The organism is Acutalibacter sp. 1XD8-33, from assembly GCF_003612555.1.
In the GTDB taxonomy this organism is placed as follows: Bacteria; Bacillota; Clostridia; order Oscillospirales; family Acutalibacteraceae; genus Acutalibacter.
Genome location: NZ_RAZF01000004.1, coordinates 173,014 through 229,419, shown reverse-complemented (window position 1 = coordinate 229,419; position 56,406 = coordinate 173,014). Strand labels below are relative to the sequence as shown.

Below are 56,406 nucleotides of genomic sequence, written 5' to 3'. Positions count from 1 at the left end.
GGATTTGTGGTGAAACCATTGTACCAGAAGGGCTGACGGGTCTTCAACTTTCATTTTAGTTTACAGTACGCGCAAGTCTGAAAGGAGCAATTCTTATGCTAACCCCTGATCTGATGGCAAAGAATATGTTTGATGAGCTGGCTGAATCCACTTTCAGCGCAACTACCCTGCGCGGCAGGATGAACACGGACATCAAAGAGAGCGACCAGGGATACGAGTTGGATGTTGATCTGCCCGGTGTTTACAAGGAAAAATTCGCTGCTGAACTGAAGGACGGCTACCTCTGCATCAGCGCGACTGTGGAGCAGACGCACAACGACAATGTTCAGAATGAGCATATCTGCGCCGGGAACGCTTCATCGGCTCCTGCCGCCGCAGCTTTTATGTGGGGGATAAGATCAAACAGGAGGGACATCCACGGCAAGTTCGAGGACGGCATCCTGCGCCTGTTCATCCCCAAAGTGAGCCAGGTGGTTCAGGTGGAGCAAAAGAACCTGATTGCTATTGAGGGCTAAAAACATCCCTGGCCTTGTTGCGAATAGCGTGGCCAAGGACGTTTCCTGTGCAGAAATTTGACGATTGCCTCCATAAAATAACGATACCCAATAAATCCACGATAACCCTACCTCCAATGCCCCAGAAATGCAAAAAGGCCCACCGCTGGTCTGGAGATTTATCCAGCCAGCGGTGGGCCTTCTCTCAAAAATGTTGGAGAAACAGCCGTTTTCAGTGACTTTTGGTAAAAATCAAGGACAGTTATCCCGATACCCATTGTATCAGAATAACCGTCCTTAGATGTGAACCCACGACCAAAAAGATATTTTTGCCCAATCAAGGTATGCATTCGAACTCTCACAAAATATTACCACGTATGACAATTCTGGGGAGTTAAAATCCCACGGTACATCTTTTGCTGAAGGATTTATGCTTATACCCCAAGCACCTTTCCTTGTAGTATACATGAGTTTACTGAAGATGCCTTTATAGAAGAATATTCGCCTGATTGATTATCTGGACACAAAAGAACCTCCCGGCCCTTTTTGACATACCGCTTACACATAATTGATCCATCAACAATAAATATTCCGATTTCATTGTGTTCAAGACAATCAACTTTCTTTACTAACGCAACCGCGCCATCTTGGATAGTCGGTTCCATGCTATGACCAGCTATAGTCACCGCATAATCTGCCTCGATAACATCAGTGGAATAATCTATATGGGGAATAGTGTCATCATTGAAAAAACCATCTCCTGCACAAGCTGCAAACTCAAACAAGGGAATAATTTTGGATGGTAGAGATTCTTCACTATTCTTTTCAGAAGGGGTAATATCTTCACTATCACTATTTTCTTCTGGCAAAGCTTCAGATATGGCTTGGACTATCTCAAGTAACCACACGAATACATACTTGCCTGTTTTATCTGAATCATCAACACGGTTTTCAATTTCTATATTGGTAGATATACCTTTTTCGGAGTATACTCCTTTATAAAATTGTAACGCATTGAATTTGAGGTCTCCTGCGTTAATAGAAAAGACTGTTTTTTCATTTTCAAGAAGAATATAAGAGTTCTGCCGAAACTCAAATCGCAGTAATCTTTTCATAGCGTTTCCACCTCTTTTTAATTGAATCCAGTCCACCATCTATATTCTTAGCGACGATATCAAGAATGCTATAGGTATCATCTGCATATTCTAACGCGCCAGAATATGCGTTGAACCCATCTCCATCTTGGAAAATATAAATAATATTATCAACATCAAGGTTGACAATAAACTGAGGGTTATGCGTAACCATAATTATTTGCCGATTTTCTCCCATCGTTTTAAATCGAGCCAATAAGTAAGTTTTTATCGCTGTTTGAGAAACATTATCCTCTGGCTGATCGACAATATAGATTCCATCTCTGGTGTTTTCATAGGAAAGCAGGTCAAAATATATTTTGGAGTTGAGACCCGAAGATAACTCATCTGATTTGTCCATTCCTTGATAAATTATGGCTTTTTTGGGCAGAAAATCATTCTCTATACTGTCAAGCATTGCCTCTTTAAAAAATTGTAGAACTGGTTTGGACTCATCATACTTCAAAAGAATATCTCTAAGTTTCTTTTCGGTAATAGTCTCCCAATCAATAGATGACTTAGACCGAATCACTTTAGCGATATGTGACAAGAAGTATTCTGTATTCAATTTATCAACATTTAGACGAGATATAAACTGATAATCAAAAATCGTATTGGTGTTTGGTGCAATAGAGACTTCTTCGATGCATGGTGAATATCGCTGAAGTTTTTGTAGCTTTTTAAGTATAGAAATCACAGTTTCTTTGAGGGTGTTCGTATTGCTCTCAAAAGATTCAAGTTTCTTTTGCCTATCAGAAATACTTCTATTATGGCGTGAGGCCACATTCTGAATTGATTTGGCTATGGCTTCTATACGTTGGTTTTCTAGACTTATTTCATTGGCGCGTGTTTGGTATTTTGACCGCATTTTCAATATGTTGGCACGTTGCGTTTCAAAATATGTCCTATCATCTTCATCTACCTGCAAATCCGCCATCTGATTTAACAAAATAACCAGTTCGTCAATCTTTGAAATGATATCAATGAATTGCTTTGTTTCTACTTTTTGTGAGCGAAGATTGTGACTAAAGACCAAGCTTTCTGAGGGTTTATCCGAAACAGCAATTGTAAAGGAAGCAAGATTGTGGATTTCAGCATCTATAGAAAACTTGTTAGTCAAATAATCAATCATACGATTGAGCTCATTTTCGACAAGACGTTTATAAGGTTGCTCATCAATGTTTGGAGGGAAGTATCTTGAAAGAAATTCAGTGGCATCTAAGTGGTTTTCTTCAAACTTCGCTCGAATCTCACCTTGCATATCAAAATAAAAAATATTCTCAATAGATAGTTTCTTTGGAATAACCAAACTGTTTCGTTTTAAGTAACTCTTATACCCTCTTTTTATTGCAGGTGCAAGGGCGTCTCCGGTTTTTTCAAATCCTGTTATGGAATGTAGTAATAACGATTTACCTATTGAATTATCTCCGATAATAACATTAATTCCTTTAGAAAGAGGAATAGAAAGTTCTTTATTCCTGGTTTTGAAGGATAAACTTTCTAACGAAAATTTATCCGGGCTGAAAAAACTATTAACCATTTTTAGGCGAGAGGAATCTGTAATTGCCATTACTAAGCCCTTAAAAGTTGGAAGGCATTTTGCAAATGTATATGGAAACTCAACCAAAGAATCGGAAGTGTCTTCTTTGGGATATACACTCCAATCGTGGCAATCTGTTCCGGTTACAAAAGTGACTTTCTCATCAAGATTTGTTTGAACAAGGTAATTTTTGTTTAAGACTTCATTTTTACGATTTTTAAATTCAAATGCCTCAAAATAGTCTGAATAGATAAATTCATGAAATTTTGCATCCCCTAATGAATTTGCATCATGTTTTCTTGGCTTACGACTACCTAAAGAATTCTTTTGATGAGCAATTAGAATCGTATCTAAATCGATTTCGCGGAGTACCCGTAAAAAGCATTCCTCGGAATAAGTTCCATCCAAATTAGGGGGTATTGTATTTAAAACAGATTCCAACAGTTGGACTTTTTGTGGTTCCTCATCGGAGAAAATTGTCACAATGTGAACTGTGCTTGGCGAAGAATCATCTGTTTCAAAGGTAACTGAAAACTCTACTCCTGGGAGAACCTTGCAGATTGAGCCATTTTGAGTCTCAGCGGATTTAAGAGTAGAATACATTTCATATGAAAAACTGTCATGGTCAGTAATTGCACAAATATTGACACCTTGCGTTATTAGCTTTTCTATAAGCACGGGCACATTTTGAATCGTATTGTCCTTGACCTTTTTTCCATCCTTTTTAGCTGAAAAACAGGAATGAATGTGTAAGTCGATCTTTAAGCCCGTCTTTACGATTTTATCCATAAATTCCACCCTGATAATTTACTTAATGGTTTGGCTTGAAGCGAAATGCTGATTCTTATTTTAAGATGCCTGGAGTTTGAAAATGCAAATTTCTGTTAACCAAATATAGATATTACTCTGTATCGAAATGCCACGTTGTTCCACATCGCAAAATCACAAGCTATAAAAGGATGAGCCGTAGTGCCCCCCTTCTTTCCTCGCTTAGAGATAATCCCAGCAGCATTTGCCCTTTCGATCCATCTGGCAGGAGTCAAGGTATAAGAAGGGGAGCGAACATCTCCAAGTAATTGCTGGAATGCCTGCTCGTCAAAGTTGGGATTGTTTTCTCTTTCCCACTGGCCTAGAAACGCAATCGTATTCCTACTACGTAGCCAGCTTTGGATCACATAGCTTGGGTTCTCTGGGTTAAAGCGCTTTGCGATATCTGTCAGCGAGATATAGCCAACTTCAGGATATAAATATTTTTCTACAACCGCTTGAAGCTGTTGCTTCTCTTTCGGATCGTGAATGTTGGCCTCTCCACGGTTGATAAGTTCAAAGATACGGTCTCGTATAAACTCCAGGTATTCCGTTTTGATCAGTGATTTTTCACTTAGCCTCTTGGCATACTCATCCCTCGTTATCGCATAGGCCCATAATAGTTCAGATTGACTTGCTTGTTCCATTCTTCATCGTCCTCAATATTCCGATTGGGATTTCTACACCGACTTGATTTCATTTCCTCCACAGCAAAGTATGTGGCGTGGTCAATAATGCCAAACGTGTACTTATAGTTGTTTAACAGCTTATTCAGCACATCACGGCTCCACACCGTTCTCCCAGATGGAGAAGGAATACCTTGCTTGCGTAAATGCTCCTGGATTTTCTCCAAACTGTTTCCTGACAGGCAAAGGGCAAATATCTCCCGCACAATTTCGGCCTCCGGCTCAACTGTTTCTATTCTCTTGTTCTTGTCACGTCGAAAGCCATAGCATACTTTGCCGAAGATTTTTGATTCCAATGGGGACAACTTCACGAGGATCTTCCTTTCTTAAATTATAGTGGGTTGCTCGAACATTTTCAAGTAGAACCTACAAATTAGTGGTATAAATTTCTTTTTCTATCTCTACTAAACATGATTATTAGTGACTTATCAAGCGTTCCCTTTTTGATAAGAACACAAAAAGCGTGGATTATGATGTTATCCCACGCTTTTTGGTTCATCTATAGAATTTTGGAGCATAAAAAGGAGGCAAAAGCCTCTAAATTGCTTTTGTCTCCTTTTGGAGCGGGCGAAGGGAATCGAACCCTCGTATTCAGCTTGGGAAGCTGATGTTCTGCCATTGAACTACGCCCGCAATTTTCTTAATTATACTCCTTTAGGGGCGTGTTGTCAATGGAATTTTCATTTTTTGTTGGTGCGCCTTGTAGGTTTGTAATAATTGCATGATATTTTCTGTCTTTGTTCCAGACCATATTTCGGAAAATTTATCAGAAATACTATCCAGATATGCCCAACGCTTTTATTCGGTTTTCACGTCCTTCAGCTTGTCCAGGTATTTCCGTGTGGTGTCAGGGTCAGTGGCATGAATGCGCTTATGTACACCACCTGTTACCAGCATAAGGCTGGCATAATTATTCAACCCTTTATTGGACTCAGGAACTTGGAGGTGTACCTCCATATCTCCCAGCCTTAGCGGCTCTTTGGAAACCGCGTACTTCCCACGCTGGGAAACATCCAGAGAGATACGGGTATCGTTCTTTTCCTCGCATGGATTTTCCAAATGACGGCTCCACGGGAAGATATAGTAGCCAGGTGCACCAGCATCTCATGAACCTGTTCTCGTTTGAATGACCGCCGCCAGACAGACGCCTTCCAGCATATGAGTTCGATTTGATGCCCGGTCATAGCTCGCCCTCCTTTACTTACCATTGTCCTCCATGACGGTTCTTCCAGGCACGAAAGGCGACATAAATGCCAATGCCAATAGCGGCGAAGAGTATGAGTATCCACTAGATTTCCATGATGATGCACACGGTCCAGCAAATTACAATTGCTGCTATGAAAAGGGCAAATGCCCATTTGAAAATCTTGCCAATGAGGCTCGCCGCTGAATTCATACATGATCCAATGACGCGATTAAGCTCGTTATGATCAGGCTCACAGGTTGCTCCGGTTATGTTGGCAGTTGCGTCAAAGTAAAAGTGGTCAATATGTTTTCCGTCGGAGCTGCCGAGAATACCTCCGGTTTCCGGAGTATGAGAACCGATGCTCTCATGGATTTGAGAGAAAACTTCCTCAGTAATAAGGTAGGTTCTAGATTCTTTTTTAACTGTCATTTTTAATACCTCCTAAAATATAGTTACGGTGAAAGGCACGGCAGCCAGTCGTGGCTTCTACCGTCTTGTTGCCCAAGCTGTTAGAATAAGAGAGCAATAGGTCTGATGTCCACTAGTCCAAGCGAACATGACTTCGCTCTATTTCATATCCCCTCCGTCTCATTTGAATGACGAGAGACGAGAGCCTCCATAATGAGACTTCGCCTACACTTAGCCGCTCCAAGACCAACAGAAAGCCCCGATCGGAAGAGAGTGGCATTCCCGGCGGTCACCGAAGTGTCCGCTGGGAATGAGATTCATTTTCTCATGCGTTTTCACCTCCTTCTGATGGCTTGAAGAAAAGCAAGAAGTGCTTTATAATATAGGAAAAATATTGTATTCTTGCTTTTCTTGATGATTTCATTATAGAGGCAAAAGTCTGCCCCCGATATTGGGAGCTTGTTACGAAATTATTGCCAAAAATAGACCTGTCCACAGTGATTGCGAACAGGCCATAAGGAATGGAGGATTTCTATGGATAAGATTCCTTTTTGTTTTCCGGTATTCTATCATGGCTTAATCGCCAACCGTACAATTTATTCACAGCCAGATGTTCTTAATATATTGATTAGCGGACGGACTGAGAATGAAACATCCGATTGGCTAAAAGTAGATCGCATAACCGCGAATAAATATATTAACGGAACAGAACGTATTTCATCGGAACGCCGCAAAGAAATATTTGCGCTATCCGATGAGAAACTTCTTGCCCGCATCCGGAAGTTGAACGTACAGGATATAAAAACCACCATATCTGCTTTTCATGCCTTTTTACGAGAGAGAATTCAGATAAGTGAAGAAACCGTTGGTTCTTTAGAGGACAGCGTGTGGAAATACAAAGATCCGTACCGATATTATGTAGTTGCCTTACGAGAGTCGCTGTTCTTTACGAAAGCACCAAAAGAATACATTATAAAGGAACTTAAGATTGAATTGCAAAATCTGCATAAAAACAGCCACGCGCCCGATCTGTTTCAATTACAGAAAGAAACTCTTGCGCAAGAGGAGGAAGCCGGTAATGTTCTCCCGACAATAGTTGATACTGCCGTTCCTATGGTGGTGCAGGGTGTAATGACGATACTATTTGCTGACAAGAATTCTTCCCCGGCAATGATAGCGCAGATTCAATCCGGCAATTTTTCTTCCGCCATCAAGTCACTGGCAAGTGAAGGTAAGCTGACAGCCTATGACTTCTATAAATGGAATAATATCCTGAAGATTGCTCAAAAAGCGGATAGCGAACTTGGAAAAGGAGCCATTGCAGACCCTTCTGAATTTGATTTCGATTGGTTTTTGCGCTTCTTTGAGGCTGCCGGAAATATTCGCGCCGATGACATGCAGCAGCTATGGGCGCGCGTGCTCGCCGGAGAGATTAAGCAACCCAGAAGTTTCTCTCTTCGAGCAGTCGAAGTTCTGCGGAACATGACCACCCATGAAGCATTGGCTTTCAAAAATGCGGCGGCGCTTGTTTTGCAGGAATCCGACGGAACCATCTTTCTGTTTTGCGACACTGATCTCTCAGACGTCTCAGTTAATCAGAAATACGGTTTGAGTATGGGCGATATTCTTACCTTGGAAGAAATCGGCGTGATTAGTGCTCTTCGGGTAGATAATGAAATCGAGGTCAATAACGAAGGAGCCGACGGATTCTTCAATGGTTCTGACCTGATGATTCTATTTGAGTCAAATGATGAGCGGTCCAGCACTTTCCACTACCGAAGCTATCCTTTATCCGAGGTTGGCAAACAGCTTCTGCCTATCGTGCGGGAAGAATCCAACGATGATTATTTGATTGATCTAGGTAAGATATTGAAAGAAGATTTGCGGGAAAAGATTGACGTCTGCGCATATCGTGTAACTTCCAGAGAGGGGAATGATTTGGAACTGGACTTTGACACAAATTTGTTGGACGAATTAAGCTAAGCTATGGATATTTCAAAAGGCACTAAATGCCTCGTGGAGATAAGAAGTCTCTTATGAAATATGAAGTTACCCAAGTATCCATTAAGTATACAGCGCAAGATTATAGATTTCGAAAGGATAGTCGCTCCTATGCTTGCTGAAATCATTTCGCAGATCAATGCTGGCGGGTATTCTGATCCCCATCTGGAAGAAATGCTGGCGCAGCCTGCCCGGCGGCGTGCTCTGTTTCAGACAAAGTGCTGTTTCAATGTCAAGAGGACATTGTATTGGGTTCGCGGATAGATGTCAAATGCTTATTGCCTATCGTCAGAAATGCCCAAAAACTATGGCTGTTCACCCCGCCCTGTCTGCCAGTCCCCGGATATCCTTCGTATGGAATAGTCATTTTGGGTCTCTCAGCTTTTCCATAGAATTGACCCATTCATATGGTTATGCTATACTTGATTCAATGACAATCCGATAAATGGAAATTGCACATTTATTCTGCCTGCACAAAGGCTTTTATAGGAGGTTGAAATATGAAAATCGCTTTTGATGAAGTCACTCTGCGCGATTATCACCTTTCAGATGTGGAGGATGAAGTCCGATGGACGAATACGGATACCGCGTGGTTTTATGCTGATACCCCCTGGATGACACTGGAACCTGTGGACCCTGATGAATTGCGCACAGATATGACTCACATTATATCAAATCTATCTGAGGATGCGGTCCGCTGGCGGTTTGAGATCGAAGCTGCCGGGCGTCACATCGGCACGGTGTCCTCTTATTATTTGAATAAGGATTATGAATCCGTTCCCTGGGAATCGATTGATCAGAGTAAAAATGCCGAAGAGAATCGTGCTGTCCGGGCGCTTGGCATTGAAATCTGCGAGATGGCCTTTTGGGGTAAGGGAATCGGCACAAAGGCTTTGACCGCTTTTATGGACTATTATCGCGGGCTGGGTGAACGTCGGTTTGTTTTGGAAACCTGGAGCGGCAATGAACGGATGCTGGGATGTGCACGAAAACTGGGGTTTGCGGAAGTGAAACGCCAGACAGGTATTTATATTGTGGACGGGGAAGTATATGATGGGTTGGTGTTGGAAAAGAGCTTTTGACCCAAAGGTAAATTTTGCGAAACCATAGCTATCTGGGTGGGAACGTCCGTATTCTACCCCCGCAACGCTTTTATAGAGCTCTAGGCAAAGATCAGCGCTCACTGCCTCCAGCTGCAACCCTAACACCTTCAACTAGTGCATGGAGAGTGGTGTTCTCCTTTTGAGCCTGGAATGCTGGCGGGACGTGCATCCGGGACTATACACCATTCCTCCATAGAAAAGCAGGATGGCTTCGTCCCTCCTGCTTTTCTCGCTTAGATCACCTTAAATTCCTTCCACTTGCCGGACTTCAGCCACAGGGCAAAAATGACCACTCGGATCGCAGAGTCTAGGCACATGGCCCAGGCAATGCCGATCACGCCCAGATTCAGCCAGAGCCCCAGCAGCAGGGAAAATACCAGCCGTCCGCCCACGGTAGAGGCGATAGACACGATCATGGTGAATTTGATGTCCCTGGCGGCCCGCAGGCCGTTGGAGAGCGGTCCAGACATGGGGAAGGCCACAGTGTTGAACACGTTGTGGATGAGCACCAGGATAATGACTAGCTGCTTAGCCTCGTCAGATATCTGGTAGAAGTTCATCATGACCGGCGTGACAGCGAATACCAGGACATTCCACGCAAGGGAAACCGTCAAGGTGATTTTCAGCAGTTTTTTAAAGTATTGCTCTGCCTGGGCCGCGTCCCCCGCCCCCATGCACTGGCCTATCACCGTGATGAACACCAAGCCCATGGTCACTCCGGCCAGGGCGGCTAAAGACCAAATGCTTTGGGCGATGCCGTTGGCGGCGATCTGATAGGTGCCGAACAGGGCGACTACGCTGGAATGGGCCATCTTCACCAGCTGGAAGATGCCGTTCTCCACGCCCTCTCTGCCATATTCCTCCACAAGCTGGTCGAAACTGATATTCCCCATCACCTCCTCCCGACAAGCCTGCTGACCTATCCCATCGGTCAATGGCTGGATAGATGGATCGGTATAGCTCCTTTCAGTCTGATTTTTATAAGTATAATTACACTCCGATTTTCCGAAGTCTGGATTTCGGGGCGGGGGAGAAGGGCGGCTGTCAGTATCAGGTGCCTCCCTGGTCGTGAACCGCTTGACGTAAATTCTGGCGGGCTTACCCCTGCCCTGGTGGAAAGAGGAGCTGCCCAGCGAGGAGGAGTACCGGACCGCCAGGGCAAGCCTGGATAGAGCGGGTTGGGAGCTGGATTACATTTTCAGCCACTGCTACTCCACATCAGTGCGGGATGAACTGAGCGGCGGCTCATCCATCCTGAACGGCGAAAAAACGAAAAGCGGCATAGCCCAAGGCCAGACCGCTTTCCCCAAAATGGTTATATTGTCTTTTGCTTCTCTTCCGGGCAGCTCTTTCGCCCTGTCTACTTGATCTCCCGGCTCTTGATTTCTGCCCGGGCCTTCTCCAGAAAGTCCTCCGCGCTCATGGCGCCCAGGTCGCCCTCCTTGCGGTGGCGCACGGAGATGCTGGCGGTCTCGATTTCTTTGTCCCCCACCACCAGCATATAGGGGGTCTGCTGGACCTGGGCCTCCCGGATTTTGTACCCGATCTTTTCCGCCCGCAGGTCGCACTCTACCCGCAGCCCGGCGGATTCCAGCTTCTCTGTCAGGGCCTTGGCGTAGGCGTGGTGCCTCTCGGAGATGGGCAGCACCACAGCCTGCACGGGGCTGAGCCACAGGGGAAATTTGCCGGCCAGATGCTCGGTGATCACGCCGATGAACCGCTCGATGGAGCCCAGCACCACCCGGTGGATCATCACGGGCCGGTGCTTCTGACCGTCCTCGCCGGTGTACTCCAGCTCAAACCGCTCGGGCAGCTGGCTGTCCAGCTGGATGGTGCCGCACTGCCAGGTGCGCCCCAGAGAGTCGGCGATATGGAAGTCCAGCTTGGGGCCGTAGAAAGCGCCGTCACCCTCGTTGACCACATAGTCCTTGCCCATGGCGGTGATGGCGTTCTTCAGGATATCCTGGTTGCGCTCCCATTCTTCCACCTCGCCGATGTGGTCCTCGGGCATGGTGGAGAGCTCAATGTTGTAGTTGAGGCCGAAGGTGGAGTATACCTCGTCAAAGAGCCGTACTACCTCTTGGATCACGTCCTGCATCTGGTCCTGGGTCATGAAGATATGGGCGTCGTCCTGGGTGAAGCAGCGCACCCGGAAGAGGCCGTGCAGCGCGCCGGAGAGCTCGTGGCGGTGGACAAGGCCCAGCTCCCCCACCCGCAGGGGCAGCTCCCGGTAGGAGTGGGGCTCGCTCTGATAGACCAGCATGCCGCCGGGGCAGTTCATGGGCTTGACGGCAAAGGTGGTTTCATCGATTTCCGTGGTGTACATGTTGTCCTTATAGTGGTCCCAGTGGCCGCTACGCTCCCAGAGCTGGCGGTTGAGCATGATAGGCGTGCTGATCTCTACGTATCCGTACCGCTTGTGGACCTCTCGCCAGTAGTCCAGCAGGGTGTTCTTCAGCACCATGCCTTTGGGCAGGAAGAAGGGAAAGCCAGGCCCCTCGTCCCGAAGCATGAAGAGCCCCAGCTCTTTCCCCAGCTTCCGGTGGTCCCGCTTTTTGGCCTCCTCCAGCATTTGCAGGTGCTCCTCCAGCTGGGAGGCCTTGGGGAAGGCGATGCCGTAGATCCGGGTGAGCATCTTGTTCTTCGCGTCCCCCCGCCAGTAGGCCCCGGTGATGGAGGTAAGCTTCACCGCCTTCACTCCGCCGGTAGACATCAGGTGGGGACCAGCGCACAGGTCGCAGAAATCCCCCTGCTCGTAGAAGCTGATCTTCTCCCCGTTGCCGGAATGCTCGTCTATCAGCTCCTGCTTATAGTCCTGGCCGCCCATCTTTTCTTTCGCGGCGGCGGGCTCCAGCTCGAAGCGGGTGAGCTCTATATTCTCCTTGGTGATCTTCTTGATCTCGTCCTCAATCTTCGGCAGATCTTCCGGGGAGATGGGGGCGGGCAGGTCGAAGTCGTAGTAGAAGCCGCTGTCAATGGCGGGGCCGATGGCAAATTTCGTTCCTGGATAAAGCCTCCGTACCGCCTGGGCTAGGATGTGGGATGCGGTGTGCCAATAGGCCTTTTTGCCGTCCAGATCGTCAAAGGTGAGAATTTCCAAGGCGCAGTCCTCTGTGAGAGGTGTGCGGAGGTCCTTCACCTCCCCATTGATACGGGCAGCGCAGGCGGACTTGTAGAGCCCCATGCCGATGGACTTGGCCACCTCGGCGGGGGTGACGCCCGCCGGGAACTCTTTGGGCTGGCCTTTCAGATCGATGGTAATCATAGCTTTTCTCCTTTCCCTGGGGCAACGCAAACGTGACGTTTGGTCCAATTCCCGGGCCGCGCAGAGTGGCCGGAACATGGATAAAAATCAAAATGCCGCCCCAGTTTCCAAGCCGGGGCACATCTGCCCGGCGGCTCTCTCTGGGGCGGCGCAGCCTTTTGAGGTAAGATTTAAGGCGCGACGCGGTTCCACCCGGATTCAAAGAGCGGAGCTTCCGCCCTTCCTCGTATTGGCTGGTAACGGGGCCATCCGTCTGTCCTTTCGGCAGCCGCTCCAAGGCGGTGTCCCCGAGCTCCCCCCGCCGTCCGCGCTTGCAGCCAATGGCGCGGGCTCTCTGAAAGAAGGGACCGGAAGCCGGGGCTTCCTTTTCATGGCGTTTTGTTTTGTACGATTATACCCGGAACCGGGGAAAATGTCAAGAGGGAGATGCAGGGGGCGAGCCAAAAGCGTGTGTTGGGGGAGTAATAGGAGGCCCCCGGCACACCGTGCCAAGTGAGACGAAATGAGCAGGCTGGGTTTCGCGGTGTGTCATGAGTTTTGCTTCGCAAAACTCTGCCAAGCTGGGTGCGGGCGCTCTCAGCTTGACCAAACTTTTACCCTGGTTAGCTGAGTGCGCCAAAGCCAGACACATTGACCGGTCCAGCTGGTCTTAAGCTGGCGGGGGTGTGGGGCGCGGAGCCCCACGACCTTGCCGGAATGCGCGTCTTTGTGCGCATGGAGGCCTCCCAATACTTCAAGAAACACGCATACTCCTCCCCGCCCATGTCAAGAAACTTTAAAGAAATGTTCACAAATTTCTTGACAAGCACCCCTTGATAGAGATACAATAAATAATAGAGTGCATCTGGGTGCTTTTTATGTACTTTTTATATATTATATTATTTTCTGCCGGAATTAACATATGCAATATATAAAAGCGAACGGATTCTAAAAGCAGCCATGCATTTTCCCGGGAGTTCTTCCCGGGCCTGAAACTTACCTGTTATCATTTTATAATTCTGAAAAGGAGGTGCCCGATTGGGCCAGATACCTGTATGGCTGTGCGTCCTCATTGCTGTTCTGGCAGCCGTTCTTACCGGCGGCGCCGCGTTTTTCCTCGGGATAAACTACCGAAAATCCAAGGCGGAAGCCGCTATCGGTTCCGCTGAAGAGGAAGCCAAGCGCATTGTGGGCGACGCGGTAAAAACCGCCGAGGCCAAAAAGAAGGAGATCGTGTTAGAGGGTAAAGACGAAATACACCGTTTGCGAAACGAGAGCGAAAAAGAATTGTCCGACCGCCGCCGGGAGATCCAACACCAGGAAAGGCGGAATTTGCAAAAGGAAGAGAGCCTGGAAAAGAAGCTGGAGAGCATGGAGCGGAAGGAGGGCCAGATCGACCAGAGGAACAAGAAGGCTGAGGAGCGGCTGAAGGAAGCCGAGGCCGTCCGGAAAAGTCAGTTCGACATGCTGGAGAAAATCTCTTCCTTCTCCATGGAACAGGCAAAAGAATACCTGCTGAATAACCTGGAAAACGAGCTTATTCACGAAAAGGCCGTGAAGGTTCGGGAGCTGGAGCAGCAGACCAAAGACGAGAGCGACCAGCTCGCCCGGGAAGTGATTGCCGTGGCCATCCAGCGCTGTGCCGCCGACCATGTGTCCGAGGCGGCGATCAGCGTGGTGCCCCTGCCCAATGACGAGATGAAGGGGCGGATTATCGGCCGGGAAGGGCGGAATATCCGGGCCATTGAAACCCTGACCGGCGTGGACCTGATTATTGACGATACCCCCGAGGCCATTACCCTCTCCAGCTTTGAGCCGGTGCGCCGAGAGGTTGCCCGGGTGGCCCTGGAGAAGCTGATCTCCGACGGGCGCATCCATCCCACCCGTATTGAAGAAACCGTAGAGAAAGCCCGCCGAGAGGTGGAGGCTACCATCAAGGCAGAAGGCGAACGGGCCGTGCTGGAGGTGGGCGTCAACGGCGTGCACCACGAGCTGGTGAAGCTCCTGGGCCGTCTGCGCTACCGCACCAGCTACGGACAGAATGTGCTGAACCACTCTCTGGAGGTGGCTTATCTCTCCGGAATGATCGCCTCTGAGCTGGGGTTGAATCCTACTACCGCCAAGCGGGCAGGCCTGCTCCACGACATCGGCAAAGCTCTGGACCATGAGATGGAAGGTTCTCATGTACAGATCGGCGTGGAGGTCGCCAAGAAATATAAAGAGAGCGAGGCCGTGGTCCACGCCATTGCCGCCCATCATGGGGATGTGGAGGCCAAGACTATCATTGCCTGTATCGTCCAGGCGGCGGATGCCATCTCTGCCGCGCGTCCTGGAGCCCGCCGGGAAAATTTGGAAAACTACATCAAGCGGCTGGAAAAGCTGGAGGAGTTGGCCTCTTCCTTTGACGGTGTGGAGAACTGCTACGCCATCCAGGCCGGCCGGGAGGTGCGCATTATGGTCAAGCCCGAGGCGGTTAATGACGACCGCATGACCCTCTTGGCCCGGGACATCTGCAAAAAGATCGAAACCGATCTGGACTATCCCGGCCAGATCAAAGTGACCATGATTCGGGAGAGTCGGGCTGTGGACTACGCCAAATAGATTGGAATTTTAAGAGGGCGCGCTGCCTGATAGCGCGCCCTTGTTGAATATCAGAACCTGTGCTTACAACCTGCAATTACCGTCTGAGTGGCCTTTTTGGAGCTGCTCCACGTTAAATCCCCTTGAAATACCGAAAGCATATCTGCGAAAATTTGCCTTGAGCAGCCCGAAAAATTCTCACTCATCCGGTAATTTCGGTTATGAATACAGATTCTTAGGAAGGAGCATTTATGATCAATATTCTCTGTGTGGGCGACGTGGTGGGAAGCATCGGATGCGAGTTTCTCCGCAGGCATTTGCCCGCCCTGAAAAAGCTGAAGTCCATTGATCTGTGCATCGTCAACGGAGAAAACTCCGCCGATGGCAACGGCGTCACCCCCAATTCCGCCCAGTACCTGCTGGACAGCGGCGCGGACGTCATTACGACCGGCAACCATAGTTTCCGCCGAAAGGAGAGCTATCCCTTCTATGACAGCTGCGAACCGCTGCTGCGCCCCGCCAATTATCCGCCCGCCGCTCCGGGGAAAGGCCTGTACATTGCGGATCTGGGCCGGACCCAGGTGGCCGTCATCAACCTGATGGGCACGGTCTATCTGGAGAGCCTGCGGTCACCTTTTGAAATGCTGGATGAGCTGCTGAAAACTCCCGGCCTGCCCAAGCTCTGTGTGGTGGATTTTCACGCGGAGGCCACAGGAGAAAAGCGGGCGCTGGGCTTTTTTGCCGATGGGCGGGCCACGGCGCTGTTCGGCACCCACACCCATGTGCCTACCGCCGACGAGTCTGTTTTGCCCAAAGGAACCGGCTATATCACCGATGTGGGCATGACCGGGCCCATCCAATCTGTGCTGGGAGTAAAACCGGAGATCATCATTGGCCGCTATACTACCAAGATGCCCGCCCGGTTTGATTTGGCCAAAGGCGCCTGCAAGATGGATTGTGTGATTTTCTCCGCTGATGAGGCCACCGGTCTGTGTACCGGAGTAGAACGGCTGACGCTGACCTGACGGCTTCGTGGTTTGGCCACTTCCAAAACGATTGCAAATTTTTACAATCGTCAAAATGATGGAATAGGTAGTGAGCCGGATAACCCACTGCCTGATAAATCATTATTTATGAGGTAATTAGGTGATGAAAGATAGTATCTATATCAAAAATAAAAGCGGTATTAAAGCATAAACCAAAGGAACTGTCAAATTTGGACCAGTGGCTTTTTGTAGCAGTTAATACAGCTAAATCAATCATTGACAATACGAGTAAAAATAGTTTAGACGATGTGATGAAGTTATCCCAGTGCAACAGTATCAGTCAAATTCAGCATGAGTTTGATATTATACAAGGTAAATTCGGGCGAGAGGGTTTTTCTCAACGGTACAGTCCTGGTTACCTTTATCTTTGCTCTTTAGTGGCTAATTTCCCCAATCAAGAGCTTTCAGATAAGGATAAAGAATTGATAAGGCAATATAGTATTATTAAAACCTATTTGTTATACGAAATTTAGAAATATGGAACTCGACAAATTCAGCTTTTATCGAGCCCATAGATCGCAACCCTTTTTCCGTTTCAAGCGGCTGTTAGTGAAATCGTCAGTGGCCAGAGCCACCAATGCGAAAGAGAAAAGGAAGAAACGCTTCCCCCGCTTGTATTTTTGAAAGTTCTGTGTTAAAATAAGCAAGAATAGAAAAATTTGCTTCCCGCGCTGCCCGTCCTCGAGCCGCGCGCTCATGAAAAGGATGTGTTTCCCTGTGATTCAAGGCGCTCAGCTGAAAAACGCCATCATCTCCGGCTCCAACAATATCGCGAAATACAGAAAGCAAGTGAACGACCTGAATATTTTCCCCGTGCCTGACGGCGACACTGGCTCCAACATGTCCATGACTATTGGCGCGGCGGCTGCCGGGCTGAAAGACCTGCCGGACACCTGCACTGTCGGGGAGGTGGCTAAAAAGGCCGCTTCGGCCATGTTGCGGGGCGCCCGGGGCAACTCCGGCGTCATCCTCTCCCTGCTGTTCCGGGGAATTGCCAAGGGTTGCGAGGAGCTGGATTCCATTGGCCCCGAGGAGCTGGTCCGCGCACTGGACCTGGGGGTGGAGGAGGCGTATAAAGCCGTCACCCGGCCCACAGAGGGCACTATCCTCACCGTGGCCCGGGTAGCCGCCGAGCAGGGCCGGGATTCCCTCTCTCACGGGGCCGACGAGCCGGTACGGGTATGGGACGCGGTATGCCAGGGCGCTGCCAAAGCGCTGGAGGAAACCCCCGAACTGCTGCCTGTGCTCAAACGAGCGGGTGTAGTGGACGCGGGAGGGCAAGGCCTCTGCCTGATCTTCGAGGGAATGCTCAGCGTGTTCCGCAGCGGGATTATTCTGGAGTCCGGCATGTCCGAGGAGGAACGGGCCCAGGAAACCCAAGAGTTCTTCCGCAACGCCGCCGCGGAGTTCGACTCTGAGATCAATTTTACCTACTGCACGGAATTCGTCATCGGACGGGACCAGGAGATTTCTAAAGATCCTTTGGAGCTGCGGCTTTTCCTGGAAACTATCGGCGATTGCGTGCTGGTGGCGGACGATGAAGAGATCATCAAGGTTCATGTACACACAGAAGCTCCCGGCGAGGCTTTGCAGGCCGGGCTGCAATATGGCCAGCTGCTTACGGTGAAAATCGACAACATGAAGCAGCAGCATGAGAAGCTGGGCGAAGCCGCCGTTTCTGCTCCGGTAGAACCGGCCAGGCTAGAACGCCAGGAGCCCACAGAGGAGCTGGGCTTCATTTCCGTAGCGGCCGGGGAGGGGCTTAAATCCCTGTTTTTGGAGCTGGGCTGCGCGGTGGTGGTTAGCGGCGGACAGACCATGAATCCCAGCACGGAGGACATCCTCAGCGCGGTACTGGCCACGCCCGCCAAAAAAGTGTTCGTGCTGCCCAACAACAAGAACATCCTCATGGCCGCGGAGCAGACGATTCCCCTGGCTGAGGACCGGGAGGTGATCGTGTTGCCCACCAAGACCATCCCCCAGGGTCTGTCCGCCATGCTGGCCTTTGATCCGGACAGTTCCGCCGAGGAGAACCAGGAGGCCATGCTGGAGGCTGCCTCCCATGTGGACACCGGTCTGGTCACCTTTGCCGCCCGGGACTCCGAATTCGGTAGCGACGCCATCCGCCACGGAGACATTCTGGGCCTGAAGAACGGCAAGTTGCACTATATTGAAAAGGATCCCGTGGCAACCTGCGTGCGGGTGGCCCGATCTCTTGCCACTAAGCAGACGTCTTTCATCACGTTGATCTACGGCGAAGGGATTACCGCCGAGCAGGCTCAGGAAGCCAAACGGTTGCTTTCCGGCAAGGTCCATTCGGACGTGGAGATCAATCTGGTGGAGGGCGGCCAGCCAGTGTATTACTTCATTATTTCCGTGGAATGAGAAGGGCCGGAGCCTGCTTGAAAGTAGACTTCTGAGTCAAGGGAGAAGGCCAGAGGATGGCCTTCTCTTTTTCTCTGAATGAGAGTGTCTAAGATGTTTTTTGGAGTAGTGGAAGTCATACGGAGTGGCCTTCGTCGCCACAGGTCGGCGACTACGGCAATGTCGTGGGGCGCTGCCCCACACCCTGCAATGGGGCCGAAACTTGGCAAAGCCAAGTTTTCCGCCCCTTGACCGCGCAATGTGTTTCATTGGGGCGCACACAACTATCCAGGATAAAAGTTTCGTCAACCTTTTCAAAGGTTGCGGGGGACGGGGGGCAGAGCCCCCAGCCGCCGGAGGCCTTCCAACACTCAAAAAAAGAATTTCATGCTTCCCTGTTGACTTTTCTGCAAGGTGATACTATGCCACTCCTATCTGATCTGCCCATTCAAAGCCTCAAAGGTGTGGGGACCCAGCGGACCCGGCTGTTTGAGAAAATTGGCGCGCCCAGTGTGGGCGCGTTGCTCCGCCTCTACCCCCGAGACTACCAGGACTGGTCCCAGCCCCTACCCATCGCACAGGCTCCTTTGGATACAGTCTGCGTGGTGCGGGCCACTGTCGCGCGAAAGCCCTCTCAGGTACGGATCCCTGGAGGCCGGCTGATGTGCCGCTGCACTGTCACCGATGGGGAATCCGACCTGCACCTCACCTTCTTCAACAACAAGTACATCCCCAGCCTGCTGGAAGAGGGGCGTACTTATCTCTTCCGGGGGAAAATTTCCGCCCGAGGGGGGCGGGCCATGATCTCGCCGGAATTTTCCGGGGAGGAGAAGGCCTCCGCTATTGTCCCCGTCTACCCGGCCACCCAGGGCCTCACCTCCCGAATGATCTCCCATGCTGTGGGAAACGCCTTGTCCCTGCTGCCCGACCCACTGGACGACCCCCTGCCTCTGCCTCTGCGAGAGTGCTATTCCCTCTGCCACCTGGGCTACGCCCTGGAGAACATCCACTTTCCCCGGTCCATGGAGGACCTGGAGATCGCCCGGCGGCGGCTGATCTTCGAAGAATTTCTGGTCCTGCAGCTGGGACTGATGCAGATCAAAGACGGCCGGCAGGAGCCCAATCTCCACCCCATCCCCAACCGCTATCCCGAAGATTTCGCGGCGCTGCTGCCCTTCCGGCTCACCGGGGCCCAGCAGAGGGCCATTGCCCAGGGCGTGGCGGATATGGCCGGGAAGTCCCCGATGAACCGTCTCATTCAGGGAGACGTGGGAAGCGGAAAAACCGCTGTGGCCGCCGCCCTCTGCTGGCCGGTCATCCAGTCTGGCTGCCAGGCCGCGCTCATGGCCCCCACAGAAATTCTCGCCGCCCAGCACTATCAGTCTCTTTCCGCTTTATTGGAGCCCGCCGGGGTGCGCTGCGCCCTGTTTACAGGCAGCATACCCGCCGCTGAACGGAGAAAGCAGGCCGAAGCCCTGGCCCGGGGGGAGACCGGCCTGGCCATCGGCACCCACGCCCTCATTGGAGAGAAGATCGCCTTCCATAATTTGGGGCTTGTCATTACAGACGAGCAGCACCGGTTTGGGGTGAACCAGCGGGTGGCCCTGGCCCAGAAGGGCGCCTCCCCTCACCTGCTGGTCATGAGCGCCACGCCCATCCCCCGCACGTTGGCCCTTATGGCCTATGGGGACCTGGACGTCTCTGTGCTGGACGAGCTTCCCCCCGGCCGCCGCCAGGTTGAGACCTACCTCATCGGTCCAGACAAGCGGGAGCGGGCCTTTCGCTACGTGCAGAAGTACCTGGATGAGGGACGCCAGGGATACCTGATCTGCCCTTTGGTGGAGGAGGGAGAAACCGGCGGCGTGATGGACGTGGAAACCTATGCCACCCTGGTGCGCAAGGCTTTCCCCGGCACTGTGGTAGATGTGCTCCACGGAAAAATGAAACCCGCTCAGAAAGAGCGGGTGATGGAGAACTTTGCTGAGGGCCGGACCCAGTTGCTGGTGGCGACCACTGTGGTGGAGGTGGGCGTGGACGTCCCCAACGCCGCTATCATGCTCATTGAGAACGCTGAACGCTACGGCCTCTCTCAGCTCCACCAGCTGCGGGGGCGGATTGGCCGGGGGGCCTGGCAGTCCACCGGCATCTTGGTCGCTGGCAGTGATAGCCCCGGCTCTCTGGAGCGGCTGCGGCTGTTCAAAAGCACCAACGACGGCTTTGCCATTGCCGACGCGGATCTGAAGCTCCGGGGCCCCGGCGACTTTTTCGGCCAGCGCCAGCACGGCCTGCCCCAGCTGAAGCTGGCCGGGTCCGCCATGAATCTGGACCTGCTTCAAGAGGCCCAGAAGTGCGCCCGGCGGCTTATTCGCGCCGGAGAACTGGAAAAGGAGGAATACCGCCTGCTCCGGGAAGAGATCCGCCTGCTCTTCTCCCGCACCGGCTCAGACCGGGTGGCGCTATGATTAAGCAAACACACTTTAAAATTGGTAAATACCGATTTTAAAGCGGGGCGGCTATGCCGCCTGGTCTAAGCATTCGCCTCCCGCCTTTGCTGCACAGTTTCCTTACCAGGGCTCTGCCGACCTCGCTGCCGCGCCGCCATCATTGCCTTCCACATTCGGCGAGGACTGCGAATCAGCCTCCGTTTCAAGAGGGCTCCCCACCATGGACAAGCCCAGGATCGTCTGAACATTCCTTTTATAAGATGCTTCGATATCTTCAATCAAGGATAGCCCGGTCTCCCCATCGACCAGTTCCAACCGGTCATACTGCATGAGCTCACCCTGCTCGTTATAGTTCCACTCCTGATAGTTGAGGGTAAAGCACATCAGAGTGTAAGTTTTTCCAGTGCTGGGCAGGTAGTCGGGTTGCTCCCAATAGCTGAAAGTGGTATCGTCCTCCACTTCATCTCCGGTGACAATCGTGAATTCCTGCGCAATCGCCTCCTCGTGGTATGCCCGGATCACCAGCGGCCAGCCCGCGTTCACTTCCGGATCGCCCTCTCTGACCAGATAGAACATGGTGCACTGGTTGTTTCTGCCGAATTCGTCCTCATAGCCATCCAGCTCCACAAATTGATAACAGCTCAGATAGCCGCCTTCCATCAGGCTTTCATACTGGAAGCGCTCCCAGGGCGTAGCGGTCCCCACCTTCTCCCGGCCCTTGGCCAGATAGTTCTGGCTGGCATAGATCATGCCGGCGTTCAGGTCGATAGTAAACTCCGCCACCACCCGGCCGGACTCTCCCAGCCCTTCGACTGGGCCGGTTTCGTGAACCGTCAGGCGCAGGATGCCTGGAACGGCTTTCTGGGGATTGTCGCTTATGAACCGGTATTGGACGGCAATTCCTCCTGTAGGCTCTGCCCCTCTGTCCGTCTGCTCGTCCAATCCTCTGATCTGGTGATACTTTACTTCTCCATTCTCGCTCTCCAGGGTGGCGTACAGGCCCAGATAGCTCTCCGGATCCCGATCCAGATTGACCAGCAGGTCTCCATACCGGCCAATATAGGGCAAAGTCATCGTAATGTCTACCTGGCTGGGAGCGTATTCCACCGCCTGAAGGGTGGCGCCGTTGTCCATGGCGGGAGCGGAGATCATCCGCTGCCCGGCGGTATCCAGAGACACCTCGAATTCCCCTTCATAACCGGGGCTCCAATAGGCCGGGACATACTCTACATCATAGTCACCTACCACCGCCAGGTCTGGTATGGAAATATCCACCCGAATTTTCGCTTCCCCGTCCGTATCCAGTTTGCTTAAGGGAATCCTCCATTGGGCGGTAAAGCCGCTTGCCTCTGCCGGGGCGAACACGAGGGCGTCCGCGTCCTCCCCCACTCCCATCGCGGTTATATTGTTCGTTCCGGCGCTTACCCGCCAGACCGAGGTATTTTCCAGATGGTTCACTCCGTCGTCGTCGCTCCAATAGTACAAAGACCGCAGGGTATAGGACTCCAGATCTTTGTCCAGCATGTCCTTGACCTCGCTGTTCATAGAAAGTCTCAGCTCCATGCACAGGTTTTTCCCGTCGCACCAGGCGTCGGAAACCGTCAGATCCCCAAGGACGTCCAAGGTCTCTTTCTCCGGAGCCAGAGTAACCGGCTGGAATACCGGTTGAGGCGTAGGCTCCGGCGTGGGCAGGCCGGGCTGGGGCGTGGGCTGGGGCGCGACCTGCCTGCCGCCGTTCACCGCCTGGAATACCGGTCCCAGGCCTGGAAGAGCCTCGGTGAGCTGGGGATAGGTGGTGTTCACGCCCAAAAGGGCCGCGAAGGTAAGGGCCAATGTGGCGGCCGCTGTAGCCATGCTGCGGAAGGCCCGAAGCACCGGTCTATGGCGCGCGGGCAATTCGTCGGGCAGCTGGCGGTACGTTTTTTCCATCATCTGTTGGAAATGCTCCGGAACCTTTTCCACACTGTATTCCCGGGCCAGCTGTTCCCGAAAGGCTTTTTCCTGGCGGAACCCACAAAAACGAGGTTCTTTCCGAGCCCTGCTGTGCTTCCCTTTCGCCATTACAGTCCCACCTCCTGTTCTCTGCTTCCATAGGTTTCCCGAAACTTTTTTCGTCCGTGGGAAAGGCGCATTTTTGCCGCTCCCTCCGTGATGGAAAGGAGCTTAGCGATCTCTTTGACAGGCATATCGTTCAAATAGAAAAGGGTGAGGACCAGCCGGTCGTTCTCTCCCAGGGACTGCAGCGTCCTGCGCACGTCCAGGGGCAAGTCCATATCCTCGGTACGGCCTTCCTCGGGAAGAAGCTCCAGAGGGATCAGTCCTTTCTGCTGGCGCAGCAGGTCATAGCAGCAATTAATCACCACGCGGGTCAGCCAGGTCTTGAAGTATTTGGGCTGCTTGATAGTACATATCTTATAGAAAGCTCGGCACACGGCTTCTTGGACCGCGTCCTCCACATCGCTTTCATTATGGAGAATCGCTTTTGCTGTGCGGTACATGGCCAACTGGTTCTCCTCCATCAGCCGCACGAAAGCATCCTTGTCGCCGTTTTGCGCTTTGCGCACCCATTTTTCCACTTCCTCACCACCCTATCCGCACCCTTTCTTCTATAATAATAGACGGCCTGCTTTCCAGGAAAGTAAGCCGCCGTAGGAACTTTATTTTACTCGCCTTTGACGAAAAAATTATTATGCACCGGATGAAACAAAAGGTCTATGGAATGTGCTAAACTGAATGCGGCACGCCGCTTTCGCGAAACAGCAAGCTGGCATGGCTCGATTTAGCGGTCTTTCCCTTTCGAGTGTTTTTAGAGATCCCGTCCGCAACATTTTTTATATTTCTTGCCACTGCCGCAGGGGCAGGGATCGTTTCGGCCAATTTTGGGGCCTTTTACCACGGTTTTAGAGCTCTTCTGCTCCCGGTAAAGCTCTTGGCGGCGTTCCTGGGTCAACAGGGGCTCCCACTCCGGCAGGTTATAGAGCCACTCTGCCTTAGCCTCTACCATGTTCTTATAGAGCAATTCCTTGTCATACGCCAGGCTTACCTCGGAATCAGCCTCCAGCTCTTCCAGACTGTTGGGATTTTTCAGGCTGTCGTTAATGCCATCCAGAAACCCCATCATGATCACCGGCGTGACTCCGAATTTCTTGGCGTAGGACTGCACCGTGCTTTTTCTGGGCTTGCTGGCAAGGATCTGTTTATAAAATTCCGTTTCCTGCTTAAAATAGTCCTGCCAAAACCTGGCGCCCTTTTCGCGCTGTTGCTCCTCCGCATAATTTCTCCATTCTTCCAGCAATGCCAAACTAACCACTCCTCAAAAATGATGTGAATCCATCTATATCTTAGCATCTTTGGGAATGCCTGTCAATGCCTTGGGGGAAGGCGGCGGGAAAGCCCTTGCATTCCGCCGTGTTTTAGGGTATGCTTTTCCAGGAACACTCATTTTCCCCGCCGAGAGAAAGGAGCCGCCATGAAAACTCTGTCCATCTCGCCCCACACCGCCCAAGTGATCATCACCCTGGAGGCCGCAGGGTTTGAGGCCTGGTGCGTGGGGGGCTGCGTGCGGGACAGCCTTCTGGGCCGGGAGCCCGCCGACTGGGACGTGGCCACCAACGCCCGGCCGGAGGAGATTCTGGCCTGCTTCCCGAACAGGCCCGCCGTGGAGACTGGCCGCCGCCACGGCACCATCGGCATCGTCACGGAAGGGGGACTGGTGGAGGCCACCACCTTCCGGGTGGACGGGGACTACGCCGGATTCCGCCGCCCGGTGGAGGTGCAGTTTTCCCAGAGCCTCCGGGAGGACCTCTCCCGCCGGGACTTCACCGTGAACGCCATGGCCTACCATCCAGACAGAGGATTGCAGGATCCCTTTGGCGGGCAAGAGGACCTGAAGCGGAGGATGCTGCGGTGCGTTGGGGACCCGAAATCCCGGTTTCAGGAGGACGCTTTGAGAATCCTCCGCTGCCTGCGCTTCGCCGCCGTGCTGGGCTTCGGGATCCAGCCGGAAACCCGCCGGATGGCTCTGGACTGCCGGGGGCTGATTGCCGCCCTCTCCGGGGAGCGGGTCCGGGAAGAGTTGACGAAGCTCCTGTGCGGAGACTGGATGTACCCCGTGTTGGAGGAAAACGCCCTGGTACTCTTCGCCGCCCTGCCGGAGCTGGAGGCCCTTTCCGGCTGCGGCCAGGAGAATCCCTACCATCAATATGATTGCTGGGAACATACGCTTCACGCGACAGAGGCAGTCCCGGCGAAGCCCATTCTGCGGTGGGCGGCGCTCCTCCACGATTGTGGAAAGCCTCTCGTCAAAACATTTGATAGCCAGGGCACGGCCCATTTTTACGGCCACGCAGAGGTCGGGGCACGGCTTGCCGGGGAGCTTCTGGCCCGGCTACGGTTCCCCCGGCGGGAGCTGGAGGCGGTTGTCCGGCTGGTGGAGGGCCACGGGGAGATTCTGCCCATGGGGGAAAAGCGGGTGAAGCGACTGCTGGGCGCTCTGGGAGAGGAGGACTTTTGGGCACTTCTGGCCCTGGTTCGGGGGGACATTTCTGCCCAGACGGCCTGGGTGGCGGCAAAACGCCTGCCTCTGGTGGACCAGGCAGAGGTCTTGGCAGAGGACATCCTGGCCCGGGGAAGCTGCCTGGCGGTGAAGGACCTGGCGGTCGATGGACAGGACCTGATGAATCTGGGATACCGGCCTGGCCCGGCGCTGGGAAAATCCCTGAAGACCCTGTTGGAAGAGGTGCTCTCTGGCGAACTGGCAAACGAAAAGCCCGGGCTTCTGGCCCGGGCCGGAGAATTGCTGGGGGACGGGGCTCGCCCTATGTAGCCCCTAGCCCGAAGCTGATGGACAGCGCTTGGTTCACCTTACTCATGGAGTCGGAGTCCAGCTTGCCCATTTTTTCCCGCAGGCGGTGTTTATCCAGAGTGCGGACCTGTTCCAGCAGCACCACGGAGTCCTTGATGAGCCCGCTGCCCTGGGCGTCCACCTCGATGTGGGTGGGCAGGCTGGCTTTGTCCCGCTGGCTGGTGATGGCCGCGGCGATCACCGTGGGGCTGAACTTGTTCCCCACGTCGTTCTGTATGATGAGTACCGGCCTGACGCCGCCCTGCTCAGAGCCCACCACGGGGCTCAAATCCGCGTAATAGATGTCTCCTCTTCGCACGTTCACGGCTTTTCACTCTCCCGTTTTGATTTTCGCTGTTAGTTTGGCCGAAAACCGGGAAGTTTAATCATGAAAAGAAAAAACTTCCACTCCCATAGTACTCGAAAGGACAAGAATTGGTGACGGCCGGGCGCATTGACTTTTTCCCCCGCCCAAAGTATACTATAAGGATGAGAATATTATGGGGGGGCCTGTACGCGCGGCAGCGCGTCCAGATTCCAGCTGGCTCAGAGCGCCTTTTGGCTGATTCCCTGCGCCTGCCGCTGGTTTTCTCCGGGGCCCAAGGGCTTTGTCCCGTCTGCTCCGCAGCCGGGATAAGAAACCCCATACGTGGGTTTCTTACAGGAAACAGTCCACCGGACTGTTTCCCTATCTTCCTGCGTTGCTTTCTCAGGTGTTAAGACCTTGGGGTTTCACCCCAAACCCCACAAACTTTTTGAAGAAAGTTTGATCAAAAACTTTTACGGTTGTTAAGTTAGCTCGATAAAAATACGTTAATTGTCTGCGACGAACGAAGTGAGGAAGCAGGGTAAAAGTTTCGCCGGCCTTTTCAAAGGCCGCAGGGATTTGGGGGCGGCGCCCCCAAGGTCTTTTCTTCATTCTCAAAAGAAATCGGGGCGATTCATTTGCGTACCATTCATCTGGCGGGTCTGGCCTTTGGGGCGGGCCTGCCCAAAATCTGCGTTCCCCTCACCGCCGGGGACCTCCCCGGCCTTGAGAGGGAGTTGGCCGCTGCCGCCGCCCTTCCTGCGGACCTCTTCGAGTGGCGGCTGGACTGCTTCCAGGGCGACCCGGCCTCCGGGCTGGCCCTTCTCAGGGAGAAAGCCCGCCTGCCCCTTCTGGCCACCCTGCGCACAAAGGGCCAGGGGGGCGCGGCAGACCCCTCCCCTCAAAAATATGAGGCTCAATTGCTGGACCTGCTGGGTCAGGGGGGCTTCCAGCTCCTGGACATTGAGTTCTCCTGGGGCCGGGAGACGGTCTCCCGGTTGATCCGGGCCGCCCACGAGAAGGGCGTGGGGGTCATCGTCTCCCACCATGATTTTCAGAAAACCCCGGACGCGGCCCCCATGGTGGAGCTTCTCCGGGAGATGAAGTCCCTGGGCGCGGACCTGCCCAAGCTGGCGGTGACGCCTCGTTTCCCAGGAGACGTGCTGGCCTTGATGGAGGCAACTCTGGAGACCAGCGAAACCCTGGGGCCCGTCATCACCATGAGTATGGGGGCGCTGGGGCGTCTGAGCCGGGTCAGCGGGGGCCTCACCGGCTCCTGCATGACCTTCGGGGCCGGGGCCAGCGCCTCCGCGCCGGGACAGATCCCCGCCGCCCGGCTTTCGGAGTTGCTGGAGGAATTCACCCCACAGGAGGAAGGAGAGCGCCTATGAAAAACGATATCGATTCCCTGCTGAACTCCATGTTCCGGGACGGCAGGCTGAACGTGAAGAGCCCCGCCGCCAAGGAGGCGGAAGAGGCTGTAGAAGCAGTTCAGAACGCTCAGCAGGGGTTGGCGGAGTCCTTGCAGGAGAGCATCGAGCGCATGACTCGGGAGGCCCAGGCCGACATGGCGGACCTGCAGCGCCACTTGCAAGGGGATGGGATCACCCAGGAGACCGCCAGCAACGGCGGCAATGCCCAGGACCTGGACGCCGCTTTCCAGCAGGCCCGCCAAGAAGTGCTGGTGCAGGTGTTGGGCCAGGAGGAGTTCGTGAACGGGCTGATCCTGGCCTTTAAGCGGCCTTTTGTGGCGGGGGCCTCTGTGGAAGCCCCCCTGTGTCGGGCGGCCCTTCTGGGGAAACCGGGCACCGGGCGGCGCAGCGCGGTGAAGGCGGTCACCGAGTCCTTGGGCAGGCAGGGGGTGCTGAAAAGCCCCAAGACCACGGAGATCGACCTTTCGGCCTACGCCGCCCCGGGCTCGGAGAAGCTCTTCGCCCAGGACCTGTACACCGCCCTGAAAAGCGGGGCCTCGTCCATCCTCTTCCAGGGCTATGCCAAGTGCCACCCCTCGGTGCTGCCCATGGCGGCGGCGCTGTTTACCACGGGCAGCGTGCCCCTGCCGGGCCGCTACGCGGAGCAGAAGGGACTGCTGGTGGAGGTGGGCACGGCCCTGGCCCCCGGCGCGGTGTCCCGGCTGTCCGCCGGTGGGAAATACCTGTTCCTCCTGGCCGGGGAGGATTCCTCCCGGCTGGCGGGGGCCTTCGGGGGCAATTTCGTGGCCGGGCTGGACGACGTGCTCCGCACCGGGGACTTCTCGCCGGAGAGCCTGGAACAGATCGCCCGGTACCGCCTGGAGGACCTGTGCCGCCGGGGGGAGAAGCAGCTGGGCTTCCAGCTGGACTTTGAGGAGGAGGCGGTCCGGGTCTTGGCCGGGGCCTATACCAAGGAGGAGGGGGCGGCGGCCATCGTGGGCAAGGCCCAGGCCCTCTACAAGGCCATGAGCGAGGAAAAGCTACGCAAATCCCTGCGCCCGCAGCTGAAAGCCCAGGTGCGGGCGGAAGGCGGGGCGCTGACCGTCTCCTACCAGGGGGAGAACATCTCCGGCGTCATCGCCCTGCGTGCCCCGGAGGAGGAGGCCCAGGCGAGGGAGCTCCAGGCCATCAAGGAGGAGCTGGCGGGGATCGTGGGCCTTGGCAGCGTGAAGGAGCACATCCTGTCCCTGGAGGACAATTTCAAGATCCAGCAGCTCCGCCGCCAGCGGGGACTGAAGGCCGAGCTGCCCTCCATGCACATGATCTTCACGGGGAACCCCGGTACCGGCAAGACCACCGTGGCCCGGATCGTATCCCGGTATCTGAAGGCCATCGGGGCCCTCACCGGGGGCCAGCTGGTGGAGGTGAGCCGGGCGGATCTGGTGGGCCAGTACGTGGGCCACACCGCGCCCCTGACCCAAAAGGCCATCCAGTCCGCCATGGGGGGCGTGCTGTTCATCGACGAGGCCTACTCCCTGTACCGGGGCCGGGACGACAGCTTTGGCCTGGAGGCCATCGACGCCCTGGTGAAGGGCATGGAGGACCACCGGGACAAGCTGGTGGTGATTCTGGCGGGGTACTCCCGGGAGATGGAGGAGTTTCTCTCGGCCAACTCCGGCCTGCGGTCCCGGTTCCCCAATATCATCGAGTTCCCGGACTACACCCCAGAGGAGCTTCTGGAGATTACCAAAAGCATTGTGGCGGGCATGGGCTACCGGCTGGACCCCGCCTGCGAGGCCCCTCTGCTGGAGGAGTACCGCCGGGCCCAGCTTCTGGGAGACCCCCGGGTGAACGGCAACGGCCGCATGGCCCGGAACAAGGCGGAGGCCGCTGTGATCGCCTGCTCCCGGCGGAACATGAAGGCCCCGGACGCGGAACGGGACCTGGAGCTTCTGCTGCCGGAGGACTTTCAGGGCGCGCCTGCCTGAGACCTTGGGGTTTCACCCCAAACCCCACAAACTTTTTGAAAAGAAGTTTAAGACGTTACCTTCGGTAAGTCTCAAAAACTTTTACGGTTGTTCGGTTAGCTCGTCAAAACATTGAAAACGTTCATGACGAACGAAGTGAGGAGTGACATTCGCGGTCCAAGACTTGGCTTCGCCAAGTCTCAGGCGTCTAGGCCCCTGGCAGGGTGTGGGGTGAGCGTCTGCCAGTGGCAGACAAGCTGCGAACCGACCGAGCCGGCAGGCGAGACCAGCGTCCCACGGTCTTGACCTTGATCTTAGAAAGGAGCTGCCATGAGATACAGAAAGACTTTGATGGGCGTCCTGCTCTGTGCCTGCGCCCTGCTGAGCGCCTGCGGGACCGCCGTCCCAGATGAGGGCGCGCCAGCCTCCGGGGCGGCCCCGGCGGGCTCTGCCCGCCCCCAAAAAACACAAACTACCATCACCGACACCAACGGCGACACCGTCCAGCTGCCGGATGCCCCCCGGGTGGCCTGTCTCTACGGCTCGTACTGCGAGGCCTGGCTGCTGGCCGGGGGCCAGCTCTGCGGGGTCACGGAGGACGCCGTGGAGGAGCGGGCCCTGGACGTGGGCGAGGCCAAAGTCGTGGGCACCGTGAAGGAGCCCAACGCCGAGGAGATCATCGCTCTGGAGCCGGATCTGGTGATCCTTTCCCTGGACATCGCCGCTCAGCAGGATATGTTGGACGTGCTGAAAAACGCCGGTCTCCCCTGCCTGAGCTACCGGGTGGACACCTTCGGGGACTACGCCGCCATGATGGAGCAGTTCTGCGGGGCCACCGGACGGCCCGACCTCTACGAGGAGCACGTGACACGGGTGGAACAGCAGATCGCCGGCGCTCGGGAGACCTATGCCTTCGGGGAGGACGGGCCCTCCGTGCTGCTGATCCGGGCCTTCGCCACCGGTATCAAGGCCAAGACCGACGACGAGCTGGCCGGGGCCATCCTTAAGGACCTGGGCTGTCAAAACATCGCGGATGAGCACCCCTCCATGCTGGAGGATCTGAGCCTGGAGGAGGCCATCGCTGCGGACCCGGACTTCATCTTCGTCACCACCATGGGGGACGAGGCCAAGGCTCTCGGGTACCTGGACTCCCTCATCGACGGGAACCCCGCCTGGTCCGGCCTCACCGCCGTGAAGGAGGGCCGATACGTGGTGCTGCCCAAGGACCTGTTCCACTACAAGCCCAACAACCGCTGGGGGGATAGCTATGAGTATCTGGGGAAAATCCTCCAGGGGGAGGACTGACGGGGTCTGGCTGACCGCTCTGGGGGGCTTTGCCCTGGTGTGCGCCCTCTCCGGGCTGGCGGCCGGGTCCTCCCGGCTGGACCTCTGGGAGGCTCTCCGGGAGCTTCTGGCCGGGGAGGCCCTGTCCCCTGGGGCCCGGATCCTCCTCTATGTGCGCTGGCCCAGGGTGTGCGCCTCTTTGCTCTCCGGGGCTGCCCTGGCCGTCAGCGGCATGGTGATCCAGGCGGTGCTGGGCAATCCCCTGGCCTCCCCCAATGTGATCGGGGCCAACGCGGGAGCCGGGTTCTTCACCTTTCTCGCCATGGCCCTCTTCCCCGGCGTGCCGGGAGCTGCTCCCGCCGGGGCCTTTGCCGGGGCCCTCCTGGCCACGCTGGTGGTCTGCGCCGTGGCGGCGGGGGCGGGCTCGGGCAAGCTGGGGATCATCCTGGCCGGGGTGGCCGTGAGCAGCATCTTCACTGCCGGGATCAACACGGTCAAGACCTTCTTCCCCGAGACTCTGTATAACGGCAGCGCCTTTCTGATCGGGGGCTTTTCCGGAGTCTCCATCCGAGACTTCACCCCTGCCTGGGGGGTGATCCTGCTGGCTCTGGGAGCCGCGTTTCTCCTGGGAGGACAAGCGGACCTGCTCTGCCTGGGGGAGGATGCCGCCCGCACTCTGGGCATGAACGTGCCCCTGGCCCGCTTCTCCCTGATCGTGCTGGCCTGCGTCCTGGCGGGATGCGCAGTGAGCTTTTCGGGGCTGCTGAGCTTTGTGGGCCTGCTGGCCCCCCATATGGTGCGCAGGCTTCTGGGGGAGGCCAGAACCAGCCATCGGCTTCTGCTGCCTGCGGCGGCGCTGCTGGGGGCGGGCTTCGTCACTCTCTGTGATCTTTTGAGCCGGGTGCTCTTCGCGCCTTATGAGATCCCGGTGGGGATTCTGCTGAGCTTTGTGGGGGGCCCCTTCTTCTTGCTGCTAATTCTGCGACAAAGGGGGCGGGACGGTGACTGATCCTGCGATCGTGTTTCACAGGATTTCCGGGGGTTATCCCAGCCGGGAGGTGCTCCGCCAGGTGAGCTTTGCCGTGCCTCGGGGAAAGATCACAGCCTTGATTGGCCCCAATGGCTGTGGAAAAACGACCCTTCTGAAAACCGCCTGCGGTTTACTCCGCCCTGCAAGCGGAGAGGTGCTGGTGTGCGGTAAGGGAGTGAGAAGCTACAGCCGGCGGGAGTTGGCCAGGATTCTGGCGGTGCTGCCTCAGACTCGGGAAACGCCCAGCCTCACGGTAGAACGGCTGGCGGCATACGGCCGGTATCCCCACATGGGATGGGGAAAAAGCCTGAGCCGGGAGGACCGGCGGCTGGTGGACGCGGCTCTGGAAGAAGCTGGAGCTTCCTCCCTGCGCCACAGGGAGCTGAAAGCCCTTTCCGGAGGAGAGCGGCAGCGGGCATATATCGCCATGGCTCTGGCCCAGGACAGCGAAGCGCTTCTTCTGGACGAGCCCACAACGTATCTGGATATCGGCCAAAAGGTCCAGGTAATGGAGCTGATCCGGGCCCTGAATGCTCGGGGAAAGACTGTGCTGGCGGTGCTCCACGACCTGGATCTGGCCTTTGGGTATTGCGACCGTGTGGCGGTGCTGGAAAAAGGGGAGCTACGGGCCTTCGGTGCGCCGGAAGAGGCGGCGGAGGCTGCGGCAAAGGCGTTCGGCGTAAAATTTCAGAGGCTATGGTTGGACGACCGGGAGCGGTATCTGTTTTATTGAAAAGTGTGCTTTTAAGACTGTGGGGTTGTCTCGGCTGCCGCTTCGGTCGGTCCGCGGCGTTGTCTGCAATACTTGGCTTTGCCAAGTATCCGGCAGAACGCTCACCCCCAAACCCCTGCCACCTTTGAGAAAGGTAAGACTTCGCAGAGCGAAGTCTACGAAACATTTTACCCTGCTTCCTCACTTCGTTCGTCGTGAACGTTTTGTGGAACAAGATTGACCGGTCCAGCTGGTCAAAACTTGGCAAAGCCAAGTTTACAGCTGGCGAGGAGTTTGAGGGGTGAGCGTCCGCCGGGGGCGGACAGGCCGTGAACCGACCGAGCCGGCAGGCGAGACTCGCGCAGCCCTCAAGGTCTTGTCCTTGACCTTAACACCTGAGAAGCGCAATTTTTGCGGGTGGTGAATAATAGGTTAACACTCGCTGCGCTCGGTTAACTATCCGAGTTTTGCTCAGGAAAACGGAAAGATAAACCGAGCTGCGCGAGTGTTTATCTTTTTGACACTACCGCGAAACCCAGCCTGCTCCTCCCACCACCTGGCTTGGTGCGGTGTGCCCCGCTCGCATTTTGCGGCCTGCCGCAAAATGGCCGTGGGCAAACGGGTAAATCCCGTTTGCCCGGCGGTTCGTCCGAAGGACGAACCCGAGCGGGGGTGGATGCGGAGAGAGCCAGCTCTGTGCGCATGAAATCAGCCGAAATGCCCGCCCAAACTTGTGCTCCTTGCCGTGCCGTCGTGCTCGAAGCCCCCGTCAAAAAATACACAGCATAAGGCCGGCAAGAATTTTACCTTGGCCAGCGGAATGCGAAACCGCCAGCCAGGGTAAAATTCTGCTCTTTCAGGGGTCCTTCCGCGCCTCCACGGACACTACGTGGAGCACGCTGTCCTCTACTGTAAACCGTACCTGTATCCCCCCAAAGCCCATTCCGTAGACCCGCTTGGGATCGCTGTGGTAATGGGGGCGGGGGTCTGCGGCCAAGACTTGCCGGAGCGCCTCCAGAAGCTCTGGGGGAATGGCCTTCTCCAGAGCTGGGGGAAAGTCCACCTTCAGAGCGGTCCATGGATTCCTGTCGGTGAAGCCGCCGGAGGCCTCCGGATGGCAGTCTGCCTGGGGCAGGTAGGGCTTCACATCCAGGATGGGGGTGCCGTCTACCAGGTCTGCCCCACAGACCAGCAGCCGGGGACCATCTGGTCCTTCCAGTTCCACCTTTTCCAAGGCCACACAGGACAGTCCGATGGGGTTGGGCCGGAAAGGGGAACGGCTGGCGAACACCCCCACCCGCCGGTTGCCGCCCAGCCGGGGCGGGCGTACTGTGGGGGACCACTTTCCCTCCGGCACCTGGGAGAACAGCCAGATCAGCCATAGATGGGAGAACTCCTCTAGCCCCCGGAACGCCTCCCGCACCCGGCACTCCGGCTCAAAGACCACCCAGGCCCGCAGGCTGTCGATGAGTCCGCTCTGCCGGGGCACGCCGAATTTTTCGGGGAACGGGCTGTGAATATGCGCAATGGGCTTCCATTCCATGATCAACCCTCCCCGCTGGGAGCCGGGCCGGGAAACGGTTCTTCCCAATAGGTCATCTGCCATTTTCCCTCCTGTTGAAAGGCCATATAGAGGGTGCCCTCGGGAAGCCGGTCGGTGGGGAGACAGGCAGTGCAGGCAGCCCGAGCACCATCTTCCTGATACAGAGGCAGAGCCTCCCAGGCGGTGACCGAACCTCCGGCAGCGGGCATATGGATCAGATAGACCGGGGAGTCCAAGTCGCAGGGAATGTCCGCGCTGGCAGTGATTCTATTATAGGCCCCGGCTCTCTCTATGGCCAGGGGGGACTCCGCCGGCCAGCGCTCTCCCTGGAACAGCCGCGTATTCCCCCAGGGAGGCTGGAACAGGTCCACCTCCGGCGCGGGGAAAAGGAAAGCGCCTTCTGCCAAGAGAGGCAGATTCCGCTCCACAATCTCTACCACCACATATTCCGTCCCTATGCTTTCCATGCGCTCCAAATTGTAGGGCATGGCCCGGGAGAAGAGGGCGGTGGAAAAGCTCTCTGCCATCAGGCTATGCAGGGCGTTGCCGAAGGAGTCCCGGAACATAAGCAGGGGACCGTTCTCTGAGGCGCTGGCGGTTTCAATGGTCAGATCGTCTACATCCCGAATGGGTCTGGCGTACTGGAAATCCAAGGGCGGATCAAAGGCAAACTCCAGATCCAGCCGGAGAGAGGCAGGATAGAGCATCTCATATAAGTCGCCTAGATGGCTGGGCTGATAGCCTCCCGCCTTGCCAAAGGCGTCCTCAGAGGGAAGCCCCAAGGCCTCCAGCAGGACATCGTGGGCCAGGGCGGCTCCCCGGTTGGTCCAGTGGGAGTCCAGGGCAAAATATAGGGGCTCGCCATTTAGAGAGCGCGATTGCTCTGACCTCCCGCTCATGGTCCGCAAGGGTTCAAACAGGCTGGCATATTGGACGTCCTGTTCCTGGAGCACCTCTGCCAGCGGGGCGGAATACTCCGAGGGGGCGGGGCTGAGCCCATCCGGGAGATATTCTGGGTAAATGGAGGCTTTGTTCGGCGCAACTGTAAACACAAACGCCGCTCCCTGGCTTTGGACGTAGTCCTGAGCCAGCTTCAGGGAACGGGCGATACACCAGGTCTGCCGGGGAGAGAGGGAGTCCGCGCCGGTGTAGTCGTCCAGGGTTTCGGCATAATAGAGCCAGCCCTCTTTCCCCAGGGCCACCAGAGGCTGGGTAGAGCTCCGGAACAGGCCGGCCTTCCAGGCGGAGTCGGCTGTAATCAACTCCCGGCGGAAACCATAGCTGTGGGAGAACCAGTCCGCAGCGTCGGAGAGCAGGTTCAGATTGAGGCTGCCGTCCGGATTGACAAAGCTGGGGGCGCGGACAGCGGTTTCATTGGCGGCGGCAGGGCTGGGGCCGTTGAGGAGAAGCCCCAATCCTGGAATCAGGCAGGCCCCGAAAAAAAGGATCACAAACAGCAGGTGGAATGTTTTTTTCATAGGCTACCTCAAAAGCGGAAATAGATGAAGGGGTTAAACTGAGTAGAGGACAGGTTCAGCACGCACAGCAGGAAAATCCCTATCGCGGCCCCATAGGAGGCAATCCGCAGGACGGAGGCCCCAGCGCTCTCTCCCGAGGCGAAAGCCTTGATCCGGGGCAGCAGGGGCAGGGCGCAGAAGCACGCGGCCACAAGGATGAGAATATTCAGAGGGCTGAGCAGAGCCCGCAATAGCGCGGCACTTTCCAGGGTTACAGGAAGAGTCCCGGCCATGGCGCTGTAAACTGTTCCCGCCACTGGGAGGGAATCCGCCCGGAAGAGCACAAAGCCCAGCAGCACGGCCAGCAAGGTAACAGGCCTCCACAAAATCCGGCGAAGTTTCCCTGGCGGAGGCAGGAGGTCCTCCAGAATAATGAAAAATCCATGCCAGAGACCCCAGAGCACAAAGCTCCAAGAAGCCCCATGCCACAGGCCGGTGCAGAAGAATACCAGGCACTTGTTCAGCTCTGTGCGGAAGCGGCCTTTCCGGTTGCCGCCCAGGGGGATGTAGAGGTAATCCCGAAACCAGGAGGACAGGGAGATATGCCACCGCCGCCAGAACTCCTTGATGGACCCGCTGGCATAGGGATAACGGAAGTTTTCTTCAAATTGGAAGCCAAACATCCGCCCCAGTCCGATGGCCATATCCGAATAACCGGAAAAGTCAAAGTAGATTTGCAGCATATAGCAGAATGCGCCCAGCCAGGCGGAGCGGGCGTCCAGCTGGGCGGGAGATGCCAGAAAAACCAGATCGGCCATCTGCCCCAGTGTGTTCGACAGCAGGAGCTTCTTCCCCAGACCCAGAATAAACCGGCGGATGCCGTCCGCAGTGAGGGCGGGGTACATCTCCCGATGGTCAATCTGCTGGGAAACCTGGTGGTATTTCACAATGGGCCCGGCGATGAGCTGAGGGAAAAACGCGATATATAGGGTGAGCTTCAAAAAGCTGCGGCTCACAAGCGACCGGTCCCGGTAGCAGTCGATGAGATAGGACAGGCCCTGGAAAGTGAAAAAGGAGATCCCAATGGGCAAAGCAATGCCCGGCTGAGGCAAGGAAAGCCCCAGCCGGTTCAACGTATCCACGGCAAAGTCAGCATATTTAAAAACGCAGAGGATCCCAAGATTCAACAGAACGGCTGCGGCCAGTACCGCCTTTTTGTTCAGCCGGGAGCAAAGGAGCACGCCGGAGAGATAGTTTATCCCCACAGAGCCCAGGAGCAGCAGTACATAGACAGGCTCCCCAAAAGCATAAAACACCAGACTCAGGACCGCCAGTAGGGCGTTTTGGGCGGTGCGGTGGGGAATCAGCCGGGAGAGCAAGAAAGTAACGGGAAGAAAGGCGAAAAGAAACGCCGGTGAACTAAATACCATGGATTATCCCACATCCTCCACGCGCTCATAGCCGTTCTCCCGGTAGGTGTAGACAGTAAAGCCGTTGTAGTAGAGCACACCGTCCTCTCCGGGGCCGATGCAGCTGGGGCCGTATTCCGAGCTGTTGGGATAGCCGAGAGCGGCATAGAGGGAGTTTACATCCCCGCCAATATAGTCGGCAGGATTGGCGGCGGGAGGTTCCGGGGTGGGCTCAGGCGTAGGTTCCGGCGCGGGGGTGGGATCATCGTCGCCGGAGGGCTCCACACGGATGTCGTCCGGATCAGGCGTGGGGTAGGAAGGAGCGGCAGGCTCTTCCGTAGGCTCGGGCGTGGGCTCTGGCTTTTCTGTCGGTTCCGCTGTGGGAGACGCGGAAGCTCTTGGCTTGGCGGTACTCCGGGCCTTAGGACTGGCAGAGGCCTTGGGACTGGCAGAGGGGCTTGCAGCAGCACTGGGAGAGGCTGAGGGCCCAGCGCTAGGAGCCAGAGAGGATTGCTCCTCTTCGCCGCTACAGGAAACCAGAAGCAGGGCGAATGTAATCAATGCCAAGAGAACACGAAAGAAATTTTTCATGAGGATATCCTTCCTTTACTTTTTCTGAACTCCCTTTACGGAATAATGCCGTTTGGTAAACTGGCTGTACTGACTCATATACAGATTTTCCTTGGGGAAACGGTTTTGTTGCTGGGGGTCGCAGAAAAGCGTTTCCCCGTCCAGTTTGATTTCTACCCAGCCATGAAGCACATAGCCATAGCCGATGTCCACCTTGCCGGAAATCCCAGTGGCCTGATAGCCCATTTTCCGAGCCAACATGGTGCCTAGACCAGCGTAGCGGTAGCAGTTTCCCTTGCTGTTTTTCAGCATATCCAAAGCCATGGCAGCTTCCCAGCCAGTCTGTCCGTCCTCCGAGCCTTTCCCCAGGTAGCTGCCTGCCCGGTAGGGGAGGGAGGCCACTTTGTTGTGCAGGCGCCGGTAATTGTTATAGTTGCTGTCGCCAGAAACCGTGTTGGCCTTCACGAAAGCGGTAAGCTGGCTGTCCAGGCTGGCATTACCGGTGGTGTAGCGACCGTTATTGTCGAATTTCAGCACGCCGTCTGTAGCGTTGCGTACCCAATGGCCCGCACTGTCCACCTTGTAGAGCTCCCCGCCAATGGAGTGATACCCAGGGGCGCGAGAAGCAGCGGGGACGGTATATGAAAGCCAAGATTCCGCATCCGCATCCTCCGTCATCGGGCTGTGGGGCAGAGCGGCCTCCATGATCTCATAGTAGGCCCAGTGGGTGTATGGCAGATCCAAAAACAGCAGGACCTTGCCATCGGCGTCGATTTTGGCCTTATCCGGGGAGCGTCCCAGAGCCCGGTTGATAATCTTGATGGCCTGGGCCCGGGTGACAGGATCGTCCGGTTTGAATACGCCTCCGGCAAAGCCCTCAATCCATCCCTTATCCGCAGCCTGGGCAATCTGCCGGTAGGCCCAGGGATAGGATTCTGGGTCCACATCGGTAAAGATGGTATCCGCGCTGTCATCAAGAGGGAAAAACCGGGAGAGAATAACTACAAATTCTGCCCGGGAGATATTCTTGCCAGGGCGGAAAGTACCGTCCGCGTAGCCATTCAGGGCTCCGATCTGAGACAGAGCCAGAACCTTCTCCGCAAACCAATCGCTCTCTTTTACATCGGAATAGGCGATCTGGGTTTCCGGGTCAGGGATGGGCTCAGACTCTAGCAGAGAATAGATCATGCTGGCAGCTTCGGCCCGGGTAAGCCGGCCTTCCGGATTGGCCATATCCTTGTTGCCGGTAATATAGGCCGGGTGCTCTGTGGTTTCCAGTCCGGGGGTAATGGGGCTGGGAGCAGGGCTGGGATCCGGTCCCGGCACGGGAGTGGGAGCGGGATCTGGTTCGGGAGTCGCGTCCGGGCCCGGAGTAGGAGAAGGATTCGCGGTGATTCCGGAATCGTCTCCCGGGCTGTCTGAGTCCGCCAGAGAATCGAGCACATCTTCCTCCATAAGGGAAGGGGTCTCTCCCTCGGGGGCAGCGTTCTCAGAGAGATCCGAAGCCACAGGAAGCCCGGAATCCCCCTCCTGAGCAGAGGCATCCAAAGGCAGGGACAGGAAAATTCCCGCGGCCAAAACAGCAGCTAGAAATTTCTTCATACCATCATCACTTTCCTCATTTTTGTGCAACAGGTATCACGAGCATTTTGCATATTTCTGTCATATTATACAGCATTCTACAGGAATAATCAAGTATCCCCGGTTTCAAATTGCACCCGTAATTTTTCCAAAGCGCGTTTTTCAATACGGGACACATAGGAACGGGAGATCCCCAGTTTTCCCGCTACTTCCCGCTGGGCCAGCGGCTTGCGCCCTCCCAGGCCGTAGCGCATGCAGATTACGCTGCGCTCCCTGGGCTCCAGAACAGGAAGATAGTCATAGAGCTTTTCGCTTTTCATACGGATATCAATATCGTCAATCACCGTGTCGTCCACAGCCATGGTATCCATCAGGGTCAGGGCATTGCCATCCTTGTCAGAGTCAATGGGCTCGTTGATGGATACATCCTGAGCGGACTTTTTCCCAGAACGGAAGAACATCAGGATTTCATTTGCTATCCTCACATAAGAGAGTCAAATCTGGGATAGTGGTATAGTCAACATCGCCCTCTGCCCCGAACAGCACCACATGGGCGGCTTCCCCGTCCCAAATCACCTTCTGTACCACGGTGCGGATGGCGGCGCGTTTTTCCTCTATAGACAGCAGGTCTATGGTGGTGCGGAAGCTGGCAAGCATTTGAACGAGTATGTCAAATTCTTCGGCACTCAGCTCATTTTGAGCCGTCAGGCCCTCCAGCTCGGTTATCCGGGCTTGGAGGGTTTCCTGCTGCCCGCTCAGTTCATCTATGCGCTTTGCTACCTGATTTTTGGCTGTAGCACTGTCCAGCCCCGCAAGGGAATCAATCAGCGCGGTGAGCTTGCTTTCAACGTCGGCACACTCCTTGCGTAGACCGGCTAACTGTTCATCATAGCCGGTGCGATCGCCGGAGTAGAAGCTCTTGCTTTTTTCAAGCTGGCTGAGAAATGCCGCTTTGTCCTCAGTAAGCCCCTTGATTTCCTCAATAACAGCGGCGTCAAGCCGGTTGCCGCTGAGGTTTTTCTGGGCGCATTGGCTCCCCTGGCTGTGCTCCTTGCGCTTGCAGATGTAGGTGTAAAGGGGCTGACCGTCCGCACCCAGCCGCTTGGAGGTCTTGGGGTACATCCGGCTGCCGCAGGAGCAGAACAGCAGGCCGGTAAGGAGGGCCTGGTTGCTCCTGGGCTTGCGGTAGGACTTGGAGCGGTTCTGCTCCAGGCTCGCCTGCACCTTCACCCACTCGCGGCCCGGTATCAGCCCCTCATGCTGGCCCACGGTGACAATCCACTCCTTGACCGGCAGGTAGACAGTGGCCCGGCCCTTCTCCTGGTCAGTGCGGTTGTAGGCGAGAATACCGTGGAGGCCGTCAAAGTCGGCGGGAGGAGAGAACAGCTCAGCCTCGTTCTCTGTGAAATATTGGTATGCCTCCTGGTCGGCCAGCAGGTAGACCGGGTTTTGCAGGATATTCTTGACAGCGAACCGGGTGAAGTCCCGGCCCGTCTTGGTCTTGACATTCTGGCGGCGAAGCTCAGCCTCGGTTTTGGAGAGGGAGTCGCTCTCGGCGTAGAGAGCGAAAATTTCCTTGACCAGTCCGGCCTCCTCCGGGATAAGCCGGAGCTTGCAGGCTTTGCGTGCCTTGCCGTCCACCGTGACAGTCTGGACGCTCTCGGAGGCGTAGCCGGTGGGGGTGTTGCCCCCCAGCCAGCGGCCTGTCTTTGCCAGCTCGTGCATGTTGTCCCGGATGCGCTCGGCGATGGTCTCCCGCTCCAGCTGAGAGAACACCGAGGCGATGTACATCATGGCCCGGCCCATGGGGCTGCCGGTGTCGAACTGCTCCCGAATGGAGATGAAGGCCACATTCAAGCGGCTCAGCTCCTCAATGAGCGCCGAGAAGTCGCTGATGTTGCGGCTGATACGGTCAAGGCGGTAGACCACGATGGCGCTGATCTCGTGGTTGCGGGCGGCTTTCAGCATCTGCTGGAAGGCCGGGCGGTTTAGGTTGCCGCCGGAGAAGCCCTCGTCCTCGAAGATTAGGGCGGTGCGGGCGGTTTCCTCGCCGGAGTGCAGTGCGATGTATTCGCGGCAGAGGTCGATCTGGTTGCCGATGCTTTCGCCTTTGCCTGTGAATTTGGATTTGCGGGAGTAGATGGCGGTTGGCATGGTGGGGGCTCCTTCATGATAGGTGTTTTGGTATAGTATAGCATAGAGTAGCGGAGGAGTACAGAATAAATTGGAAAAAATTTTACCACCTTATAACAGAAAGAAATATAGAACATCAACTATCCACACTGTATTTCGAAGGAAGATACCCGGATTACGGAGGTGCTAAATCTCTTCGCTAGAAGTCTTGAGCGCTCAGATTTACCTTTTAGTATGCTCAATATTTTTTTAGCGTGCGCTTGCATTTCTATTGCCATCGTTTTTGCCAAAAGAAGAGAACCATCCTTGAAACCAAAGATGGTTCTCTTCTTGTCTCTTAACAACAAGTGACAGAAGGCACTTGTGAAATGAATCCAGGCATAAAATAGTAGACGACCTTTTTGGGGTTACACTCCAATGGCTCGATAGGGCCATTATATGATAACTCGTGAAAACCAGAACGATAATACCCACTATAGCTGTCATACAACTTGAAACCAAATCGCTGTAGGAAAGAATCAAACTCAGTTACTCGCGGCTCTGAAACCGTAATGACGGGATGTCTGTCACCTAGTGTTATGATTGCTTTCTTCATAAACGCCGTACCAATACCGCGTCCACGGAAGTCGTCAGGAATGTATAATGTGCAAATCTTTTTTTCATAGAAAGTCTTCTTCAATATCATTGCACCAGCCAAACGATTGCAGTCGCCTTGAGGCGACGCAAAGAAAACCATCCGATTGTCTCCAATGGAAGGAACAACTGTCTGATTATACCAGTGTCCAAAACCAGGATAATCGTCCCGCAGAAAAGCCAAGGAAGTACCAACCATCCGAACTGAATCCGAGTCAACTTTTCTAAGTTGCTGGATAGTTATATTGTCCATAAGTAGAGCCTCCCTTCCATATTACATTATACACAGTTGAGCCAATATTGTCAAGAAGGTAATATATTATATGCTTTTAGGTAGGCGGTGTCAAGAGAAATTTGCAAATCAGTTGCCAAATAATGTCTTTCAACGCCAAAATACTACTTCCTAAGAGTGATCCCACTGCACCAAGTCCGAGAGTAATAAGAACATACCGCCATATAACCTGCTGCTCAACTCTGAATTTAGCGAAAAGTTCACTGGAATCGATATATTTCGAGTTACTCTCTGTCTTGGGTTTGTCAGCATAATGGTAGGCCACCAAATCTTCTGTATCAAGCCCATCAACATAGTCTTTCCAAACATCTTGTTCGATTTTCCTGACTTTGAAATTTGTGTTGGATACATCGACGTATGCCTTCGTCATTAAGAAGAAATGAAGTTGTTGAACCGGAACGGGATGATTCAGTTTTTCGTGGAAACGCTCGACGAGAGTATTATGAAGTCCGCGAATGTTATGGTAACGAAAATCAATCATATATGTAGTATTAAATAGCCCTTGGATGACTCCGGTCGGCGGCTTATATCGATGAATCAGAAAATCAAGGGGTTGGTTTTTTATGCGAAATCGGAAATAGTAGTCCGATTCCTGCTCAGATTCATCCATATTACTTAGTATACGACCTGTTTTTATCTCGAGTATGGTTCCTTCACCAAAGGCTTCGAGACTTATGTCATTTACGATATCCAATTGATAGATTTTAAAATGATCATCCTTCGATGTACAGCGCACATCAATTTCTTTCTTGTTAGCAGAAATCGTAACGTGATGGCTATCATTGAATAGAGCATCAGCCAGCAAAGCGTTTTCAAGAAATTTTCTCCCAAGATCCTCGATACATTGCATTTTTTTCGCTTCAGTTATAGAAAAAGGCAGGAAGAAAAATAATGCCTGTGCTTTTGAAAGTCTCTTCACCCGGAATCCAATATCCAAATACGGGTAATCAGTGCCTTGTAAGTGTTCCTTCTCTTTTTTCCAACCACATTCACACCATAAATTGAAATGCACATGCGCAGCCAATTCACCAGACTCATCTGACACAGATACACCAGATTCATTCTCGCGTTCTTTATACCAAAACGCAAAACTCTCCATTATTCTCACCTCATAGCCTATCACAGTTCGGCACACAGATTTCATGGTCAGTATTGATGTATATAAATGATTGCGGCGCATGATCTATGCCATAATCCAGAAGTTCCCTGGGACAATTGAATTTTATTACTTCTCCAATCTCATATGCGTATGCTATCTTAGAATTGGAAAAGTATCTCATGTATTCATCATAACTGATTCCTGCACCTGATTTAGTCATGTTCCATAAAGCATCTGGAGAAGCGCTTAATTGGCTGATGATCTTCGTATATGCAATTACTTTACTGACAGGAGCAGTACAATAGATAATCATTATGGAGGGTTTCTTACGAGCCATTTTTCTGCGGTATTCATATGTTTTCTCGCCAGATAATATCTTCTCAATGTATTTAGGCTTGATCGATATAAGAATAGCTGTCACGCATGTACCTCCGTCGAATAGTGATATAAGTTTTCAATCAAAAATGATGCCGTTTTTCGTAAGTATAGAAACGCAATGCGCTGAATCGTTTGCGTCATAAGACATATAATGGACATCAAGCGGACACTCTATGAGATTCGCAATATGTCTAGCAACAGTTTGTTCTTCTTTTTGCAGGCATACAACCTGTTCATAGTCGTAGAATTTCTTATCCCTTGACAGTAAATTGCTAATTATCTGGTTTGTATCAGCGTCCAAAAGCAGTATTTGTTTTATATGTAGCTTTTCAAACACCCCATATGGCAACACCTCAACATGATTCTGTTCATTAAAAATGCAAAAATGTCCCGCAAGCAAAATTATTGGATGCTTTTTCAGTTTTAGTTCGACCTCAGAAACAAGTACTTCTTGATTGTATACCGCATCCTTTACGGCCTTGCTTTGTTTGTAATCTTCGCCATTTATCTTGCTTATTAAATCTCCAGCAGAGAAAGATGGAATGTTTAAGGAATTGCCTAACGACCTACACAAGGTACTCTTTCCTACGCCATAAACTCCTGCGATAAAAATAGTTTCCATTTTCTGTCCTCTCTTTTTTATTGTAATGACATTATAGTTTCATTTTATCAAATTATATCGCTTTGTCTATAGTGAGAATAGGTGTTCGACACAAACTGCACTATTTATAAGTAATTATACCATATTCGCAGAGATATTTCAATTACGCAATGGGGATTTGAGGGAAAATGAACTTATAGACACAAAATATTCTGTAAGGATGGTCACGGACATTTTGTCCGCGACCATTTTGTTGCAACGTCGCCGAAACAGTTTCGCCCACGTTGTTTTCTGGTGGTGGCGTAATCCGCAACCACCACCCCGCAAAATCAAAACGACAAATTGCTGTTCTGGTCAACGACTTTTTATCGCTGAGCAAATTACTGTCTTGACGTGACGGAAATTATTTCCGTCACGTTCTAAAACCGACAAAATGACGGTTTTAGCTCAGAGTCTTTATCTTGCTCAGCTTTTAGTGTTTCGTAGATACTATCAGAAACGCTTTTCTTCTCTCCTATTATTTCAGTTTCCCAATCTCGAATAACATTCCCCAGGCTGTTTGTAGCGAGAAAGTGTTCAATGAAAACGGCGTTCAGCAATTTGTTTTTCTCTCTTCTTTCCATTTTTTTGCCCTCGGCAATCTTCTGTACTTCCAGGCTGAAGCGGTATCTCAGCATACTTTTCATAACCTCACGGAACTCCTCACTGGCAAAGAGCGCGCCCAATGTTCCGGGATAGTCTTTTGAAAATTCTCCAAATTCTCGCAAAAACGCAACACTTTCCTCGCTCATATTGAGAAACTTACACACCCCAGCCAAATCCATATCAAGGCTCTTGGCCCCGCCCTGCCGCCCCACCAGCCAGTCACAGGACACATCGAAATACTCTGCTATTTGCAGCAGCTTGTCAGCGTTCGGCTGTCCTATACCCATGGTGTATTGGCTAACTGCCTGTCGTGATATACCCAGCTCCCTTGCAACCGCTGTGATGGTAGTAGGTTTTTCTTCAATTAGCTGTCTGAGCCGGGTTGGGAATATGTCATTATATTTGTCTGACAAGAAATCTACCTCCTTTTGTAGTGTGCGATTTTCTTGCGATTTTGTAAATGTAGAAAGAAACATTGGCTTTATCTTTTTCTTGCTATATACTGAGTATAGCAAGAAATACAGCCACTGTCAAGCGGCTATCACAAAGGAGGAATTTCTACAGCAGAAACAAAAGCCATTCAAGAGCTGGCGCGTGAGGCCCAGCGAGAGTACCAGCGCCAATGGCGCAAGAAAAATCCCGATAAAGTGAGGGAGATGAACCGCCGCTATTGGGAGAAAAAGGCCTGGGAGAAGGCAAAGGAGGGGGTGAAGCGATGACAAATTTCTCTAACTGTCTGGTTAAATTCGTGCCTGAAGCTAACTCCCGATACACAACGACCGACATCGGCAACAGCAATCTGTTCGCCGATTATTACCGCGACGTCGCCCGCTACGTCCCCGAGCGGAAGATGTGGTGCATCTTCACCGGCAAGCCCTGGGAGCCGGACCCCTGCAACCTCCAAGTCATGGAGCTATGTAAAAAACTTGCGGATGAGCTGGTGATTTATGCCCTCTCCCTACCCGAGGGCCGCGAACGCAACGAGTACCGCAAGGCCGTGGAGCGGTGGCAGATTCGCCACTACCGGGAGATAATTCTGAAAGACGCGATGGGCATTTACCCGGAAAAACTCAGCGACTTTGATAGCAAGCCAGACTTGTTCAACTGCACAAATGGCACGCTGGATTTACAAACGATGGTGTTCCATGAACACAACCCTGCCGATATGCTGGCAACAATTTCCGGCGTGAAGTACGACCCGGAGGCCCGCTCAGAACTGTGGGAGCGCACCATCAAGGACGTTATGCTGGGCGATTTTGACCTTGCCGCTTACCTCCAAAAGGCCCTGGGCTACGGCAAGGCGGCACGGCCCGAAACCATAGCCCTGCGGCAGAACTACAACAGCTCCGGGCCCTCGGAGGACATAGCAAAGCTGGCCGGAGCCAGGGCTGTGAACATCTCAGAGCCGGACAAGTAGATGGTTTTGAGCGCGGCTTTGGTGAAGACACTGACCGGCAACGACACCATGATCACCCGGTTTCTCAACGAAAACAGCTTCGAGTTCAAGCCCAAGTTCAAACTTTTCATCAACACAAATCACCTGCCAAAAGCAAATGACGTGACGGTTTTCAGCTCGGGAAGGGTGAAAGTCTTGCCGTTTAACCGGCATTTTTCGCCGGAAGAACAGGATAAAACCCTCAAAAAACGCTTGGAAAATGAGCTGCCCGGCGTGTTGAATTGGTGTCTGGATGGTCTTTGGCTCATGCAGGAAACAGGGTTTGAGCCGCCGGAATCGGTGCAAAATGCTACCGCAAAGTATCAGCATGACAGCGACAAGCTGACAAGATTCGTTGAGGAAATGCTCACGCCCGACCCAGACGGTGAAGTCAGAACCGAAGATGTTTACCGTGAATACCGGGACTGGTGTACGCAAAACGGTCAGTACGCGGATGCTTACCCCACATTCAAACAGGGTATGGAAGGGTATGCTCAAATCAGAAAAAAGCAGCCAACAGGTGCCGGAAAAGCCGTCAATCCGACAGCCATGTTCTGTGGCATACAGCTTAAAATGGGCGGCCTTTACTTTCAGCAAACATGACGGTGTTCCGAGTGTTCCAGGCAAAAACATACCCTCCCACGCGAAAGCAAATATTTTTACCCCTATATTTCGCTGGAACACCTGGAACACGCAAGAGCCTTGGCGGTAGAAATGGCCCCGTAGGGGCCAGAGTTTTGAAAACGAGAGTTTTCGAGGTTTCGGAACGAGCCAGCATCGCATTTGTCCAGACACCCGTGCGGACACGTGTGCGGACAATGCAGCTTGGACAGGGAGAACCCTGTAACCCCGATTTTTAGAGTTATAACATAATAGAAAGGATGATTTTTATAGGCAATCAAAAGAAGTTTGACATGAGGATGACCGAGCAGGACTACAAGCGGCTTACCCGCAAAGCTCGCAAATGTGGGCTGACAAGGTCAGGCTATATTCGACTCTTGATTCACGACTACAACCCCCGTGAGGCTCCGCCCGCTGATTACTTTGGTATGACCCGGGAGCTAAAAGAGATTGGCGGCAACATGAACCAGATTGCGTTCATGGCGAACGCTACCGGGCTGGTTGACGAGGAGCGGTACTATGAAGAGGTAATGCATCTGCGGGATGCCTTACAGCGGATTGAGCGGGCTGTTATCGGGCAAGTGGATAAGGTTGACTTTGAGGAAGAAAGTTAGGATTTGCCACCGTTAGCAAGCATATTGTACAAGCCACCAGACATATGAGTAGCTGAAACGGAGGTGCCGCCTTTGCCCAAAAGCCAGCCCATCAAGCTCGTCATGCACTACCCCAAGACCGAGGAAGGAATGCGCCAGTTGTCCCTGCGTGTAGCCCAGGCCCATGCGGAGGCAGTGATACATAAAATCAGCAGTGCGAGAAGCTCTGTCAAAGAAAAAATCGCGATGATGCAAGCTGTAGCTAATACTGCAAAAACAGAACGGCAAATTTCAAAAGAACAAAGTGAAATAGGTCGTTGACCTATACCAAAAAGGAAAAAACCAACAAACTATGTTGTTAAAAAATATATAAATAAAAACAGTCCCGGAGGTTTTGATTCTCTCCGGGACTTTCATATTGTGCAAATCAAACGGACAAAATGCCCATGAGCTCTGTGAGCCATTTAGGAGGAGCTGGGTTGATAGCCAGCAGTTCCCCGTTCTCATACCGCGCCACCTCCACAAAGCCGTTGCCATTGTCAAAGAACCGGGCCTCGTCACAGTAGGGCAGCACCTTCACAAGAGCATCGAACCGCCCTGCATACCGCCGCTCCACGTCCCGCTGGGGGATATTGTGCCCGCCCTTCCTGACACGGTTCTCAATGCGCGAAAGGCTTTCCTCAAGGCTGTCCAGGCCGATATAGTAGAGCCGGATGGTATAGCCCAGCTCCTTAGCCCGCCGGATAGTGCGCTCCGTCCGCGCTCCGGCAAGGGTAGTCTCTTGAGTAAAGTTCAGACCCTTCTCAAGGCACTCGTTTATCTTCTCGACCGCCGCCCTGCCGCCTGCCCCATAGCCGCCCAACTTGGCCGACAGCTTGTCCGGGTCGATGATGATGCCCAGGTCGTCACGCTCCGCTTTCAGCGCGCCGGTAAGGCTGGACTTGCCACAGCCATTCACGCCGCCGATAATGGTGTATAGTTTCACGATGTGTACCCCCGTTTGTGCTTCATTATCTAAAATTATAGCACATCACGCTCGGAATAGAAAGGGGAAAGATACTCTTTTAGCTTCTCCCAGCTCTTTTTACTGACCTTTTTCCGTCCCATCTCCCAATCGCGCATTTTCCCCCAGTACCTACCAGCTTGGCAAATGCTTTCCGGCTCAGCCCTAATCTCTCCCGAGCGCGCCGTATCCGGTCACCTGGCCCGTCATAAAGGAACCGGCTGTACTCGTCCAGCAAGTCTTCAACCGGCACCCCATACAACTCTGCCAGCTTGTCCATCGCCTGAGCGGGATACTCCTGGCAAGACCCCCGCTCCATTTCCTCATATTGACTCAGGGGAATCCCGAGCTGCTGGGCCACCTCTTTCTGCATCAGCCCCAGCCGGTACCGGCACCAGCGCAACCGCTCCGGGACTGTGTGCAGATCCTCGTACTTGCAGGAATACCGTTGAGCCTCTGAAGCCTTCCGCACCTTTCCCAGCCGGAAAGAGAGCACATACAGCGGCGCAAGCCTCCCATCCCTGCCCATCAAATACAGCCCATTCCCCAGGGACACTCTTGCCTGCCAAGCGGAAGTCATGTGATAATACCATTTTCAATACATTTGGAAGCGTAACTGGAAAGACGGATTCCCTTGCTCGCATCGAAAGTATCAACGGCTTTGATCAGCCCAATGGTGCCGATGGAAATCAGATCTTCCTGGTCGTTGCCGCTGACATAATATTTCTTCACGATATGAGCTACCAGGCGGAGATTGTGTTCAATGAGATCCTGGCGGGCGGCGGCGCTGCCCTGGGACATTTCCATCAGGCATCTCTTTTCTTGGGCAGAGGAGAGGGCTTTAGGAAAACTGTTTCCTCCGGTAACGTGAAGCATCAGGTAGATCATATGGGAAAAGACATCCAGCAGGTGCAAGAAGAACATAGCATTCCCTCCTTCATACTTGGAACCTGTATCCACAGCCTTGCTCTTGGAAATTCCGGCTATAGATAGCAGAATACCGGGGATTGCTTTAAAAAGAGAGAACAGGATCGGTTATCCTGGCAACAGGCGGGTTTCGCATGGAAAGCCTCTGTCTCTGGATGCGGCCGCATCCCTTCCCGCGTTTTGAAAGCAAACCCGAATCCGGCAATATTGTTTCAATTGTATGAAGGCGTTTATGATTTACTGCCTGTACTCCAAAAGGAAATTAGAAGATCAGGTCAAAATTCACTGGAGAATAGAACAGGCGGCGGATTTCCTCAGGGTTCTGGGACTGGCCCAGCACCCACATGAGCTTGGTGACAGTGGCCTCCAAAGTCATGTCGTAAGGCTCCAGAAGATGATACCGCTCTTTCACCCGGTGGCCCACCTGGTATACGGAGATATCGCTGCCCTCCTGGGGAACCTGGGTCGCCAGCACGATGGTCTTTCCGGCCTGGGCCAGAGTGTCCAGCTGCTCCAGATAGAGGTCCGGAATTCCCCCTACGCCGTAGCTTTCAATCACAAGGCCGTCACACAGCCGGCCTATGGCGGCAAAGGCTTCAGCGGGCAGGCCGGGAACGAGCTTGAGCAGGGCCACATCGGTGTCCAGCCGGTGGAAGAAAGAAGGAGAACCTGTCTGGGGGCAGGGAATAAACCGTGCCACTCTATGGTCCCGAACTTCGGCCAGGTCAGGGAAATTGATGCTGGAAAACGCGTTATAGCTTTTGGTCCGGGTTTTACGGGCCCGGGTTCCGGCAATCACATGCCCGCCAAAGAGAATGCATACGCCGCTGTCCCCAGAACAGGCATAGCGCAGGCTGTCCAGCAGATTCTGCCGGGCATCGGTATCCTCTTGGTCAATGGGCTTCTGGGCGCCGGTGAGCACAATGGGCTTGCGGGTGTGCTGAATCAGATACGACAGGGCTGCGGCGGTATAGGCCAGCGTGTCCGTGCCGTGGCAGATGACAAAGCCGTCGAAGTCAAGGTAATGCTTCTCTATGACCTGAGCCAGCAAAAGCCAGTGCCGGGGGGAAATATTCGTGCTGTCCAGATTGAAAGGCTGGACAGCCTCGGTATGGCACAGAGACTGGGCGTCTGGGACACGGGCCAGAAGCTCCTCCGGGGACAAAGCCGGAGCCAGCCCTCCTTCTGTTTTAGCGCAGGCAATGGTGCCGCCGGTGGCGATGAGCAGGATGCGTTTCATGAAAACTCCTCCCAAAAGAATGGATGAACTGCGATTTTGTTTGATAAAGTCAGGCGGTATAGTTATAGTTAATTAACTTCAAAAGATTCTTTTGAACCAGGCGGCAGAGCCGTCCAGCTTAAAAACAGGTATATACCGATTTTTAAGTGCGTTTGCTATATTCCCGGAGACCCCTGGACATAGAGAAGGCCGGCGCGGCATTCCACCGTGCTGGCCTTTATCATCTGGCGGCTTTACGTGTGTCCGCGCGTCTTTGATGATTTTCTGTGTGAGGATCTTTTGAAAAGGAAGTCCTGCCTTATTTAATGTTTTCCTTGATCCACTGGCAGTCCTCTGCAATGCACTTGTCATGTTCGTCGTAGAAGCCTTCCCGCTCTACCACCCAGAAGGCTTCAAAGCTCTGCTCGTCCAGGGCGTTCTTGATTTCCTGCCAATCAATGTTGGATTCCGGCGCGCCCAGCTTGCACTGGACCTCAAACCGCTTTTTCCCCTCGGGACTCTGGTTTCTGGCGTTCAAGCTGTCCAGCATCTTCTGGCGCTCTTCCAGGGACATTTCTCCCACATGGGCAAAGGGACTCTCATGGTTGCCCTCGGCATGGGCGGAAACGGGCTTAGGTCCAGGGCCCTGCACCCGGCAGTTCTCCTTTACATGAATGGCCACGATCCGGTCCTTATAGCGGCGGATGAACGAGGGCGGGTAGGTGCCGGCGTTCATGGTCCAGCCGCAGTCCAGCTGGAAATAACACTTGCTGGAATGGTTGGCCAGATGCTCCAACAAGGGCAGGCCGTTGTCCACATAGAACTCCTTGCTGTGGTTGTGGTAGCCGATTTTAATGCCATAGGGCTCCGCCATTTCGGCCATAGCGTCCAGCTTGTGGGCCACCTCAATGGCCTCTTCCTCATTGCAGAAGTTGGTGCTGGCCCAGATAACGGCCTTGCCGCCCAGGGCCGCCATCTTTTTCACGATCTCCTCGGTGGGCTCGGCATGAACAGATACAATCTCCAGCCCGGTTTCCGCCGCCCACTTTTTAATGTCCTCCACATCGTTGTCCAGGTCTACAGGCAACAGCTCCACGCCGGTGAAGCCCAGGGATTTGATGGTTTTGAATTTTTCCAGCAGGGTGGGGCCCAGGCCGAGATAACTGGCCACGCCGCCAAAGGAGTATGTACCGATATTGACTTTCATGGGAATCGACCTCCTGGTAATATTGTACTATTATATTATCAAATTTGGCAATCCTTGTCAACAGATTCCCGGTCAAAACAGGCCGTTATCCGGAAAAAACCTCCCAGATTGGCCAAGGACGGAGAGCGCCGTCCCCGCTGAGCCCCTGCGGAATCCTGCCGCGCAGGGACTGACTATTTCAGCCGCACATACATCTGCGGGGAGCTGTTGTTGTCCTTACGTTCGGATTTGATTTCAAAGAGGTCCAGGGAATCCAAAAAAGGCGTGAGCTTGGAAAAGCCGAAATTCCGCACGTCAAAGTCCGGATAGCGTTTGCCCAGGATATTCCCCACCTTGCCGATGAAAATCCAATTGTCCTCATCGGAATTCTCTCGCACAATGGTGCGCAGAGCTTTACGGATGGTGCGCAGGCTGGTTTTGGGCTCCTCCTGGGCATCGGGCTTTGGGTCCTCCCGGGACTTTGGCGCGGCCTTGGCGGCTTTCCGGGGAGCGGGCTTTTTCTCTTTCTGGAGAGCGGGCTTCCGCCCCGGTTCCAGCTTGACAGGCTCTTCCGGGTCGTCCTCGTCTGCGGCGGAAAGGATGTCCAAATATTTGAATTTATTGCAGGCGGCGATGAAAGAGTTGGGGGTTTTGCTCTCCCCCATGCCCACCACCGTCATGCCGGACTCCCGCAGCCGGGCCGCCAGCCGGGTGAAGTCGCTGTCTGAAGATACCAGGCAGAAGCCCTCCACCTGGCCGGAATAGAGGATGTCCATGGCGTCGATAATCATGGCGGAGTCGGTGGAATTCTTCCCAGTAGTATAGCTATACTGTTGGATAGGGATCACCGAGTTATCCAAAAGGGCGGATTTCCAGGAGATCAGGGCGGGGTTGGTCCAGTCGCCATAAATGCGCTTGTAGGTGGCGATCCCGTCCTTGGAAATCTCGTCCAAAATGAGCTTGATGTACCGCACGGACACATTATCCGCGTCGATGAGCACGGCGAACCGGCTGTCGCTGGGCATATTGTAACCTCCTTACAGTCCGATTTCCTCATGGTTTTCCCGCATCCCTAGAATGCACTGTTCGATCACCTGGTCCAGCTCCGCCCCCAGACGCGCGCATCCGTCCAGGATTACGCCGCGATCCACCCCGGCGGCGAATTTCTTATCCTTAAATTTCTTCTTCACTGACTTCACTTCCAAATCCATCACAGACTTGGAGGGGCGCATAATAGCTGCGGCGTTGATGAGGCCGCTGAGCTCATCGATGGTGTATAACACCTTCTCCATATACCGCTCCGGTTCCACGTCTGAAACCAGCCCGTAGCCGTGGCTGACCACCGCGTGGATGAAATCCTCGCCATAGCCGGCGTTTTGCAGAATCTCCACTGCCTTTTTGCAGTGCTCCTCCGGATATTTTTCATAGTCCACATCGTGCAGGAGTCCCACGCAACCCCAGTATTCCACGCCTTCCGGGGCATTGTCTTCTCCCGCCATTTTTGCGTAATGGCGCATGATGGCCTCCACCTGCATCCCGTGGCGGACCAGGGCCTCGCTTTCATTGTATTCTTTCAATAGTGTAAGGGCTTTTTCCCTCATATCAGTGTCAACATCCTTTCAATAAATAATCGGATTATTTTTGTTTCTGCCACAATTCCCGCAGTTCCCGAATAGACTGTGGGCGGTCTGCCCGGCTGTCACACACGGCCCGGGAGGCCAGCTGAAAGAAGCCTTCTCCCAGAGGCCAGTCCTCCCGCCGGCGGCTGCAATGGCTGAACAGGGCGAACGCCATTGCCCCGGCGGTGTACACGTTGGTTACCTCATCGATTTCCGCGCCCAACTGGAATTCTTCTGGAGACATGAACCGGGAACTGCCCCACAGACGGCCCATATGGTTGACGAAGGGCTTTCTGGCGAAAAAATCCACATCGCAGATAATGGTCCTGCCGCTCTGAAAATCATACATCACGCTGCCGTCGTAAAAGTCAATCGCAACATAGCCCTGGGAATGCACAGACTCCAGAAAGCCCAGAATGCGGGAAAAGACGTCCATACGGTTTTTCTGCGGCAGAGCCAGAAACCTGGCATGGCTTTCCGGATACATCCTGCCCATGCAGTCTCCGTCCTCCCAGTGGAACACCATGGCGAATCCGCCGCCAATCTCTTCCGCCTCCACCAGCCGGATCAGACAGGGGTGGCGCAGATTCTGGTAAACCGGCAGAGACGCCTTAAGCCGGGCAATCGCGTCCTGTGGCTGGCCGGAATACTCCATGGTAGGCGCCCCGGCAAACTTGACGAAGAATTTTCGTCCGGCTTTCACTGTGCCGAAACAAAGGTTACCGGAGTCCTGCCCGTCAAAAACCCGGAAAACTTTCCCATATTTCTTTATAAAATCCAAGTCAAAGGGCTCCCTGACCTGAAGAGCGGTCCCGTCTAGATATTGTGTCATTATAGGTTCCTTTCCATCTGCAAGTGAAGATAAGAGGACGCGCAAACAGAGCACGTCCTCTTTTGCCATATGCAATTGACGCCCTGCCAGAGGAGGTCAGCCGTCTCCCAGCAGCAAATCAAAAATCTCACGCTCTGTGGGCAGATCATAATCTCCGGTGAGTGTTCCCGGCCGGTGGTAGACAACCCCGGCCCGGCGGTTGCGCTCCAGGCAGTCCAGCAGGGTCTCCACGCCCTGTTCCCTGGCGAATTTGGCGAAGGCTTGGATCCGCGTGCTGCCGTGCATCCCCTTGCCGCAGGGGAAGTCCGGGCACTCCCAGCAGGCGGAAACGCCCCTCTCCCGGGAGCAGAGATAGTTCACGCAGGTTTCGTGGTTGGGGCAGCCGCCCTCCCGGCATCCGGGGCAGTCCCGGTTTTCGCTGCACAGGCAGCAGGCCAGTGCGCAGACGGCGATCCCCAGCTCCCGCCTCATCTCGGCGAAGCTCAGCCTGTAGTAGTCCCCATATTCCCGGAACTCCTCCGGCCCGGTGAAGCCCAGCTCCCCCAGGACCTCCCGGCGGGCCGGGGCCGAAAGAGGCGCTTTGGTCACCATGCTGCCCATAGGGAAGTCCCTGGGGAAGCGCTCCATAGCCAGGGAATAGAGCTCCCGGAGGACCTTCGGCCGCTCGTATTCGGAGCGCAGGTCCACCCGGAGCACGCCGGTCTCCCCGCCGAAAATCTCCAGGGTGCCCACGGCCTCGCCAGTGCGCTTGTCTATAACGGCGGGGCGCGCGTACTGGAAAACGTCATTGTTCCAAAAGTGGATGGCCGTCTCCATCTCCTCCAGGGACCGGAAGAGAAATCCCCCCACACAGTTGTCGTCGTTCATCAGCGCCACTGCGGCGGGGTCGGAGTAGCACCGCAGAAGCTCCGGCGCGTCCTCCTTTTTCACCTGGCGCAGGAGGAAATGCTCGGTCTCGTACCGGTAGTCCTGGCAGGAATTCTCAGGGTTCATAGATACAACTCCTTTCACAGAACGCTTGTTCTATAAAGAGCGTACCATACACCGGGGAAAATGTCAAGAACTGGGGAGAGGAGGGCGTGTTTTTTTGAAGTAATGGAAGGCCTTCGGGGGCAAAGCAACGGTCTCGCCTCCGGCCCGGTCGGTTCGCAGCTTGGTCTGCAATACTTGGCTTTGCCAAGTATCCGGCAGAACGCTCACCCCAAACCCGCGCCAGCTTAAGACCAGCTGGACTGGTCAATGTTGTTCCGTAAAACGTTCACGACGAGCAAAGCGAGGAGTGGGTAAAAGTTTCGTCAACCTTTTCAAAGGTTGCGGGGTGTGGGGTAGCGCCCCACGACCTTGCCAGCGACCAAAACATCGTCCCTGAACGCTTCTTACTTATTCTCCTGGTCGCCCACGTCCATGGGGTACTTGTGCATATAAGAGAGCAGCTCGTCCACGGTGGTGAAGGCGAGACCCGTGACGGTGTCCGCCGCGCCGTAGTAGATGGTGATGCGGCCGGTTTCCGGGTCGGTGAGGGTGGCGCAGGGGAAGGTCACGTTGGGCACGTCGCCGGTGAGCTCGTAGTCCACCTCGGGCCCGAACACGTAGAAGCGGCCCCGCTCCTTCACGATCCAGGGGCGGTCAATATCCAGAAGGGCGGTGCCGAAGCGGTACACAAAGCCGTTGCAGCTGTTCAGCACGCCGTGGTAGATCATCAGCCAGCCTTCGTCCGTCTCGATGGGGGTGGGGCCGGGGCCCACTTTCTTGCTCTGCCAGCCGTTGGCGGTGCCGAAGAGCCAGCGGTGCTTGCCCCAGTAGCACAGGTCCGGGCTCTCGCTGTAGAAAACGTCGCCGAAGGGGGTGTGGCCGGTGTCGCTGGGGCGGCTCACCATGGCGAATTTGCCGCCTATCTTCCGGGGGAAGAGCACGCCGTTGCGGTTGTAGGGCAGGAAGGCGTTCTCCAGCTGGTGGAAGGTCTTGAAGTCCTCGGTCCAGCCGATGCCGATGGTGGGGCCATGATAGCCGTTGCACCAGGTAATATAGTATTTGCCGTC

General features: G+C 54.1%; 52 protein-coding genes and 1 tRNA gene (1 of these 53 only partly in view). 18 read left to right on the top strand and 35 right to left on the bottom strand.

Annotated features, from left to right (window positions below; genetic code table 11):
- Positions 1 to 95: 95 nt before the first annotated feature.
- Positions 96 to 515, top strand: a complete 420-nt coding sequence (locus D7X94_RS05495; protein ID WP_120426721.1) for an Hsp20 family protein — start codon at positions 96 to 98, stop codon at positions 513 to 515.
- A 413-nt stretch (positions 516 to 928) separates the two neighbouring features.
- Here the strand turns inward: D7X94_RS05495 and D7X94_RS05490 are convergent, their stop codons facing one another.
- The 7 genes from D7X94_RS05490 to D7X94_RS05460 all read right to left on the bottom strand — a co-directional run bounded on the left by D7X94_RS05490 (position 929) and on the right by D7X94_RS05460 (position 6,275).
- Positions 929 to 1,609 carry a S24 family peptidase gene (locus D7X94_RS05490; protein ID WP_158590906.1) on the bottom strand — a complete coding sequence of 227 codons (681 nt, stop codon included), beginning with the start codon at positions 1,607 to 1,609 and terminating at the stop codon, positions 929 to 931.
- Positions 1,587 to 3,956: a PHP domain-containing protein gene (locus D7X94_RS05485; protein WP_120426719.1), complete on the bottom strand. Its 2,370-nt coding sequence runs from the start codon at positions 3,954 to 3,956 to the stop codon at positions 1,587 to 1,589. Before D7X94_RS05485 ends, D7X94_RS05490 begins: the two co-directional genes overlap by 23 nt.
- Before the next feature lie 95 nt (positions 3,957 to 4,051).
- The gene (locus D7X94_RS05480) at positions 4,052 to 4,621 is read right to left on the bottom strand and encodes a KilA-N domain-containing protein (RefSeq protein ID WP_120426718.1); all 570 of its coding nucleotides are present in this window, start codon (positions 4,619 to 4,621) and stop codon (positions 4,052 to 4,054) included.
- Positions 4,576 to 4,971: a recombinase family protein gene (locus D7X94_RS05475; protein ID WP_158590905.1), complete on the bottom strand. Its 396-nt coding sequence runs from the start codon at positions 4,969 to 4,971 to the stop codon at positions 4,576 to 4,578. The genes D7X94_RS05480 and D7X94_RS05475 overlap by 46 nt, the downstream gene beginning before the upstream one ends.
- A 248-nt stretch (positions 4,972 to 5,219) precedes the next feature.
- Positions 5,220 to 5,293: transfer RNA gene (locus D7X94_RS05470), tRNA-Gly, on the bottom strand.
- 165 nt (positions 5,294 to 5,458) lie between these two features.
- Positions 5,459 to 5,719: a hypothetical protein gene (locus D7X94_RS05465; protein WP_120426716.1), complete on the bottom strand. Its 261-nt coding sequence runs from the start codon at positions 5,717 to 5,719 to the stop codon at positions 5,459 to 5,461.
- A 229-nt stretch (positions 5,720 to 5,948) separates the two neighbouring features.
- Positions 5,949 to 6,275, bottom strand: a complete 327-nt coding sequence (locus tag D7X94_RS05460; protein ID WP_120426715.1) for a hypothetical protein — start codon at positions 6,273 to 6,275, stop codon at positions 5,949 to 5,951.
- A 513-nt stretch (positions 6,276 to 6,788) separates the two neighbouring features.
- Between D7X94_RS05460 and D7X94_RS05455 the strand changes: the two genes are divergently transcribed.
- Positions 6,789 to 8,237: a DUF2806 domain-containing protein gene (locus tag D7X94_RS05455; RefSeq protein ID WP_120426714.1), complete on the top strand. Its 1,449-nt coding sequence runs from the start codon at positions 6,789 to 6,791 to the stop codon at positions 8,235 to 8,237.
- Between the two features lie 518 nt (positions 8,238 to 8,755).
- Positions 8,756 to 9,337, top strand: a complete 582-nt coding sequence (locus tag D7X94_RS05450; RefSeq protein WP_120426713.1) for a GNAT family N-acetyltransferase — start codon at positions 8,756 to 8,758, stop codon at positions 9,335 to 9,337.
- 254 nt (positions 9,338 to 9,591) lie between these two features.
- Here D7X94_RS05450 and D7X94_RS05445 read toward each other — a convergent pair whose 3' ends face one another.
- Both D7X94_RS05445 and thrS read right to left on the bottom strand, forming a co-directional pair.
- A complete protein-coding gene (locus D7X94_RS05445) occupies positions 9,592 to 10,251 on the bottom strand; it encodes an MATE family efflux transporter (RefSeq protein ID WP_120426712.1) in 660 nt (219 codons plus the stop codon).
- A 467-nt stretch (positions 10,252 to 10,718) separates the two neighbouring features.
- Positions 10,719 to 12,623: a threonine--tRNA ligase gene (gene thrS / locus D7X94_RS05435; RefSeq protein ID WP_120426711.1), complete on the bottom strand. Its 1,905-nt coding sequence runs from the start codon at positions 12,621 to 12,623 to the stop codon at positions 10,719 to 10,721.
- Positions 12,624 to 13,640: 1,017 nt separating this feature from the next.
- On the opposite strand from thrS, the gene rny reads away from it, so the two are divergent.
- The 5 genes from rny (at position 13,641) to recG (ending at position 21,054) form a co-directional block, all read left to right on the top strand.
- Positions 13,641 to 15,203, top strand: coding sequence for a ribonuclease Y (gene rny / locus D7X94_RS05430; protein ID WP_120426710.1), 1,563 nt, complete (start codon positions 13,641 to 13,643; stop codon positions 15,201 to 15,203).
- Between the two features lie 233 nt (positions 15,204 to 15,436).
- Positions 15,437 to 16,207 carry a TIGR00282 family metallophosphoesterase gene (locus D7X94_RS05425; protein WP_120426733.1) on the top strand — a complete coding sequence of 257 codons (771 nt, stop codon included), beginning with the start codon at positions 15,437 to 15,439 and terminating at the stop codon, positions 16,205 to 16,207.
- Positions 16,208 to 16,398: 191 nt separating this feature from the next.
- A complete protein-coding gene (locus D7X94_RS05420) occupies positions 16,399 to 16,701 on the top strand; it encodes a hypothetical protein (protein WP_120426709.1) in 303 nt (100 codons plus the stop codon).
- A 244-nt stretch (positions 16,702 to 16,945) separates the two neighbouring features.
- Entirely contained in the window at positions 16,946 to 18,613 is a 1,668-nt protein-coding gene (locus D7X94_RS05410; protein WP_120426707.1) for a DAK2 domain-containing protein, read from the top strand.
- Between the two features lie 401 nt (positions 18,614 to 19,014).
- Positions 19,015 to 21,054, top strand: a complete 2,040-nt coding sequence (gene recG, locus D7X94_RS05405) for an ATP-dependent DNA helicase RecG (protein WP_120426706.1) — start codon at positions 19,015 to 19,017, stop codon at positions 21,052 to 21,054.
- A 102-nt stretch (positions 21,055 to 21,156) separates the two neighbouring features.
- Here the strand turns inward: recG and D7X94_RS05400 are convergent, their stop codons facing one another.
- The 3 genes from D7X94_RS05400 to D7X94_RS05390 form a co-directional block, all read right to left on the bottom strand.
- Complete coding sequence (locus D7X94_RS05400; protein WP_120426705.1) at positions 21,157 to 23,097, bottom strand: hypothetical protein; 1,941 nt, start codon at positions 23,095 to 23,097, stop codon at positions 21,157 to 21,159.
- Positions 23,097 to 23,612 (bottom strand): sigma-70 family RNA polymerase sigma factor, encoded by a 516-nt coding sequence (locus D7X94_RS05395; RefSeq protein ID WP_120426704.1) that lies wholly within the window; start codon positions 23,610 to 23,612, stop codon positions 23,097 to 23,099. Before D7X94_RS05395 ends, D7X94_RS05400 begins: the two co-directional genes overlap by 1 nt.
- A 230-nt stretch (positions 23,613 to 23,842) precedes the next feature.
- On the bottom strand, positions 23,843 to 24,337 hold the full coding sequence (locus D7X94_RS05390; RefSeq protein WP_120426703.1) for an SEC-C metal-binding domain-containing protein: 495 nt from the start codon (positions 24,335 to 24,337) through the stop codon (positions 23,843 to 23,845).
- A 168-nt stretch (positions 24,338 to 24,505) separates the two neighbouring features.
- On the opposite strand from D7X94_RS05390, the gene D7X94_RS05385 reads away from it, so the two are divergent.
- Complete coding sequence (locus tag D7X94_RS05385) at positions 24,506 to 25,861, top strand: CCA tRNA nucleotidyltransferase (protein WP_120426702.1); 1,356 nt, start codon at positions 24,506 to 24,508, stop codon at positions 25,859 to 25,861.
- Here D7X94_RS05385 and D7X94_RS05380 read toward each other — a convergent pair.
- Positions 25,854 to 26,204 carry a type II toxin-antitoxin system PemK/MazF family toxin gene (locus tag D7X94_RS05380; protein WP_120426701.1) on the bottom strand — a complete coding sequence of 117 codons (351 nt, stop codon included), beginning with the start codon at positions 26,202 to 26,204 and terminating at the stop codon, positions 25,854 to 25,856. The genes D7X94_RS05385 and D7X94_RS05380 overlap by 8 nt on opposite strands.
- A gap of 620 nt (positions 26,205 to 26,824) precedes the next feature.
- Here D7X94_RS05380 and aroD point away from each other — a divergent pair.
- From aroD to D7X94_RS05355, 5 genes are all read left to right on the top strand, one after another.
- Complete coding sequence (gene aroD, locus D7X94_RS05375) at positions 26,825 to 27,577, top strand: type I 3-dehydroquinate dehydratase (RefSeq protein WP_158590904.1); 753 nt, start codon at positions 26,825 to 26,827, stop codon at positions 27,575 to 27,577.
- On the top strand, positions 27,574 to 29,586 hold the full coding sequence (locus D7X94_RS05370; protein ID WP_120426699.1) for an AAA family ATPase: 2,013 nt from the start codon (positions 27,574 to 27,576) through the stop codon (positions 29,584 to 29,586). Before aroD ends, D7X94_RS05370 begins: the two co-directional genes overlap by 4 nt.
- Before the next feature lie 309 nt (positions 29,587 to 29,895).
- Positions 29,896 to 30,870 carry an ABC transporter substrate-binding protein gene (locus D7X94_RS05365; protein ID WP_120426698.1) on the top strand — a complete coding sequence of 325 codons (975 nt, stop codon included), beginning with the start codon at positions 29,896 to 29,898 and terminating at the stop codon, positions 30,868 to 30,870.
- Positions 30,833 to 31,858, top strand: coding sequence for a FecCD family ABC transporter permease (locus D7X94_RS05360; protein ID WP_120426697.1), 1,026 nt, complete (start codon positions 30,833 to 30,835; stop codon positions 31,856 to 31,858). The genes D7X94_RS05365 and D7X94_RS05360 overlap by 38 nt, the downstream gene beginning before the upstream one ends.
- Positions 31,851 to 32,612, top strand: coding sequence for an ABC transporter ATP-binding protein (locus D7X94_RS05355; protein WP_120426696.1), 762 nt, complete (start codon positions 31,851 to 31,853; stop codon positions 32,610 to 32,612). Before D7X94_RS05360 ends, D7X94_RS05355 begins: the two co-directional genes overlap by 8 nt.
- 835 nt (positions 32,613 to 33,447) lie before the next feature.
- Here D7X94_RS05355 and tsaA read toward each other — a convergent pair.
- From tsaA to D7X94_RS05295, 12 genes are all read right to left on the bottom strand, one after another.
- Entirely contained in the window at positions 33,448 to 34,134 is a 687-nt protein-coding gene (tsaA, locus tag D7X94_RS05350) for a tRNA (N6-threonylcarbamoyladenosine(37)-N6)-methyltransferase TrmO (protein ID WP_120426695.1), read from the bottom strand.
- Between the two features lie 2 nt (positions 34,135 to 34,136).
- Entirely contained in the window at positions 34,137 to 35,612 is a 1,476-nt protein-coding gene (locus tag D7X94_RS05345) for an alginate O-acetyltransferase AlgX-related protein (protein WP_120426694.1), read from the bottom strand.
- Positions 35,613 to 35,620: 8 nt separating this feature from the next.
- A complete protein-coding gene (locus tag D7X94_RS05340) occupies positions 35,621 to 37,021 on the bottom strand; it encodes an MBOAT family O-acyltransferase (RefSeq protein WP_120426693.1) in 1,401 nt (466 codons plus the stop codon).
- A 3-nt stretch (positions 37,022 to 37,024) separates the two neighbouring features.
- Positions 37,025 to 37,591, bottom strand: coding sequence for a hypothetical protein (locus D7X94_RS05335; RefSeq protein WP_120426692.1), 567 nt, complete (start codon positions 37,589 to 37,591; stop codon positions 37,025 to 37,027).
- Between the two features lie 15 nt (positions 37,592 to 37,606).
- Positions 37,607 to 39,172: an S-layer homology domain-containing protein gene (locus tag D7X94_RS05330; RefSeq protein WP_120426691.1), complete on the bottom strand. Its 1,566-nt coding sequence runs from the start codon at positions 39,170 to 39,172 to the stop codon at positions 37,607 to 37,609.
- Positions 39,173 to 39,261: 89 nt separating this feature from the next.
- Entirely contained in the window at positions 39,262 to 39,612 is a 351-nt protein-coding gene (locus tag D7X94_RS05325; protein WP_120426690.1) for a sigma-70 family RNA polymerase sigma factor, read from the bottom strand.
- Between the two features lie 7 nt (positions 39,613 to 39,619).
- Positions 39,620 to 41,305, bottom strand: a complete 1,686-nt coding sequence (locus D7X94_RS05320; RefSeq protein WP_120426689.1) for a recombinase family protein — start codon at positions 41,303 to 41,305, stop codon at positions 39,620 to 39,622.
- A gap of 316 nt (positions 41,306 to 41,621) precedes the next feature.
- The gene (locus tag D7X94_RS05315) at positions 41,622 to 42,170 is read right to left on the bottom strand and encodes a GNAT family N-acetyltransferase (protein WP_120426688.1); all 549 of its coding nucleotides are present in this window, start codon (positions 42,168 to 42,170) and stop codon (positions 41,622 to 41,624) included.
- A 76-nt stretch (positions 42,171 to 42,246) separates the two neighbouring features.
- Positions 42,247 to 43,308, bottom strand: a complete 1,062-nt coding sequence (locus D7X94_RS05310; RefSeq protein WP_120426687.1) for a hypothetical protein — start codon at positions 43,306 to 43,308, stop codon at positions 42,247 to 42,249.
- Between the two features lie 10 nt (positions 43,309 to 43,318).
- A complete protein-coding gene (locus tag D7X94_RS05305; RefSeq protein ID WP_158590903.1) occupies positions 43,319 to 43,729 on the bottom strand; it encodes an ASCH domain-containing protein in 411 nt (136 codons plus the stop codon).
- A 33-nt stretch (positions 43,730 to 43,762) separates the two neighbouring features.
- Positions 43,763 to 44,308 carry an ATP-binding protein gene (locus D7X94_RS05300; protein ID WP_120426685.1) on the bottom strand — a complete coding sequence of 182 codons (546 nt, stop codon included), beginning with the start codon at positions 44,306 to 44,308 and terminating at the stop codon, positions 43,763 to 43,765.
- 398 nt (positions 44,309 to 44,706) lie between these two features.
- The gene (locus D7X94_RS05295) at positions 44,707 to 45,345 is read right to left on the bottom strand and encodes a helix-turn-helix domain-containing protein (RefSeq protein WP_158590902.1); all 639 of its coding nucleotides are present in this window, start codon (positions 45,343 to 45,345) and stop codon (positions 44,707 to 44,709) included.
- Positions 45,346 to 45,647: 302 nt separating this feature from the next.
- Between D7X94_RS05295 and D7X94_RS05285 the strand changes: the two genes are divergently transcribed.
- The 4 genes from D7X94_RS05285 (at position 45,648) to D7X94_RS05270 (ending at position 47,902) form a co-directional block, all read left to right on the top strand.
- The gene (locus tag D7X94_RS05285; protein WP_120426683.1) at positions 45,648 to 46,349 is read left to right on the top strand and encodes a DNA primase family protein; all 702 of its coding nucleotides are present in this window, start codon (positions 45,648 to 45,650) and stop codon (positions 46,347 to 46,349) included.
- Complete coding sequence (locus D7X94_RS05280) at positions 46,350 to 46,970, top strand: phage/plasmid primase, P4 family (protein ID WP_120426682.1); 621 nt, start codon at positions 46,350 to 46,352, stop codon at positions 46,968 to 46,970. It begins immediately after the preceding gene.
- 311 nt (positions 46,971 to 47,281) lie between these two features.
- The gene (locus D7X94_RS05275) at positions 47,282 to 47,602 is read left to right on the top strand and encodes a plasmid mobilization protein (RefSeq protein WP_199715019.1); all 321 of its coding nucleotides are present in this window, start codon (positions 47,282 to 47,284) and stop codon (positions 47,600 to 47,602) included.
- A 72-nt stretch (positions 47,603 to 47,674) separates the two neighbouring features.
- Positions 47,675 to 47,902, top strand: coding sequence for a hypothetical protein (locus D7X94_RS05270; RefSeq protein WP_120426681.1), 228 nt, complete (start codon positions 47,675 to 47,677; stop codon positions 47,900 to 47,902).
- A 106-nt stretch (positions 47,903 to 48,008) separates the two neighbouring features.
- Here the strand turns inward: D7X94_RS05270 and D7X94_RS05265 are convergent, their stop codons facing one another.
- The 10 genes from D7X94_RS05265 to D7X94_RS05220 all read right to left on the bottom strand — a co-directional run.
- On the bottom strand, positions 48,009 to 48,566 hold the full coding sequence (locus tag D7X94_RS05265; RefSeq protein WP_120426680.1) for a zeta toxin family protein: 558 nt from the start codon (positions 48,564 to 48,566) through the stop codon (positions 48,009 to 48,011).
- Positions 48,567 to 48,645: 79 nt separating this feature from the next.
- The gene (locus D7X94_RS05260) at positions 48,646 to 49,113 is read right to left on the bottom strand and encodes a helix-turn-helix domain-containing protein (protein ID WP_243111194.1); all 468 of its coding nucleotides are present in this window, start codon (positions 49,111 to 49,113) and stop codon (positions 48,646 to 48,648) included.
- A 47-nt stretch (positions 49,114 to 49,160) separates the two neighbouring features.
- Positions 49,161 to 49,508, bottom strand: a complete 348-nt coding sequence (locus D7X94_RS05255; protein WP_120426678.1) for a sigma-70 family RNA polymerase sigma factor — start codon at positions 49,506 to 49,508, stop codon at positions 49,161 to 49,163.
- 265 nt (positions 49,509 to 49,773) lie between these two features.
- Positions 49,774 to 50,751, bottom strand: coding sequence for an asparaginase (locus tag D7X94_RS05250; RefSeq protein ID WP_120426677.1), 978 nt, complete (start codon positions 50,749 to 50,751; stop codon positions 49,774 to 49,776).
- 298 nt (positions 50,752 to 51,049) lie between these two features.
- Positions 51,050 to 51,937, bottom strand: coding sequence for a sugar phosphate isomerase/epimerase family protein (locus D7X94_RS05245; RefSeq protein ID WP_120426676.1), 888 nt, complete (start codon positions 51,935 to 51,937; stop codon positions 51,050 to 51,052).
- Between the two features lie 173 nt (positions 51,938 to 52,110).
- Complete coding sequence (locus tag D7X94_RS05240) at positions 52,111 to 52,941, bottom strand: NYN domain-containing protein (protein WP_120426675.1); 831 nt, start codon at positions 52,939 to 52,941, stop codon at positions 52,111 to 52,113.
- Between the two features lie 12 nt (positions 52,942 to 52,953).
- The gene (locus D7X94_RS05235) at positions 52,954 to 53,517 is read right to left on the bottom strand and encodes a hydrolase (RefSeq protein WP_120426674.1); all 564 of its coding nucleotides are present in this window, start codon (positions 53,515 to 53,517) and stop codon (positions 52,954 to 52,956) included.
- Positions 53,518 to 53,551: 34 nt separating this feature from the next.
- Entirely contained in the window at positions 53,552 to 54,367 is an 816-nt protein-coding gene (locus D7X94_RS05230) for a serine/threonine-protein kinase (protein ID WP_120426673.1), read from the bottom strand.
- 96 nt (positions 54,368 to 54,463) lie between these two features.
- Positions 54,464 to 55,360: a DUF3795 domain-containing protein gene (locus D7X94_RS19635; protein WP_330558172.1), complete on the bottom strand. Its 897-nt coding sequence runs from the start codon at positions 55,358 to 55,360 to the stop codon at positions 54,464 to 54,466.
- Positions 55,361 to 55,743: 383 nt separating this feature from the next.
- On the bottom strand, positions 55,744 to 56,406 hold the 3' portion of the coding sequence (locus D7X94_RS05220; RefSeq protein WP_120426672.1) for a glycoside hydrolase family 130 protein. It continues 339 nt past the right edge of the window; 663 of the gene's 1,002 nt are visible here — the last part of the coding sequence; its start codon lies beyond the right edge, outside the window; the stop codon is at positions 55,744 to 55,746.

Coding starts and splice junctions, on each gene's coding strand:
- D7X94_RS05495 (WP_120426721.1), top strand. CDS start 96: ATGCTAACCCCTGATCTGATGGCAAAGAATATGTTTGATGAGCTGGCT.
- D7X94_RS05490 (WP_158590906.1), bottom strand. CDS start 1,609: ATGAAAAGATTACTGCGATTTGAGTTTCGGCAGAACTCTTATATTCTT.
- D7X94_RS05485 (WP_120426719.1), bottom strand. CDS start 3,956: ATGGATAAAATCGTAAAGACGGGCTTAAAGATCGACTTACACATTCAT.
- D7X94_RS05480 (WP_120426718.1), bottom strand. CDS start 4,621: ATGGAACAAGCAAGTCAATCTGAACTATTATGGGCCTATGCGATAACG.
- D7X94_RS05460 (WP_120426715.1), bottom strand. CDS start 6,275: ATGACAGTTAAAAAAGAATCTAGAACCTACCTTATTACTGAGGAAGTT.
- D7X94_RS05455 (WP_120426714.1), top strand. CDS start 6,789: ATGGATAAGATTCCTTTTTGTTTTCCGGTATTCTATCATGGCTTAATC.
- D7X94_RS05450 (WP_120426713.1), top strand. CDS start 8,756: ATGAAAATCGCTTTTGATGAAGTCACTCTGCGCGATTATCACCTTTCA.
- D7X94_RS05445 (WP_120426712.1), bottom strand. CDS start 10,251: ATGGGGAATATCAGTTTCGACCAGCTTGTGGAGGAATATGGCAGAGAG.
- thrS (WP_120426711.1), bottom strand. CDS start 12,623: ATGATTACCATCGATCTGAAAGGCCAGCCCAAAGAGTTCCCGGCGGGC.
- recG (WP_120426706.1), top strand. CDS start 19,015: ATGCCACTCCTATCTGATCTGCCCATTCAAAGCCTCAAAGGTGTGGGG.
- D7X94_RS05400 (WP_120426705.1), bottom strand. CDS start 23,097: ATGGCGAAAGGGAAGCACAGCAGGGCTCGGAAAGAACCTCGTTTTTGT.
- D7X94_RS05385 (WP_120426702.1), top strand. CDS start 24,506: ATGAAAACTCTGTCCATCTCGCCCCACACCGCCCAAGTGATCATCACC.
- D7X94_RS05370 (WP_120426699.1), top strand. CDS start 27,574: ATGAAAAACGATATCGATTCCCTGCTGAACTCCATGTTCCGGGACGGC.
- D7X94_RS05365 (WP_120426698.1), top strand. CDS start 29,896: ATGAGATACAGAAAGACTTTGATGGGCGTCCTGCTCTGTGCCTGCGCC.
- D7X94_RS05360 (WP_120426697.1), top strand. CDS start 30,833: ATGAGTATCTGGGGAAAATCCTCCAGGGGGAGGACTGACGGGGTCTGG.
- tsaA (WP_120426695.1), bottom strand. CDS start 34,134: ATGGAATGGAAGCCCATTGCGCATATTCACAGCCCGTTCCCCGAAAAA.
- D7X94_RS05345 (WP_120426694.1), bottom strand. CDS start 35,612: ATGAAAAAAACATTCCACCTGCTGTTTGTGATCCTTTTTTTCGGGGCC.
- D7X94_RS05340 (WP_120426693.1), bottom strand. CDS start 37,021: ATGGTATTTAGTTCACCGGCGTTTCTTTTCGCCTTTCTTCCCGTTACT.
- D7X94_RS05335 (WP_120426692.1), bottom strand. CDS start 37,591: ATGAAAAATTTCTTTCGTGTTCTCTTGGCATTGATTACATTCGCCCTG.
- D7X94_RS05330 (WP_120426691.1), bottom strand. CDS start 39,172: ATGAAGAAATTTCTAGCTGCTGTTTTGGCCGCGGGAATTTTCCTGTCC.
- D7X94_RS05325 (WP_120426690.1), bottom strand. CDS start 39,612: ATGTTCTTCCGTTCTGGGAAAAAGTCCGCTCAGGATGTATCCATCAAC.
- D7X94_RS05320 (WP_120426689.1), bottom strand. CDS start 41,305: ATGCCAACCGCCATCTACTCCCGCAAATCCAAATTCACAGGCAAAGGC.
- D7X94_RS05315 (WP_120426688.1), bottom strand. CDS start 42,170: ATGGACAATATAACTATCCAGCAACTTAGAAAAGTTGACTCGGATTCA.
- D7X94_RS05310 (WP_120426687.1), bottom strand. CDS start 43,308: ATGGAGAGTTTTGCGTTTTGGTATAAAGAACGCGAGAATGAATCTGGT.
- D7X94_RS05300 (WP_120426685.1), bottom strand. CDS start 44,308: ATGGAAACTATTTTTATCGCAGGAGTTTATGGCGTAGGAAAGAGTACC.
- D7X94_RS05285 (WP_120426683.1), top strand. CDS start 45,648: ATGACAAATTTCTCTAACTGTCTGGTTAAATTCGTGCCTGAAGCTAAC.
- D7X94_RS05280 (WP_120426682.1), top strand. CDS start 46,350: ATGGTTTTGAGCGCGGCTTTGGTGAAGACACTGACCGGCAACGACACC.
- D7X94_RS05275 (WP_199715019.1), top strand. CDS start 47,282: ATGAGGATGACCGAGCAGGACTACAAGCGGCTTACCCGCAAAGCTCGC.
- D7X94_RS05260 (WP_243111194.1), bottom strand. CDS start 49,113: ATGGGCAGGGATGGGAGGCTTGCGCCGCTGTATGTGCTCTCTTTCCGG.
- D7X94_RS05255 (WP_120426678.1), bottom strand. CDS start 49,508: ATGTTCTTCTTGCACCTGCTGGATGTCTTTTCCCATATGATCTACCTG.
- D7X94_RS05250 (WP_120426677.1), bottom strand. CDS start 50,751: ATGAAACGCATCCTGCTCATCGCCACCGGCGGCACCATTGCCTGCGCT.
- D7X94_RS05245 (WP_120426676.1), bottom strand. CDS start 51,937: ATGAAAGTCAATATCGGTACATACTCCTTTGGCGGCGTGGCCAGTTAT.
- D7X94_RS05240 (WP_120426675.1), bottom strand. CDS start 52,941: ATGCCCAGCGACAGCCGGTTCGCCGTGCTCATCGACGCGGATAATGTG.
- D7X94_RS05235 (WP_120426674.1), bottom strand. CDS start 53,517: ATGAGGGAAAAAGCCCTTACACTATTGAAAGAATACAATGAAAGCGAG.
- D7X94_RS05230 (WP_120426673.1), bottom strand. CDS start 54,367: ATGACACAATATCTAGACGGGACCGCTCTTCAGGTCAGGGAGCCCTTT.
- D7X94_RS19635 (WP_330558172.1), bottom strand. CDS start 55,360: ATGAACCCTGAGAATTCCTGCCAGGACTACCGGTACGAGACCGAGCAT.